This is a genomic window from Shewanella sp. 125m-7, from assembly GCF_052977045.1.
This window is the reverse complement of sequence record NZ_JBRILQ010000006.1, coordinates 1-57,671: the sequence shown is the minus strand read 5'-3', so window position 1 is coordinate 57,671 and position 57,671 is coordinate 1. Positions and strand designations below refer to the sequence as shown.

Below are 57,671 nucleotides of genomic sequence, written 5' to 3'. Positions count from 1 at the left end.
GCTACCACAGCCACTTATTAAAGCACTAGAAACAAACAAGGAAACGAGACTTTTCTTCAACACGATTATTATTCCTATAATTCATGGTTATTAAAAATCACAGATTAGAAAACTGATTAAAAGAAAGAGGCTTCCATTAGCTCATCCATTATCATCACAAACCTACGACCCATTGAGGCCATATAGTACAGACATACAAAGTCATTTTGTATAGAAAAGTATGCACAAATGTAAAAACAGAGTTAAAACTCAAATAACTTAGCTTCTAAATGATTTACAAAGGAAAGTGATTAAATCATCAGTGATAAATATGGTTATTCCTGACCAATATCAATGATACAAACGCTTACATAGTCATTTATGTACTTAGCGATTTAATACAAAATTGAGAGCAACCTAAGCTCGTGTACACACTTTGGTACGATAAAACCAAAGTAGCCAAACCTGCAACGAGCTAACCTTACTCGTTACACCCAGCCAAGCTCTCTAAATTTAGCTAAGGTTTACAGAAATATTGCATCTGCGACACAGTACCAATCGATAAACGGTTCCAGCCCTCACCATGGTTAAATGGTCTGCCAACCAAACTCCCCGCCTTAGCCATACGCTGCATATACAACTCGCTGCCACCATTAACGTTATAGAAGATAAAGTTAGTTTCACTTGCCATGTAGTCTAAACCAATCACTATTTATTGATTCTGAATCACAAGACCCCCTTAGAGTTCAACTTAGGTTCAGCTAGCGACCGCTAATATTCATTTTAATTTAATGCTTTTTTTAGCCTAGTGAGTGATTAACCTAAGAGAGTTTAATGAAGATCCATGACACTAATTTAGTCTACGAGAACCTCCCCAACGTAATGGTTTTACTCAATTCAGTCGCCTTTATGTGGGTTGTCACTTTAATTACTTTGGGCATATTTAGCTGGCTAGCGATGAAATTATGGCACTTACATTCCTTACCTAAGTATTTGGCCAAAGAGCGCGGTATGCGACAAGCCAAATTGGTTTTTTGGCTATGTATGTTGGGCCTAATTTGGAAACCGCTTTGGGTACTGGCGGTTATTGCCATCGTTACCGACTGGGACCGTGTACAGGAATGGATTAGAGGAACCCGCGCATGAAAGAGATAATGCTGCCGTATATTTTTATCGTCTGGTTACTGTTTAAGTTCAAAGTGATTAAGTCCAGACCCCGCAACTACTTTATCAGCGTATTTGTGGGTTGCTTAATTGCGGTGACGCTATTTTTAGCTCATCGCTTTTACTCGCCAGCAGATTTAACTAACTCCACCACGGTCAGAGCGCCCCATGCGATCCTATCACCCGCTTTCGGCCAACAAATAGCAACCGTTGCCATCGATCATAATCAGCAGGTAAAAAAGGGGGAGCTCCTATATACATTGGTCGATGACAAAGTCAGTAGCGCGATTGATGAACTCCAGGCGCGCATTAACGAGGTTGAACGCAGCATTGAGGCCACCGAAGTTAAACAAGCACAAGCAAAACGAACTTACCAACGCAAAACAGAGCTTGGTCAGCACGTTAGCGAGCGTGACTTAGAAAATGCTGAAGATAATGTTGAGATCATCAAGGCTGAGATCAAGGTGCAACATGCCCAGTTAGAGGTGCAATATGCTCAGCTACGTAAGCAAGAGTTCGAACTTAAAAGACTCGAAGTTCGTGCGCCATTTGACGGCATGGTGACCCACGTTTATATCGCCGATGGCTCACGTGTCGGAGCCATGCACCTCTGGGATACGGGTCGTAAATTTGTCGAGATGCGTATTCCCGACCAATCCTTTGCCTATATTCAACCGGGCCAGTTTGCCGAGTTTTATATTGACGCTTACCCAGGCCAAATATTCCGAGCAAGAGTTCACAGCAAGGTGGAGGCAACAGGTGAAGCTCAAGGCGATATCTTGCCCCGCGAGCAGATGGTATCTCGCCATATCAATTTAGGCTCAATGCCTGTGGGTAGAACCGTGGTACTTGAAGTGGATGATGCCACCATGGCCATGCTGCCGATTGGCGCAACAGGCTCTGCGTGGATTAGCGCTAATAAGCCATTATCTATATTAGGATTTCTCGATATTATTGGCGGTGCTACAGTGCGGCTTACTGCAGTAAAAGCCTACTTAAACCCACTATAATTCAATCATAGAAACCAAGAAGCACAGCCTAAGCTGTGCTTCTTGGTTTAATCTCATTGGCTAGCAAATTACGATCGCAGCGATGCAATAAGATGCAGAATACGAATAAATAAATTAATGATGTGCATATACAGCATGCCACCAAAATCTATCGCTTCATCTAAGCTTTCGCCACACTCACAAGCAGCCGCCCAAGTATAACCAATGTAACCGCACATGCTCAGCGCAACAATCAAATGGATCATGTCGTGACTATGGCCAAAGAGCAGTAGCCAAGTAAACTCAACAGCCACGATCCATCCGCCAATCACGCATAACACCTTGCCAAAGCTAAAAAAGAGCTGCGGCACAAGCGTTGCGGTAATGATCATTAGTAAGGTAATCCCAGCTGTATACTCGACAGCGAGCGCCACCTCTGCAGCAGTAAACCCTTGTAGGAATAGGCTCAAAGTAATACTGATGCTCAAGGTCATCAGGTTGTAGCCTAAAAAACTAATCAAGGGCACTGGATACTTGAACATAATCAAGCAGCCACCCATTAATGAGCCAAACACAACGACCAGTAAAACCCAAGGATTTATCCATTGCAGTATTTCAAGCGGAAAATACGCAACAGCAAGATAGTTAATGCTAAATCCCCAGATTAACACTAAGCCAATCACTAAATTGAATACCCGTTTGCTTACAGGCCTGTCTTCTAAAAAGACGCCTGATAAATACCGATTCATACTGACTTCTGACCTTTGCATGCCAACTACCTTTTGACTAACACCAAGCGAATGCTATAAATTTCGCGTAGCTTAACCAAGGCTGCAGCATAGCTATATAGCGACGAGTAACTTTTGCAGAATGTATCAACAAACAGCGCCTTAACTGCATAAAACACCAACAGAAATGCGCGTTTTATTCCTTAAACATCTCAAGGGAGTCAGCCAAAGCCTGTTATATTTAAACAGGGCCTTTTATCGAGATAGTAATGATCACCTGGAAACACCAAATAGACTCACTAAAACACCTGATTGATTGGGTGTGGTATCTCGATGTTTCTGCTGACGACAACATTGATGCCATGCCGCAACTGGTGCCCAATGTTAATGCCCATTATATAATTTCGCCCAGCCAGCAGCCCTATCAATACACCAGTGCTAAAGCTCAGTTTTCAGGCAGTGGCAGCTACTTGCTTACAGCCAATACTCAGACTTTGATCCTTGATGATAAACCGCCACTGACCCGTTTAGGTTTTCGCTTTACTCCCACGGCGCTGTATCAACTTAAGCAACAGCAAGCAGGAGTTATCGACCAATGTGTAAAAATAAATTGGCTGGATGGTTTACTGCCGCCTGAACGCTATCAAGCCTTAATCGTGCAAGCTGATAAAGAAACACTGCTACAGCAGGTTGAGCGAGATCTCAGCCCGCTGCTCACCATCGCAAAGCCCAATCCCACGGTAAACTTAGTTGAAAAGTCCTTACTCTTTATCGAACAAAGCAATGGCATGCTCAGCAGCGAGCATTTAGCCGAGCAGTGCTTTTGTACTAAACGCACCTTAGAGCGCGCCTACAGTAAAGTGGTTGGCTTGAGCATTAAGCAATATCAAACCATAGTGAAATTTGAGGCATTGTTTACCCATCTATACCAGCATCCGTTAAATCCGGACTGGGCCGCTTTAGCCGATCAATATGGCTTTAGCGATCAGCCACATTTGATCCGCCAGATGAAAAAGATCTTAGGCGTAACCCCTGCGGGTTACATCAGTGCCCGTGATTTGGTTATCGATGTTTATGGAGACTTTGAATAAGAAGAATAAGACGGCTGAGTAAGGCTGTGCCGCTAAAGCTGTTTGCAGAAATGGGTTTGAGCAAGCGTTAACTGAAACTTGTCGCAAATGTTCAATCGCTAGCAGATTGGCCACGCTATGATGAGCGCATATTCATTATTAAGGTCACTGCATTGTCAATTACACAGTTTAAATCGGGTCAAGCCATTCCTTTAACAGACTCATTAACCATTGAGTTAATTAAAGACAAAGATCTTAGCGATATCGTTACTATGCTCGACGATCCCAAAGTCGCTGAGTTTTTATTTTTCGCCCCCTCTCCGGTTGAAGTTTATCAGGGCTTTTTTAACCCCATCATTGACAATACCGCTGAAGCCATTAGCAAAAGTGAGTGGCCAGAGAGTATCACAGTGATTATTCGTGATCTTGATGGTCAATATATGGGAATGGCTGGCTTACCCGCGGTTATGTTTATGCAGGGTAACTTTGAAGTTGGTTATCAATTACCAGCGCATGCTTGGGGACAAGGCATTGCCACAGCGGCTTGTGGATTTTTAACTCAGCTTGCATTTACTGAGCTTGATGCACATAAAGTCACCGCAGATTGCTATCTAAGTAACGTGGGATCTTATAAAACCATGCAAAAATGTGGTTTTGTGCATGAAGGTACCCAAAAAGATTATTTCAAAATGGCGCAGGGGTTTGACGACCGCGTGCACTATGGCATCACCAAAGCACAGTTTATCGCAAAGCAGTCATAATACTCATTTTGCCTAAGACTATGGCAACGGGGCTGAGACTAGCTTGCTGTCAGTGTATTGAGCGCTATTACTGCCCTTTGGCTATCAATGGGTGCTAGAATCTATGCCTATTTTATTTTAGCCAATATAAAGGTAATGCAATGAACCCGATTCTTGCGATCTTGAAAGAACATAACGTCAGTGATGAGCAAGCTAAAGAGCTGTTTCAAACATTGACTGAAAACCCAATGATGGCGATGGCGGTTATTGGCCAGCTAGGTATTCCACCTGAAAAGCTACAACAGCTAATGGGTCTTGTGATGCAAAACCCTGCATTGATTAAAGAAGCTGTTGAAGAGCTAGGTTTAGACTTTTCTAAAGTTGAAGCGGCTAAAGCCCAGTTGCAAAAGTAAAAGCGCCTGCTCTTGCAGTAAACTGCTTGAATACTGCGACAGAAGTCATCCTAAACGCCTTGTGCAGTCTTTGCTACAAGGCGTTTTTGTTTCTACGGCTATTAGCAGTAAACATTTCTCGTATGCACTATTCATTAGTGCCATTCATAAGCATTCTAGGCAAGCGCTTGCGTCTACATCCTTATTAAACCTCAAGCTTTAATCACGCGCCATTATCTTAGGCTCGGCAAACTTTGGGATAATCAAATCATTAGGTATTAGCGGTAGCACTGCACCAATCACATCGTGGCCATCGCTAGCATCAACAAACTTCCACGTTTTACCAATATCGGTAGAGTATCCCAATAAAGCAGAGTTCCTGAATATCTTGCCTTCTGCAGTTTGTGTACTAATTGTCATCGGCAAATAAGCACAATACTCATCACCATCAATAAACATTTGAGTGGGCTCTGTAAATGTCGCTGAATCTTGACTAAAAGCGCCTGACTTCATCTTTTCGGTGAACTGCCAAATAATACGTTGATAAGCGACTCTTGCGCCTTCAAACATTATCTCTTCATCAAGAATAAAGCGCATAAAAGTATCAATATCATTATCAGTAATGCTTTGCTGAAACACCTTGGCCGCTGCGATCGCCTTTGCAACTACTAGCTCACCTTGCGGGTCATAGTACTTCTGCTCACCACTAGGCTGACCATTAATAACCGCCGTGTCCCATTTCAGCTGTCCGTTAGGCCAAAACTCTTGTAATGTGCCATTGCCTTTAGCATCAAAATTAGCTCGCTGCTCTAGTGTTCCATCCTCTGAATAAGATTCAGCGAAGCCGACTATCTGGCCATCTTTAAAGTTACGCTTAGCTCTAAGGCTGCCGTTGTCGTGGTAATCTGTAAATTCGCCCTGCTCTAGCCCTTCATCAAAAAATCCCTCTTGTGCGAGCAGACCATTTTCATGAAAACGCTTTCTTATTCCCGCAGGGTAGTGCTCGTCATAATGTAGTGTGCCATCCTCATAAAAAGTCTGCCAATGACCCACCCTATCAATTCCTAGCTCATAGCCGCGGAGCTTCAACTGGCCATTATCAAAGAAATATTCAACTAACTCAGGTTCTAGTTCGACTTTTGGCTCAACGGGGAAATCGGCTGTTTTCATAATAAAGTCTGTATTGAATGACTCGCCTTTCTCTTGTTCCTCTTCAGAAAGTGTCGCCAAAACAGGCAATAATGCTTCGATTGAACCTTGTAACTCCTGCTTAGCAAGTGCATCAAATGTCGCTGAACCGCTCGACTTTTTAACCTTAGTTTGTACTTCAGTACTTTTACCAACGTCATAATCTACTGCAACCACTACTTTGAGCTGGCTAAACTCAGTGTGGCTTTGCAGCGCTTCTTCCCCGGCTATCAAGCTCAATACATAGCAGCGCTCAAAGGTATTGCACTCAATGGGTTTACGCTTTGCTTGATCGCTGCAACCCACAAATAATAAGCTGATGAACATAAAGCCAAGAGTAATAATAGATTTAATAAAATTCATAGGGTTACAACTAACAGCGATAGATGCTGTGCATCCTAAAGTAAAAATCAACCAGGCGAAAGTACAGTATGTAAACTGAGAGGGATAGCTCGCTATAAGTGGCTAGTACGGGACTTATTGTCATATGTGTAAAACAAGGCCAACAACTTTGCAGGCCTTGCGGTGCAATAAGCTTGGGATGATTTATCATCTTTAATTCGCAAGACGTAAACCTGAGAATAAATCTAAGGCATTAAATCTAATTGGTTACCCCCTCTCCAGCGCCTTCAAACCCTGCTAACCAGGTTTTCAACAGTAGGTTTAGCGCGGGTTGTTCAGCATCTGACAACTGTTCAACTAATTTGTGTTGGATCCGCACATGGTCTTCAATGGCTTTATCTATGGTGTTAAAGCCTTTTTCAGTTAAGCCCACCGATACACTGCGGCGATCTTGTTTACTGTGCACTCGCTCTATTAAGCCTTTGGTTTCAAGCTTATCTAAACGGTTGGTCATGGCTCCCGAGGTGAGCATCATCGATAACAACAAGGCTGATGGTGTGAGATTAAACGGTTCTCCTGAGCGCCTTAATGTCGCTAAGACATCGAACTCGCCCATGGTAAGGCCGTATTGTTTATGACAAGCTGCAATCTCAGCCTCGATGTGTTTTTGCAAACGCATAATACGTCCGAAAATAGCCATAGGCAGCGTATCTAAATGCGGCTTCTCTTTGGCCCACTGTGCTATAACCTTATCGATATCTTCCATTTTTCACCTTTAATTTGCGTCAAGCAGGCACACCACTAATAAACTTAACACTCAGATACTTTACGCGAAGATACTTTATAAGAAGAGACTTTACAAAAATAAACTATCGGTCCACAATGAAATATATCTTTACATAAAGATACCTAATGCAAAGGTAGTTTATGAATGTGTTTATTGCCATGATCCCGGCATTTTTTTGGGGCACAACCTACGCCATGACGCAGCTTACTCTGCCCGACTGGCCGCCACTGCTACTAGGAGCGATTCGTGCCTTGCCTGCTGGATTAATTTTACTGGCAATTAAACCTAGCCTACCGAATAGAGCTGACTGGCCAATTTTAGTTAAACTCGGTGCCATCAATATTGCCATCTTCTTCAGCCTCATTTTTGTAATGGCTTTGACACTGCCCTCAGCATTATCAGGTGTAGGTATGGTTTCGGTGCCCGTATTTGCCATGCTATTTCATTGGCTGATTAATAAAAAACGCCCTAATCTACTACAAGCTATATCCGGTCTCGTTATTGTGATCTTGGCTTGGCAGCTGTTTGACCCAAGCTCCATCAGTTTAAACCCTGTCGGGCTGTTCGCTATGTTGGCCGCAATAAGCTGCATTATTGTTGGCAGCACCATGACTAAAGAACTCGGCACACGTATTCATTGGTGGACGGTACTGACGTGGCAGCTCATTATTGGCGGCACCTTGCTACTTTTGGTCTCAGGCATTGAGGCTTTATTCTCAGCAGATAAGTATCTAGCTATAGCCTCTGGATTTAGTCTAATGAATAGCTTTGGGATTGGCTGGATTGTGCTGCTAAACACAGTGCTCGGTTACGGCTTATACGTATGGTTATTACAGCGTATGAGTGTGGTTGACTTTACCTTTGGCAGTATTGCGAATCCAATAGCAGGGATTATCAGTGGCATTTTGTTAGTCAATGAATCTTATAACTCACATCAATATCTACTGATGGCAGGGATGATACTAGCTTCAGTTTCCCCCGCGTTAATCCAAATGCTTAGGCGACGCTTTACGCTGGCATCGACAACTAATAAGTAAGGCTGCCAAGTAATAAGGTCAGCCTTTGCCGCTGACCTTGTTACTGTTGTTTTTGTTATCGCTCTTATTGTTATAGCTGTTTTTGCAAAAAAGCATGATCTATTGCACATTTCCCCCCGTCTTGCTTGCGCCCCACCAGCAGCTGCGTACAATCCGCGCCAACAATTTATTGTGCTGTATATCGCTGGAAATTTGGTCCAGAAGTCTCTACCACAAGACCTAATCTTGTGACTACAGCCCAATCACCGTCCGTTGCCAAACACTTGGCAGCCCAGTGGTATCTGCCAATAAATTTATTGAATTTCTAATGTAAGAAGAATACGTGAGCGCTGCATAGAGCCTCATGTATGAAGAACGCATTAATAACGCATCAATAAAATAAGGCATCACTGTGGCGATCTCTAGCTTACTTCTACGTACGGGGCAGTCCCGTTTTATGGAATCGACGTTCCAACTTTCAAAGCGCAATGCCAATGTTGGCACCGAGCTCTACGCCGGTTTTATCACCTTTTTAGCCATGAGTTATATTTTGGCGGTGAATCCGGCGATCTTGGGCAGCATAGAGGGAATGGATAAAGGCGCGATCTTTACCGCCACCGCCTTAGCTGCCGCGTTAGCCACCTTGATAATGGGTTTTTTCGGTAACTACCCAGTCATGTTAGCGCCTGGCATGAGCATGAATAGCTTCTTTAAGGGCATGTTAGCGTCGAGCTCAGTTGGGCTAATTTGGCACGAAGCCCTGTTCGGTATTTTTCTGTCCGGCATCGTCTATCTGATCTTTTCCATGACTAAGATCCGCAAACAGATGATCGAGTCGATCCCAGAAGATCTTAAGCTCGCAATCACGGTTTCATTGGGATTATTTATCGCTTTTCTCGGCTTAAAAAATGCAGGCATTATTGTCGCCCACCCAGCCGTGCTCGTCAGTATGGGAGACATTACTCAGCCTCAAGTTGCAATAGCCTTTATCAGCCTTTTTGTCGCGGTAGGTTGTATGGTGAGAAACATCAAGCTGGCCACTTTTATCGCCTTTATCGCCTCGATTGCGCTCACTCTCATCAGTGATGCCGTGCTCGGTACTCAGTACGCGCCGATCCCCGAAACCTGGTTTAGCGCACCACCAAGCATAGAGCCCAGCTTTGGTAAGGTGTTTAATTTTGAGTTTCTAACCGCTGACAAGTTATTTGATCTGCTGTTTATCGTGATCATCTTTTTTATCGTTGATTTCTTCGATGGTTTATCGACCATTGTCGGTGTGGGTAAAGATGCAGGTATTATCGATAAAGACGGTAAAGTACCTAACGCTCGCGCCGCATTAGTGGCTGATGCTGGCGGCACCGTCATTGGCAGTGTATTAGGCACCACTTCCATTACCGCTTTTTCAGAGTCAGGCATCGCCTCGGCTCAAGGGGCGAAGACGGGGCTAGCTGCGGTTGCTACTGCGTGTTTATTCCTATTGGCACTCTTCTGTTATCCGGTATTTTCAATGTTCTCAACCGCAATTGTTGCCCCTGCGATGATTGTTGTCGGTATTTACATGGTGGGACGTTTAGGCAAAATTAATTGGGATCATAAGCCATCATGCATTGCAGCCTTCTTTACCATCATGTTCACGATTTTAAGCTTCTCACCAGCCAACGGCATGGCGATGGGCTTTATCAGCTATGCGTTCTCCATGGTAGTTGCAGGTAAAGGCCGTGAAGTGCATCCGATTATCTATGTTTTATCGATTATTTTTATCGCTTATCTGGTGATGCTCTAAGCTAACACCTGCAAGAATAGAAAGGCCTGTGCAATTAAGCTATGGCCTTTTATCCTTGCTGCAACACACTTAAATAAAAAGCACATAAATAAAAAGCACTCTAAAAAGAGTGCTTGTTATTTAGCTATAAACGCAAAAATGAAGCGTCAACCTTAGGACTTATCGCAAGTAGAGCTGTAGTGATTAAGCTCAATAAGGCCACGTAATATAATGCCGTGATAGCGGGCTTTAACCAATTGATAATCCATAGAAGGTGCAAAGTAATAAGTCACCTCTTCGCTGCCCGTTTGCTTAACCGGAATGACGCTTAACTCACCCCAAGGGGCAATATTTGTTGTCAGCGGTTCTTGTACATAATATTGATACGGCTCTATTGCATCGGATGCCTGCCTGATTAAGCGAAATTGTTGTCGCCCTTGTAGCAAAAACTCACGCATCTGAATGGCCAAGGTATCGACATCGCGGAGCGGAATATCAGTAGAGTCGTAACGCTCGATATCACCATCAATATCCACCTGAGAGCTCAGGCCATTAGCGCTAAAGCTGGCCCGCATATCTCGGGCGCGAAACCCGGTCACTTTTTGATGAAACTGGCTGGTAAGCCACTGACGGGTTAGGTTCGACCAAGCAAGCGTTGCAGTTTGATGGTATTGAGTACCAATACCTAGAATACTGGCCTCACTTTTAGTAATCACCTGCGCGGTTTGGCCTTGCCAATTCTCCGTACGATCCATCGTGCCTGTATGGATGCCACTGACGTAAATATCGTATTTAGCGTTACGGCTACACTGCTTAGGCTCTGCGGCCATTACTGCGTCTTTTGCTGCTGCATCACTAGCAAAAACATTAGTGCTAGCGACACCAAAGAGTCCGTACAGGCTTATCATGATGGCAAGATTACGACTCATGATTAAAAGACTTCGTTCACATTAAGGTAGAAGTTAGTTTCGTTCTCGCCCACACCAATATCTAGGCGTAAATTAATATTGCCTTTGATTTTAAAGCGGAAACCAGTGCCGTATGAAGTCATTAACTCTTCATTAAGATCGCTCACCTTTGATGCTACGCTACCGACTCCACCCCAAAACACCATGCCATAACGCTGAAAAATAGGTAAACGGTATTCAACTTGGCCCATCATCATCTGCTCGTCGCGGTAACGGCCTTTGATATAGCCACGCATCGCTCCTGAGCCACCGAGGTCTGGCAACATGTTCCAAGGCACATCGCCATTGGTAAAATGCCCCTGTACCTGCCAAGCGATAAGACCTGGCGCCGAACTCAGCAAAGAGGTTGAGCTCAAGTCGATATAATTTGCTAACTCAAGATTGTAAGTCGAGAACGTCGAATATTCGCTGTTTTGATACAGACCGGCATCGATTTGGAATAACCAACCTTTAGTGGCATTTAAGCGGTAATCACGCGAATCATAGATACTGGTTACCACCACTCCCGAGCTAAAATTATTTGGCAGAAGTGTATCTGAATCTACTGGCATCTCTGTTTCGACCAGCTCTAATTTTTCAGCACTGGCGTAAGTGAAATCTGCGCCCACACCTAGAAAGTAGTTATCGGTAATTTCCGTCATCCAGCGTGGTTTAAAACTATAAACTTGCTCTTCAAACTCATGGTGATTAGCGTCGATATTACCTTGTTCGATACCCTGTCCATAATAAACAGCCGCTTCGTTATGTAGCTCTAGCCCCAGCTGTAAACGCTGCTTACCACCGTTGAAAAAGGTCATATTTTCAACTTCAACACCATAAGAGTTGTTCATCGACACAAATGAGTTTAGTACTAAGGATGATGGCTGCTCATCACTCGATGCGCCGTCTGTTTTATATAAGCCCACCATCAGCAAACCCACACCAAACTTCTTCTCAGGCGTGTAATAGGCCGTAGGCAAGTAGCTCATATCGATAGGCTTACTCTGATCAAAATCACCGTCAGCACCAAACACAGACAAGATATCGTCGACCCAAGTCGGCTCCATATCTTTAGGCGTTTCAAATAAAGGTTCTACAGCGACAGCTTGATGAGATAAGGCCAGCAGGGTTAACAGCAAAATCCGTTTCATAAATACTCGAATTAATAGTGAAGAAAATAGACGTTTATAGGCGATATGCTGTGAAAGAAACGTGATGACTCTGGTCGCGATTCGCCGAGCGCGCATTCTACCACTACAGCCACATTCAACAATGACTTTTTTTGCTTAAGGATTGGTCAGCACTGAATTGGAGGTCACTTTTCTATTTCGTGATAAAAACAGCCAAACTCTCACAAAAGTAGAGCCTGGCTGCCGAGGCCGTAATAGCGGGTTTAGGCGCTTTTAGTGATCGGCTCTGGCTGTAGATACTTGGCCATATCGACCTCATTTATCTGTGCTGGTGAGAGGAATTTATTTGCGTACTCTAGGTAGATCCCACTTGAGAGGAACAGTTTAAAGATATCCATATCAAGATGCTCATCGAGTGCCATCTTATGCAAAATATCAATAGCAACGCTAAGAGGTTTAGCTTTTTTATAGGGTCTATCGGCAGCGGTTAGCGCTTCGAATATATCGGCCACCACTAAGATCCGCTCAGGAATCGATAAGTCGGCAGCGCTGAGTTTACGTGGGTAGCCCGTGCCTTTTAAGGTTTCGTGGTGAGTCGAGGCGTAGCGCGGCACTCGTGCAAGCTCGGGTGGGAACGGCAGGTTCTCTAACATCTTAATAGTACTGGTAACATGCTCATTAATCTTAAACCTGTCTTCTGCAGTCAAGGTACCGCGTGAGATTGAAAGATTATACAGCTCGCCTAAATTATATTGATATTCAGGGATCGCCATCTTAATACCAAACTTAGGGTCAAACTCTACCTTGTTGATCCGCTTGATAATATGTTCAGGTTTATCCCTTAATAACGGCTCTGTGACGGGATAAACGTCCTCGCCCTCTCGCTCACTAAGATTAAGTTCCTCAACAGGAGAGAGCCCTAGCCTATCGTCAAAGTGACGCTGCCAGCTGATTTTAGCAAGTTGTGCGAGGCGATCTTTCGCCTCTTGCTCCATAAATTCACCGCCTACATTGGCATTGGCGATAAACTCAAAATCTTCTAACAATTGCTTGCGCTTCTGTTCAAACTCACTCGTTAATTCATTAGTTGTCAGCGCCGACTGCTCACTAGGCTGTTTATCTAAGTCTTTACCTAAGTCTTTACCTAAAAGGGTCTGCTTTAAATAGTCAATTTCGGCATCACGCCACAGTACCTCAAAACGCATCCTAACCTCATGAATACGGTTATAAACCGCCTCAAGCTTAGTGCCCTTGTCGACGATATATTCAGGGGTGGTGATCTTGCCGCAATCGTGTAGCCATGCGGCAATTCTAAACTCACGCAGTTCATCATCTGAGTTAAATTTAAAGTCTTTAAAAGGCGGCAATTCAGAGTTTTCTGCAGCCTTAGCCAACATAAAGCCAAGCTCAGGTACGCGGTTACAGTGCCCTGCAGTGTAAGGCGATTTATCATCGATTGCTTGCGCGATAAGTCTGATAAAGGACTCCATCAACTCCTTTTGATTATCTTCGTGCGTCTTAATCGCTGACGACATATCCATCATAGAGTGCGCTAATTCATCTAGCTCTGTGATGTTGGACTCGACCCTTTTCACCTCATCATATCGACGATTTTTAATCTTGTCATTTTCGATAGCCAGTAATTTTATCGGGCGAATAATGGGTGATGAGAATAGCCAAGATACCGGCAAGATAATCAATAAACATACACTCGTTAGCAAAATAGAATGCATTACTTTTTCAACACTTATCGCAAGCAACTGCTCCCTAGGCACCACAATTGCGAAATACTCTTGATTTCCCGCTGAAGACTCCTTATTCGCAGCTGAAGGCTCCTTATTCCCAGCTGAAGGCTCTTCACTGCCAGATGAGCTATCACCAAAAGGCGTCACATAGACAAATTCCGTCACCCCATTTAACTCGCGACGAATTAAGTTTTTTTGGTTTTTAGGGTCATGGGCCAATTCAATAAGCGCTTCAAAAGGCACTGTACCTTGGGTCAATAAAGTCTGTTTTACTCCTTCACCAAACCACTTAGCCCGCAATGCTTTGTTTTGAGCCGGGGTGATATTAGCCAGTGCGAGGTTAATGACTTCAATAATGTTAGCTCTGTCAGTCGGCATCACAATATGCAAACCGGTATTGAGTTTTATCGGTGAGAAGTCTAGCTGCTGATGATATTGGATTTGCTCAACAAAAAACTGCTTCGCCGTGTAATGCAATATAATGCTGTTATCGAGTGCTGCAAACACCTCACCCTGCTCAACCGCATGTAATATGGCATAGGTTGAAGCCATCTCAACTATCTCTATCTGCGGATAATTTTTCCTAATCACCTCAATAATCGACCAACCAGTCGGTATCGCAACCTGCTTACCATTAAGTTGCTCGATGTGGGTGATCTCAGGTGTATCTGGCAGGGTCACTAGCGCATAAGGAAGCTCAAGAAACGGCTCACTAAACTTACCCAATAAACGCGTTTCATCGGTTTTAATCACAGAGTGCAGCATGTCTAGCTCGTGGGCTTTATAACTTTCAGTCAGCTCACTCCAGCTAAAACCATTGATATAACGCAGCTCTAAGCCGGTCATCTCGGCAACTAGATTTAACAGATCGACACTATAGCCTTGAGGCATACCAGATATGGCAAAGTCGATAGGTGCCCAGTCGGTTTCATTTGAGACCAATAATGGTTCGGTATTTTCTACCAACGCCCGCTGTTTTGCGGTCAACAGCAACTCGTTAGACTTAGGTATTTCGACACCCGTTTTTGGCACCTGGTTCGATGCAATCAACTCTCCACTTTGCTTATAGAGGTAGATTTTTTTGTCATTAACCCCTTTTTCATCTTCCCCCTGCATAACCAGATAATCTGAAAGCGAAGAAAGTGCGATATCTAAAGCCAGCACGATTCCTGAGTCCGCAAGTTTTATCGAGTAGGTTTGCCCCGGTGATTGCAGGTGCTGAAACAGATAAGGCTCAGTTTTAGAAACGCCGCCGCTGTGGGCATCAACAAACCAAGGCCTGACTCTGGCGTCATATTCACTGGGCTCTGTATGGGTGACACGCACAGTAAACTGTTCATCTAGATAGGATTGTTCTTTTTGCCGTAATTCACCTTCACCGCTGATACTAATAATCACCCAACGATCTAAATGGGATGCATTAAGCTGCTGTCTAATTATCGGATGGGCATCTAAATTGATCAGCTCATAGAAATCGCCGTTGGCCATGCCCACATAAATGCCATAAAACAGTGAGTTCATTTGCATCACATCAGCAAATGCCTGCCTAACTTCAGGATCAAAAGCGCCATCGATTACTGGCTGGTCAAAATTTGAAAGTAAGTGAGTCGTATTTATCGCGCGGTTATCGATTTGGGTAAGGTAGCTGCTGGTATTTTTAGCGGTATGATTATAGAGCTTAACGGCAGCATCTGTGGCCATGCTTTTACTAAAATAATATTGCAAGCTAATCGCAATAACAGCGGTTAAAACAGTCGCTAAGATAAAGATCCCGACCACAGTAACACGAATGGTAAATCGTTTATTACTAATCTTATCCAAGCCGCCCATAGCACCCTAACTCTGTTATTCAATCCTTGAATAAATCATTCTACAACAGGATAGCAACAAATCAACAACCTGAAATAAAAACAAGATTTTCGCTACGCCTGATAAAATGACACCTCAAACTTCAACCCGTAAACACTTAAGGCTATCGCCCTCCCAAATATAACAGAGGAAAACTCACTCCGAGTTAACGGGCCTGTATGCTAAACAAAAACCTCCTCAGCAATGACGATAAGCTGTAGTCACAAGCTAACAAACACTCAGCCTATTCCCTTAACGACTCATAGCCTAAACCTTGATCAAACACCGATAGCATGGGGCTATTAAGCCATATTATGCTAAAATAGCCGATCAGCTTTATGAATGTGCAGCAACTCTCATTTGTGTAACTGAAAGTAGTGAGCCTACCGTGATTAACTTATGGGGAAACAAGATATGAAAAAGCTAAATGCTGAAGAACGTAAAGCCCGAGACAACGCACGTTTTGCCCAACGAGTGGATGAGCGTCGGGTCAATGGCGAAGATGTTGTTGCTTATGCACTTGCCAATAAAAAGGCCTTCAAGTTTCTGACTAAAGCAGAAAGATATAGCCTTAAAGAAAGACAGGCTGAAGTGCTAGAAGAAGCCAAGACTAAAGCTAAGCAGCAGCTTGAGCTAAAAGAGCAACAAGAAATGGATAAGATTGAAGCGGAATTTAGTGAAGACTAAAGCGCAATAAACAGCCATAACGGATTATGGCTGTTCTATCCCTCATGTGAATCATCCCCCCCCCTTCGCCTAGTTAGACTGGTCATAACCTGAAGCGTGATAGCCGTAAATAAACCGACGCTATCAATCTAATGACTACCCAATTTATGCATTTATATTTCATCGAAAAACACAGCCACATTTTATATTTGGTGATAATATCCGGCGGTTATTGCATAGGCTTAAAACTCAGTTGATTTAGCCATGCTCAATACTCTTATCACAAGGAATAATAATGCTAGCTGTAAATGAATATTTTGAAGGTCAGGTTAAGTCTATTTCTTTTGATGGGGCAGACAAACCTGCATCTGTTGGTGTTATGGAAGTTGGCGACTATGAGTTTGGTACTGCGGCGCCAGAAGTTATGCACGTTATTTCAGGCGCGTTAACGGTAATGCTTCCAGGCCAAACTCAGTGGCAAACCTTTAACCCTGGTGAACAGTTTGCTGTTATCGGTGATGCAAAGTTTCAAGTCAAGGTAGCGACGCAAACCGCTTACCTTTGTGTCTACGGCTAACTAGCACTTAAGAGCCTCAGCCGTAAAACAAACAAACCATCCACTGTCGATGCCATTTAGCGTAAACCGTGGATGGTTTTATATTTTTATAATTGTACCCACTGCACCAATTCACCAGCAGTTTTTAGTCCGTATTGCCTTTTAATTAGCTTACCTGATGCATCAAATAATAACAGTTCCGCAGAATCAGCGCGGTGCTTAGCAATCAGCACGTCGCCCTCAGGCGTGCCTGTTGTCGCAATAAGAAAGTACGCTTTATCACCAAGATAATCACGCGCTTCATTCATTTGCTCAGTCTGGCTATTGCTCATTGCAAGACCATTATCATAGACAAACACAATCGCAGGTTTACCTGTGCCAATCTCTTCATGAGTGGCTTTAAAACCTTTAGGCATCACCATAACTAGCAGAGCAAACAATACCACTATGGAAGCGATTACCCCCAAAGCAATCCAAGGCTTACGACGAGTCGAGTTTGTTTTGTGTGTATCCAAGGTACAAATCCTTCTTTTAACGATTGAAATACAAAATAAAGTCACCCATTGTAATCAACTAACCTGAGGCGGATCTTAAAATTTGCAGATAGCTTTGCAGGGAAAAATCTGGGTTTCATGCGCTGCTTGGTAAGCCGGCTATTTTACTACAATGACTGATTAACCTTACAGTTTTGAAACTGACTCGCAATACAGCGTTGACTGTTAATCTGTGCTTGCTGTAATTGCTGCTCATTGAGTTTAGCCATCATCTGTTTAAGCCGCTGCTTAGCAAGATCGTTACCTTGAAAGCTCGCCGCATCTAACCAGACATAAACCTGTACTAAATCAGACTCGCCATTAATACCGTTATACTCCAGAGTCGCCAAATCGACTTGCGCCTCTGGTGAGCCATGGGTCGCCGCTTGCCATAACCATTGTTTCGCTTTTAACGTATCGACTGCTCCCAACCTGCCCTCGATATAAACCATACCGAGCTGATGCATAGCAAGAATATAACCACGTTCAGCACTGAGTCGATACCAATCGACAGCTTGCTGTGGATTAGCGTATTCATCCAGATAGAGATTACCAAGCACAAATGGCGCTTCGCTGTGGCCATTGCCGCTACTTAGCTTGAGCCAACGCTCTGCAATAGTGAGATTTTTATCGCCACCATTGCCCTCTATATTCATCAGACCCAGCATAAACTGCGCCTCGGCTTGATATCTAGGCTGTTGCTGACTCTGTTGCTGATATTGTAAAGAGTGGCTTTGATTCGCCACTTGTTCGTACCAATAGCGTGCCAATTGCGGCTTTGCGCGACTTGATGCCCCGCCTCGATACAACTCAGCCAAAGAATACTGCGCCCCCAGTGAGCCTTGCTCCGCCGCCACCCGATAAAGAGCCATTGCGCGGTTAATGTCGGCCTTTACTAGCATTCCCTTGGCGTACAAATATCCTAGGTTAGTCGCAGCATCTACGTCCCCCTTAGCAGCATTTTCGATGCATTCGGGTGACACAACATCAGCCTGCCCCGCCACGGCATATTCACACCAAGGGTCAAATATCTTTGCTGCTGACTGAGTTTGTTGCTGGCTACCGTAACCTGCCAGAGCAAGGTTTGCGACTAAAATAGTCAATAATATACGCATAGGAAAGACCTGAAATCTGAGTTTATGATTGTAAATAGTGCTGTAACTAAAGCGCATTATTTTGGCCTGTGATGATACAACAAGCCGCAGCGAACCGTTTGCTTTCGCATAAAATAGCCATGCCTTACAAGCCTTAACCCATGTAATGGCTCAACCTAGAGGGGTTTGTTTCGCCTAAAAGCCCCCACAGGAACGATAGCTGTCGTTTATATCGCCAATAATGGCTATAGTGGTGTTAAATTGACCTAGCGCAATAGCCAGTTACTGTCGATACCAAAAACAATGGAGCTGTACCATGAGATGGATTTTCACTGTAGCAATATTATACTTTCTATCTGCTTGCTCAAGTGTTCCGCCACAGCATTCGCAAAAACTGCCTGACTTGCCACAAACCAATCATCAGCTTTTTACCGTATCGGGCCATAGCGTCCCAACATATGAAGATCTGGTGTCACTGACAAAAATACAAGTTGATGACATTCATCAATTCGTGAGTCAAAAAGATATCGCCATGCTTCCCAGACATAAGCAGGTATCAGAATATCTATCTAAAAAGTTAGTTAATTTTAATTACCAAGGTGCTAACTATTCAGCCAGAAATGCCATGGATAAGGTGGGTGGAAATTGCATGTCATTAGCTTTACTGAGTTACGCCGTAGCAAAAGAGCTTGGTGTAGAGACTGTATTTCAAGTTATGCATACCGAGCCACTACTGTTAGATATTACCGCTGATTTCGCCGTAACATCGAATCATGTACGCACTTTTCTTTATGAAAAGAGTGACAGCGAAAAAGAAAATAAGGGCTTTTATTTTTCGACTAGAAACTACCTAATACTGGACTATTTCCCCGGTCGTTATGATCGCGTCGGTAAAATTGCCAATAACAGTTAATTTATAGCGATGCTTTATCGGAACCTCGCGGCAGACGCCTTACTCGATAGTGATCTTGATTTAGCCTATAGCTTATTAAGCGAGGGAATTAAATATGATGATAAATATGCTCCCTTGATCAATATGATGGCGATTGTACATCGCCGTAAGGGAGATGTAGTAACATCTGATGCACTTTATCGTTATGGGCTCGCGGTGTCTGACTCAAAAATAAGCTTACTCAGCAATTATCATTATCTGCTTTCAAAACAGGGGTATACTGAACAAGCAAGGAATGTAAAACAACAGCTGTTGAGCCTACAAGACTCTTCGCCTTATGACTGGTACCTGATAGGGCAAGATGCACTTGCCAATGACGACTTTAAAAGTGCGGAAATTTATCTCCGTAAGTTTTTAAAGAACACTCCGTATTACCACAAAGCCTATTTTGACTTAGCAAAAGCACAATATGCGTTAGGCCAAAACGTGTCGGCCAAAAACTCTATCAAGCTCGCTTTAGAGTATGCCGAGTTGCCGCAAAACCAGCAGCAATATCTAGCGAAGTTAAACTGGCTCAAGCAGAAGTAGTTTTATCTAAGCAAACTAGGTTTAGGCAAGAGGTAGAAGCTCTACGCGCTGACGTTAAAAAATGAGTTTACTGAGGTTCGATTATTAAGCGCTTTTTTATCAAACTCGACCTGGTCTGTGATATTTGCGCTATGGAGAATATTGCCAGAATAGATCACTAAGCGATTAGGTTTAGCCTCAACAGAAAACACCTTTTCAAACAGTTCGTCAGACTCATTAATATAGCCCGAACGCGCAGCAGCTGATTGCTCCACCTTCTCCACCATGTCCAAAATCATCTCTTTATCATCAAATGAGAGATTTAATTTTTCGCTATGCTTATAGCGATAAAAGTTTGTGCCACCCAACTGGTTATCATTGAGGTAATGGACCGCCGCCATAGAGTGATCAGCCAGAGAGTCAAAGTGCGGCATCTTTTGCTTTGAGGTTAATTGCTGCGGAGTCAAAGTGACTTTAGATAGCCAGCATTTAGCAATCTGGTGTTGCTTAAAACACTCACCTTGAGGTTGCAGCGCCAACAATTCTAGTAGAGCTGATAAAGATTGATAATAGCTAGCGGGCATTTCATCACGTACACCTGGAAACAGTGTTCCGTCGGTACCCTGCGGGTTGAAATATGCTTTGGTATTGCTGTAATCGACCAAAGACTCAAAATCTGCAATAAAGTCATCAATAACCCAAATCAAATGCTCAGAGTCTGCTAACTGCAGCACCTGAATGTGCGCGTCCGGGTTGATTACCATCTTGTTGATTTCTGAGATTACAGCCATAGTGATATCGTTCCTTTTACATCAACACGTTAACTAATTTTAAGTAGTGAATGGGTTATTAGCATTCATTGCTAATCAACAAGATACCTAGTTATAGGAAATAAATAAACTTAGTGGTGGCTAAGTATTCGATTTAAGCCTTAAAGCGTGATTGCCTTTAATATTGAAATTTTGAAACCCATTCCTAAGCTTTGCAGCTCACAACCTCAAATTGACAGCACAATACTAGGAACTATTATTGCTATTAAATACTTAAGCGAGCACTTAACTTAAGTGTTTAAGATAGCTGCTTAAGTCAGTAACTAAGTTAGGCACTCAATCTAACTGTACATCACGACTTTCTTTGCAGAGTGCCGACTGTTAACAAATTAATAAGGCAAGATAGTATGAATATAATAAACAAACTTTTGATAGGTTCAACCATCAGCGTCGCAGCATTGAGTGGCGTGGCGCAAGCTGGAGACCTCATCTGTAAAGTACAAGGTGGCGATGATGTCACCATGAACAATATCTTGATCATGCGCTCAAACCAATTCTTAGTGGAGATTGACGGCAGCTGTAAATCGCCCATATTAGATAATATTTATCGAATAGACGGTGTGAACGGTCAAGATATCAGTGAAACGCCAACCTATATTTATTATACCCAATACCCATTAGCCAACCACGAACTGCTTGCGATAGTGCAAGTCAACGACAAGAAGGCATTCACAGGCATGTGCACTGTCACTGAAGAGATGTAAGCTGCAGCGCAGCATCTGCGGTAATTTGCACCTAAGCTAGGTTATATACCCAAGCCACCTGAAGATGCAGGGTTCAGTGGGAATTTAATGCGCTTTAAGCAAGGCGTTGATTGCAGTTAATGGTTGTTGCCTTAGCAAGATCAATAACGCAGCAGAAAGTGCATTAAACCCCATCGAAGAAGGCTTTGCGCAAGCCCACTTCGTTGTTGCACTAGCTTAAAAGGGAGTTACCATTCCTACGCTAATACGCCTAGAATTGAACTCGCGCAAGGCCTCTGAAATGAGCATGTTCAAGTCGTTTGGGTATAAACATTACAAATAAAAAGCCCCGACACAGTTAAGTACCGGGGCTTTAAAGTACAAGATGTACACTCAGCATTTTATCCGCAGCGCCTGCTATGCGCAGGCTCACTTAAAGCAATAATGTGTACCTATCCAGATTGCTTTACTTGTTGTTGATTGAGCGAGCCTTTACCGAACTGCTGTTCCGCCATCGCTTTGGCTATTTTAGGTGCTTGCCACAGAGAAGGTAATAACACAAATGACACCGGAACGGCGGTGATAACAATAAATGATTGTAAGGCCGAAATACCACCAGAGCCCATCGCAATCAAAGCGATAGCGACAACACCCATTAAGATCCCCCAAAACGCGCGCATGGCGCCGCTAGGCTCCGTGGAGCCGGTCACGACAACACTAATGGTATAAGTCATCGAATCACCCGTGGTAACGATGAATGTGGTGGTTAAGATCAAAAACAGTATCGCAATCAGTGTAGGCATGGGTAGTTGAGAGGTAATAGCCAGCAACACGCCCGGCAAATTAAACCCTTCAAATGCTGCAGAGATCACACCAGGGTTTGCCAATTCAAACGCCAAGCCAGAACCGCCAACAACACTAAACCAGAAACAGGTGATCAGTGGTGCAATAATCGATATTGAAAGGATCAATTGGCGAATGGTACGGCCACGAGAAATACGCGCTATAAAGATAGCCATCATCGGCCCATAGCCAATAAACCAGCCCCAGAAAAACACCGTCCACCAACTTAGCCAATCAGCATCGCCCCTAAAGAGCGCCATCGGCACGAAGTTATTGACCATTCTGGCCACGCCTTGCATATAGCCATCAACAATAAAGCTGGTAGGGCCAAATAAGAGGATGAAGATGATTAGTGCAGCAGAAAGCAAAATGTTGTAGCGGCTAATCAGCTGAATACCGCGACTTAAACCACTTAATGCCGACAAGGTATACATGGCGATGGCAAACACTACCACTAAGCTTTGGGTCATTAAGGTATCTTGCACACCAAACAATGCATTGAGCGCGTAGCTGATTTGCAGACCAAGGAAGCCGATTGGACCAATAGTGCCTGCGGCCACAGCAATAATACAGAAGGTATCGGTTAAGGTACCAATCCAGCCATTAAGCGCTCTGTCGCCAAAAATGGGATACAACAAAGTGCGAGGCTGCAATGGCAGGCCTTTGTCGTAGTGCAAGTGCATCAACACGATCGCCGCTAAGGTGCCGAGTATCGCCCATGCAAGAAAGCCCCAATGCAAGAAAGATTGTGATAAGGCATTGATCGCCAAGGTGCGACCTTGTGCTTCACCGTAAAATGGCGGCGAGGAGACGAAGTGAGCGATAGGCTCTGCAGCCGCCCAAAATACCCCCCCACCTGCTAATAAGGTACACAGAATAATGGCCAACCATTTGAAGGTATCCATTTCTGGTTTTTTGAGATTGCCGAGCGTGACATCGCCTGTTCTAGCAAACGCTAAGTAAAGACCAATAACAAAGTTAGCCAGCAGCAGAACTTGCCAAAATGGGCCAAACCATTGAGTCACTTTTGAAAAGCCAACTTGAATAACGTTGGATAGGGCTGGGGTATCGAAAACCGCAAGCAGTACGAAGAGAACGAGAAATCCGCCACTTAACCAGAGTACAGGGCTGGCAAAGGCGTTTACCGTGGTTGATGCATCGCCTCGTTCAGGTGGATGAGCAGCAAGGTAATTTTCATCTGTTGATTTACGGTCAACAGATTGTGTCAAATTCGACATTGAGTATTCGCTTTTGTCGTCGTCAGCCATTAAATATAAGCACCAGCACTGTATTTAGTACGGCAAATTTTAAGCTGAACGGTGAATTTTCCTCGGCTATTGCAAAGACTTATAACGACTTTGTAAAGGTTGAGGCCGTAAAAGGGGCGATATTTTAACACATACGAAAGTAGGAATAAAATCGAGATAAGTAATAGAAAAGTAGCAGCGAATATTAGTAAGTAGTGGATTAATTCAATTTAAAAGCAATATCAAGTATTTAATATACCGCCGCATCCACATGAAAGCCCGTCGAACGACACAGTTATAAGGGTAATATTAACAATCCTCCTATTAAATAATGCGCTCCAAGCAAATATGCTTGGTGAATTCACTCAAGGTTATGCCAGTCGATGGCTGCGAGGAATGGAGCTGCCACAACTGTTTTTAGTCAATGAGATCGTCAATTAATGCTTTCGCCCGCTCCTTGTACTCTTCTTCGGTAATCATTGCGTCATCAAGCAACTTTTTGAGCTTCTTAAGTTTGTCATCGGCTTCTTTTCTTTCACTTTCAGACTTATGCTTCCAAGCTTCCCAAGCTTTAGATATCGCTTCATACGAGAAGGTGCCTCCAGTAACCGCATACACAATAATCCACCCCGTAGCACCAACCGTACCAATAGGGGCAAAGGCTGGCACCGATAGTAAAATACCAATTGCCGTCGCACCGGCAAGAAGAGATTTAATGAAAATATTTTCTTGAATGGATTTAGGGATGAATTTCATAACAACATCATGTATTTGTGATGATAATAACTTAGCCATTACTGAGTCCTAAATTAAGATTAAAGCCTAACCTAAAGAGTATGACGCACTATAAGGATATTTCCCAATTACTCGCAGCGCCAAGCTGCAAGCTCCCGAGCCAAGGACCTTATATAAAGATCTTATATTTAGAGCCCCCCAGCCCAACACTGCTAACCATTAGCCCCACTTTGTACTATTCAAAAGGGTTCACTATTTGTTAAAGGCACGAGAATTATCAGGTTGAGAGGCTACTGAGATTCAAAATGAATCATTTATGTGGCAAAAGGCTAAATTACAGACAAAGAAAGTATGCTGCTAGATATACGCTACGAACACGCCGATGAAACAAGCCTGCCCACTTTCTCGATAATAGAGCCAAAGCAAGAGTACCCGAGTGAAGAAAAACAAAAAGATATCCCCCTAACCTACCAAGAGTGTGGTGGTGGCCGGCGGGTGATTTTGAGGGATAGAGAAAGTTTACTCTGACCACTTATTTACGGCTAAAGCTCAGTAAAATAAGCGCCTTTAAACCAAGTTAGCTTAAAAATTGTGATTAAACTAAACCCCCTACTTAGCGATAAGTAGGGGGTTTTTATATGCTGATATTTAGGTTGATGAGCTGATTAAATATGGCTCAGCCAATTTAAAGAGTATTCACTTCCGTTAACGCTTTAAATTGTTCAAGTAATGAACGCTGCTGTTCCGTTAGATCCTGCGGGATTTCAACTTTAATTTGCACAAACAAATCACCGATAGCTCCCTTACGATCGGTAACACCTTTACCCTTTATCTTGAACTTACGCCCCGGTTGAGTCCCTGCAGGTACTTTAAGCTTAAAACGCTTATCCAATACGTTAACGTCAAGCTCTCCACCCAATGCCGCCATCACCATATCGACGCCAGCGGTATAAATTAGATCGTTGTTTTCGCGTGCAAGAAACGCATGTTCGCGGGTTGCTATGGTCAGCAATAGATCGCCAGCGGCCCCACCATGCAGACCAGCACTACCTTTGCCAGTAAAACGTATTTTTTCACCGTCTTTAATACCAGCAGGGATCTTAACCTTTATCTTTTTAGTTTCGCCATTAACCGGTAATTCAACGACTTTCTCAACACCTTGCACGGCATCAACAAAGTCTACAGTGAACACAAACTCTTTATCTTGGCCTTTTTGAGCTCGACTTTGTCCGCCTCTTGATTGAGAAAACATACCTTCAAAATCAAAGCCACCAAACATGTCGTTAAATCCGTCTTGACTGTAACTACGCCCACCTTGGCCATTGTTTTCAAGTCCGGCATGACCAAATTGATCATATTTGCGACGCTTATCTGTGTCGGTCAGTACTTCATACGCTTCTTTCGCATTTTTAAATTTTACTTCTGCTGTAGCATCATCAGGGTTTTTATCAGGATGGTACTTCATCGCCAACTTTTTATAGGCTTTTTTTATCTCTTGATTTGAGGAGGCCTTTGCAACACCTAGCACGCTGTAATAATCTTGTTTAGACACGCTAAACCCTCACTAATGTATATCTCAAAAAAAAGGGCCATGAGTTTAACTATGCCCTAAAAATTAACAAGCTTATGTATCGATACCCAAACTAGCTAAGAATATGAGCATAAGTGACTATTTAGTCCAACCTTGTCTTGCGCCGCTATTGTAATCCCAAAAGCCATTGCCACACATTAATAATCTTTCAACAAGACTCACGCAAAATGGCATTAACAATGGGGCATGTGTTTATTAAAACATACCTATTTATCTCCGTTTATAATTAGTCATTTGATTATTATTAAGGCAGACAAGCTAAAGCTCAGGTAATATCCCTGTAAGCAACTGAACTTGATGTGAATTTAAAGGAAGTAACACAAAATGCTCATGGAAAGAGGCAAGCTTGTACGTTGGAACCAAGACAAAGGGTTCGGCTTTATCCAGCCTGATGCCGCCAATACCCACGACGTATTTATTCATATATCGGCATTAAAACATATGGCTCGTAAACCCATGGTTGGTGATCAAATCATGTTTGTTACCGAGCGCCAACCCGATGGCAAGCTCAAGGCCAGCAAAGCCAATATTGAAGGCGTGGCAGTTGTTGCGAATAGCGCTACCAACAAGCATCGTCGAAACAGCTCTACTCACAGCAACCAAGGTCCAATTAAATCCAGCTTTTTGGCTAAGCTCGCTATCCCACTCATTATTGCGCTCGCAGCTGTGGGTTACAGCAAGTATCAGCAGATGAATGAAACCATAGTGCTAACCAACGATGATGTTGAGAACATGCGGTGGAACTTACCCGCAAAGCCAACACGCTCCCTTAGCAGCCAGCCACAATTTATCTGCGAATCAGGCAAAATCCACTGCAGTCAGATGCGCTCTTGCGATGAGGCCAAGTTTTATAATAAAAACTGCCCCGGCACCAAAATGGACGGCGACGGTGATGGTGTTCCTTGCGAAAGACAACATTGCAGCTGGTGATGTTTAGATCGCCGAATAAAACATTACCACCCAATTAATAATTATCAACTGCAGCTCGCTAAGCAGTAGAACGGACGCTATCGATAAATGATCCTTAAAACTAAATCCCCACAAAATGCGCAATCAGCCCAAGCGATTGCAGGCCAGCAACAAGAACAAAATGTGGCGTTCTTTCTGCGCCGCGCCTATAAAGATCACCCGCAGGTATTAGTGATCAACGACTTCAAGTTCCGCTTTAATGACGAAGTCGCCCAGATAGACCACCTCATTGTATATAGCTACGGTTTTATCTTGGTTGAGTCGAAGAGCATCAGAGGACAGGTAAAGGTCAATCAGCAACAGGAATGGACGCGCAGCCTAAGTACTAATCAAGGTAAGACTGATAAGTGGCAAGGCATGCCCTCGCCAATCAAACAAGTTGAACTACAGCAAGCCTTGTTGCTCGAATTATTAATGCATCATCGTAGTGACATACTAGGCAAGTTACTCGGCTTTAAGCAGCAAGGCTTCAAAGGCCGATGCTGGGCACATCTATGCGCGGTATCGAGTAATGCCATTATCGATAGAGAATCTATGCCCAAAGCGGTATCAGACAAGCTTATAAAAACTGAGTTTCTGGTAGAGAAACTCGACAAGGTGATGAACCTAAAAAGCAGCTTCAAGCGAGCAATAAACTTCAGCGATACCCGCCCAGACTTCAACCAACAAGAACTTGAATCTGTCGCCTCGTTTCTTATCAAGCAACATATCGCACCTAAAGCGACTGCCACAAAAGCAAGCACAGAAACAAGTAAAGTTGCCACAAGCGAAAATACAGTGCCACCAGCGACAACTCCACTTACAAGCGCACCAACGGAGTCAGCCGCTATCACAAAGCCAGCGCAACAAGCTATTGCAGAGCCAGCTCAACCCGCACCTACCGAAAACAGCCAAGCAATACAGCTAGTTTTGCGCTGCAAACATTGCGGAGAATCAACGAATTACACGCCAATGTATGGCAAGTTTGGCTATTACATCAGTTGTAATCAGTGCACTAAAAACACGCCGATGAAACAAGCCTGCCCACAGTGCAGCAGCAAGAATACAAGAGTTCAAAAACGACAAGAAACCTACACCTTGAACTGCAATGAGTGCGGTTGTGGACAGCGGGTGGTTTAGGGAAGCAGAGAAAGTTTACTCTGCTCCCACTTTTCTTTAACCATAATTTAATTACGGTGTTTATAAGGATTTTAATTGTGAGAATTAAGAACATACAAGGCATCATCCCATTTACGGAAAAACAGATTAATATTGATTTAAATGGAAAGAATCTAATAATCACAGGAAAAAATGGTTGTGGAAAAACACAACTTCTTGAATCAATATTTGAAGTATTACTAAAATCACCTCAGTTTTCAGTTAAAAAAAACAATTTAATTACTAGTTATGAAAAACTAAAGACAAACCAAATCAACAATATTAAGTCACTCCGCAACAATATTACGTCGAGAAAAGTTGAAATAGAAAGACTAAGAAAACAACTTCACAAAGAAAACGTAATTAAAATAATCAATGAAAACTCACAAGCACAACAAAATATCAATCAATTTGAAAAAGAAATAGCTCTATGGGAGCAAACAATTGAAAGTTGGAATAATGAAACAAGGCTAAAAGAACAGAATTACCATGCTCAATTACTAGCGTTAAGGAGCCACAAAGATATTGTAAAAGATTCAACAACAAAAGAGACTGTTGTTTCATATAATGAAAGTGAAAATGAAATTTCACTACTCATGTTTTTTGATGCTTCAAGGCAATCTGGGTTTCAACCAGTTCAGAATATCACATCACTTGAACAAGAAACAAACAACATTAAAAACCAGGTAAGTAAACTATTTAGAAACCGTGGCAAAAGTAATGCGGGGGCTTTGATTGAGCGTTTTTTAGCAAACTGGGAAGTAAAAAGTGCACTAAGAGAAAGAAGAAAAGATTTTTCTGTAACTAAAGAGTTAGAAGCATGGAAAGAAATATTTGTAAACCAATTAAAAGTATTGTTAGACGATCAGTCTACCAATATATTTTTTGACGATGAAACATTAAATTACAGTATTTACCAAGATAATAAAATGGCGTTTTCTTTTAGAGACTTATCTGCAGGGTACTCATCTATATTAAAGGTATTCACTGAACTATTGATGACAGTCGAGGTATCAGAATATAGTCCTGAAAATATCAATGGTTTTGTAGTTATTGATGAGATAGATGCCCATTTACACCCTTCATTACAAAGAAAAGTATTACCTTTTTTTAGTGAGCTTTTCCCAAGAATTCAATTTATAGTATCAACTCACTCTCCATTTGTAATTTCCTCTGAAAATGAATCCGTAGTTTATGACTTGTCAACTAGAACTCTAGTTGATGATGACTTAAGAACATATAGTACAGACGTGATATTAGATGCCATTTTAGACGTCCCAAATTATTCCATCTATTTAGAAAATATTTTAAACAATCTGGATGACGATAATTTCATAAAAGAAAACATAACCAACATTAACGAGTTATTAAAAAACAAAGAACTCTTAGATGACGAAGCCCAAGTCCAATTAGTAGCAGCTTATAATAAAGCTAAGCAACTTTGAGGGTTCGCAGATATGTTTAATGTAATCAGAACCAATCCTGCACCTCAGTCAATATTAGATGGAAGAAGGAGCTATAATCGTCCAGATATTTTAGAAGCATTGAACTTAATGTTTCACTCAAAATGTTATATCTGTGAAGTAAAAGAGCCTCAAGCCTGTGCTATAGAACATTTTGATGCAAACATTAATAACCGAACAGACTGGGAAAACCTTTACTTCTCTTGTCATAGATGTAATTCAAATTTTAAGAATGCCGATTACAATCATTTAGTTGATCCTGCAGATTCGAATAGTGATGTTTTTAGAATGATTCGTCATAAATTCCCAACTACACCAGACAGCTATGTTGAGATATCAAGAAATGAAGAATTTGAAGAAAGCCAGAGTATTATACAAACAGTAGAATTAATTAACAGAGTATTCAATGATGACTCAACAGGAAATAGAAAAATAACGCGTAAAATGTTGCGTAAAAAACTATTCTCTGTCCTAGTAAAAGTCATGAGAGAAATAATTATTTTTACTGAAGATGATAGTCTACCTCCCGAAAAAGAGAATGCTAAACAAAAGATCATACATTATTTACGTGTTGAGCAAGAGTTTTCAGCTTTTATAAGGTGGATGATAATTGATGACACTACATTGAGAGTACAATTTGAACAATACATAGTTGACTAGTAATCAAGATTTAACAAATTTGTAGTGGTTAAACCAAGTAAAAACAAAAAGCCCCGATACCGTTAGGTATCGGGGCTTTTTCTAATCTTCTACAAGAAGTGGCTTTAAGCTTTTAGGCTAAGACCAACAGAGCTGTTTTACGTAGGATAAATCGTTTTAGAGCAAGGCTTTTTGCTGCGACGTGTAGTGTTTTTCTACACGAGCAGCAAAGTAACGCCGCTATAAACTATTTAGACCAGTAAAAATCTAACGCAGGAAAAATCGTTCTAGAGCAAGACTTCTTGCCACGACGTTTAGCTTTCAGCTCTTAACAATTAAGAGTGGCAAAGTAACGCAAACACTCGCTCGCCTAAAAACAAAAAGCTCCGATATCGTTAGATACCGGAGCTTTTTTGGCTTTAAGCTTTTGAGCTATAGACCAGCAGAGTATTTTTGCTAATTTTGCGCTGGATAAATCGTGTTAGTACAAGGCGCTGTGAGCGACGCGTAGTTTTCTTACGCGAGCGAGCAGCAACGCCGTAATCACCGATTTAGACCAGCAAAAAAGCAAAAATTACATCATGCCACCCATACCGCCCATACCACCCATACCGCCCATGCCGCCCATATCAGCTGCATCGTCTTTAACTTCAGCTACCATACACTCAGTTGTGATCATTAGACCAGCAACAGATGCTGCGAACTGTAGTGCGCTACGCGTTACTTTAGTTGGGTCAAGAATACCCATCTCTAGCATGTCACCATAAGTGTCGTTACCTGCGTTGTAACCGTAGTTACCAGTGCCGTTCTTAACGTTGTTAGCAACAACTGAACCTTCTTCACCCGCGTTAGCTGCGATTTGACGTAGTGGCGCTTCCATAGCACGTAGTGCGATGATCACACCGTGCTTTTGGTCTTCGTTGATAACTTCAACTTCGCCGATTTTGCTTGCTACGCGTACTAGTGCAACACCACCACCAGCAACCACACCTTCTTCAACCGCTGCGCGAGTTGCGTGTAGTGCGTCTTCTACGCGTAACTTTTTCTCTTTCATTTCGATTTCAGTCGCTGCGCCAACCTTGATTACGGCTACGCCGCCAGCAAGTTTAGCCATACGCTCTTGAAGTTTTTCTTTGTCGTAGTCTGAAGTTGATTCTTCAGCTTGGATCTTGATCTGGGCAACACGTGCTTTGATCTGAGTTTCTTCGCCGTTACCGTCGATGATAGTAGTGTCATCTTTAGTGATGATTACACGCTTAGCTGTACCTAGATCTTCTAGAGTCGCTTTTTCAAGCTCTAGACCAATCTCTTCAGCAATAACATTACCGCCAGTTAGGATAGCGATGTCTTGTAGCATTGCCTTACGACGATCACCAAAGCCTGGCGCCTTAACCGCTGCCACTTTAACGATGCCGCGCATGTTGTTTACCACTAGTGTTGCTAGTGCTTCACCTTCAACGTCTTCAGCAACGATAAGCAGTGGCTTACCTGTTTTAGCTAGACCTTCAAGGATAGGTAGCAATTCACGAATGTTAGACACTTTTTTGTCTACAAGCAGAATGAATGGGCTTTCTAGCTCAACACTGCCAGTTTCAGGCTTGTTGATGAAGTATGGAGATAGGTAACCGCGGTCGAACTGCATACCTTCTACTACGTCTAGCTCGTTTTCTAGTGCTTGACCTTCTTCAACTGTGATAACGCCTTCTTTACCCACGCGCTCCATCGCAGTAGCGATGATTTCACCGATAGACTCGTCAGAGTTAGCAGAGATTGTACCTACTTGAGCAATAGCTTTAGTATCAGAACACTCTTGAGATAGATTTTTAAGCTCGGCAACAGCAGCAACAACGGCTTTGTCGATACCGCGCTTAAGATCCATTGGGTTCATGCCCGCTGCAACGGCTTTTAGGCCTTCGATAACAATTGCTTGCGCAAGTACTGTTGCAGTAGTAGTACCATCACCGGCTGCGTCATTGGCTTTAGAAGCAACTTCTTTCACCATTTGTGCGCCCATGTTTTCGAACTTATCTTCTAGCTCGATCTCTTTCGCTACTGACACGCCATCTTTAGTGATAAGCGGAGCACCAAAGCTCTTGTCTAGTACTACGTTACGACCTTTTGGGCCTAGAGTTACTTTAACTGCGTTGGCTAGAATGTTAACGCCTGCAAGCATTTTTACGCGAGCGTCATTACCAAATAATACTTCTTTAGCTGCCATGTTTAATGTCCTTTAAATTCTTTTGAAATGACTGATGCGTTATTGGCGATTAGCGCGGTCACACACCAGTATTGGAAAATGTCTAAACGGAGTGAGTTAACCCACTACAGCCATTAGATCTGATTCAGAAAGGATCAGTACTTCTTCACCATCAATCTTTTCTTTCTTCACGCCGTAACCTTCGTTGAAGATAACGATGTCGCCAACTTTAACGTCAAGTGGCTGAACAGAACCATTCTCAAGAATACGTCCGTTGCCTACAGCAAGAACTTCACCACGGCTTGACTGCTCAGCAGCGCTACCAGTTAGCACGATGCCACCCGCTGACTTTGATTCAACTTCTGAACGCTTAACTATGACACGATCATGTAATGGACGAATGTTCATCGATGGATGCTCCAATTGTATTTGTGCCTAACTTATCTGCAGGCTTTTAAAATAAGTAACGATGCTAACTGATTTTACCTAGGTAAAACATAAACACCGCTTGATGTTCGATACATGGGGGTCAATGTGCTCGGTTCCAAGCCCATTTACAAAATAAATCCGTTTTTTTTAACTCACGCGGATAAACTTTATGGCAATCCTGATAGAATCGCCCTCCGAGTAAAGACGAGGCAAGACTTCCCTATGCGAGACAGACACGGGCTGCTAACTCAGCCAATTGGTCGTGTACTGCTAAATATGAGCCTTCCAAACCTGATTGGTATCCTAACCATTCTCGGGTTCAGCCTCGTTGACACTTTTTTTATCAGTCAGTTAGGCACTGAGTCCTTAGCGGCAATCAGTTTTACCTTTCCAGTCACCTTGATTATTTCGAGCATTGCTATCGGTATTGGTGCTGGGGTATCGACCAATCTTGGCCGCTTAATTGGCAGCGGACATGCAGATAAAGCTAAGGTGTTTTTACACGATGCATTAATGCTGACCTTCTTGTTGATTGCCTTTATCGCCCTACTCGGTAGCCTGTGTATCGACCCGTTATTTAGTCTACTTGGCGCTAACGATTCTAGCTTGCCGCTTATTCACGACTATATGTTTATCTGGTATCTAGGTGCGCCACTACTGGTACTGCTAATGGTGGGTAATCAAGGTTTGCGCGCCACCGGCGATACCAAATCGCCAGCAAAAATCATGATGCTGGCGGCATTAATCAACCTTATTCTCGACCCATTACTGATTTTTGGTATTGGGCCATTCCCGCGCTTAGAGATTGAGGGTGCGGCGATTGCGACGGTGATCTCTTGGGTGGTGGCGCTGTCACTGTCGACTCATCTACTGATTTTTAAGCGCCACTTAGTTGGCTTTGTTGAACTCAACATTACTCGCCTGAAATGCAACTGGAAACAGCTAGCGCATATCGCTCAACCCGCGGCGATGATGAACTTACTGAACCCGTTAGCCAATGCCATTATTATGGCCATGCTGGCGCGTATCGACCACAGCGCGGTGGCGGCCTTTGGTGCCGGAACTCGCTTAGAGTCGGTAATGCTGATTGCAGTAATGGCGTTGTCATCGAGCCTAGTACCGTTTGTGGCGCAAAACTTGGGCGCAGGGCAAACCATGCGTGCCCGCGGCGCACTGATGTTGTCGCTTAAATTCGTATTGGTATTTCAAACCTTGCTGTATCTGCCGCTGCTGTTTTTAGCCAAGCCGCTAGCTGAGATATTTAGTAGCGACCCGCAGGTCATTGAGTGGCTCACCTTTTATATCTTGGTGATGCCTGCGGCCTATGGCCCATTGGGCATTGTGATTTTAGTAGCGACCTCGCTTAACGCTTACCACAGGCCAATGAGTTCACTTATCTTAAACGTGTGCCGTCTGTTTTTAATCATGCTGCCGTTAGCGGCGCTGGGCTCATATTTGGGCGGCGTTAAAGGCCTACTCTTGGCACTGCCTATCACTAACGCCATCATGGGCATCGCCTGTTATGTGTTGGCGACACGGATATCTGAGCCAGAGAAAACCGATATCACTGTTAGCCAAGCTTAACGCTATTGCTAAATGCCAATTGCAAAGGCTATCGCTAACCTCAAGACTAACGCTATCGCTAAGGAACAGCTCATGCACGCCGTAGACCAAATCTTTAACGATGAAGACTTTACTGACCAAGACCTGCAAGATGCCCATTTTGAGCGCTGCAGTTTTTATCATTGCCGCTTTAATCATGCCGACTTAACTGACGCCCAGTTTATCCACTGTAAGTTTATTGTGCCCGGTGATGATAATGGCTGCGACTTTAGCTACGCCACTCTGACCAGTGCCAGCTTTAAGCACTGTAATCTGAGCATGGCACTGTTTAAAGGCGCCCGCTGTTATGGCCTTGAGATGCGCGAGTGTAACCTGCAAGGTAGTGACTTTAGCCGCGCCAGCTTTGCCAATTATATTAGCTCTAAAAGCTATTTCTGCTCGGCCTATATCACTGCTTGTAACTTAGCCTATGCCGATTTAAGCGGCATGTTGCTTGAAGAATGTGAGCTGTTTGATAATCGCTGGCGCGGCGCTAACCTAACTGGAGCATCGATGAAAGGCAGCGATTTAAGTGGCGGCGAGTTCTCTCCCGAGCAATGGGGCAGCTTTGAGCTTAGAGGCGCTAATATCACCCGTATTGAACTTGATGGACTCGACCCACGTGTAGTGAGCCTAGAGGGGGTGATGATTAACCAGTGGCAACAGGAGCAACTGCTTGCACCACTTGGGCTGATTGTGACACCAGACTGAAAAACATTAACTCACAACTGAGGTAATGAGCTTCAAGCGGGAACGAGAAGCGTATCTTATTCTACATCAAGCTTTAGTGATAATTAGTGAGAATTTGACAAAAACTCCCCCTCATTGAACATCAATAAACGACCTATCACTAAGCAGCAACTACACTTAAGTAAACGACAAACTTAAGCTGTGCAGATTATATCTGTACTAAGGAGGTCATTATGACCGCCCTAAAAATCGCCTTACTGACGGCATTAATATTTTTGGTGTTCTTTTTAGGCCTGACCCCTAATGTCAGCTTTAAACATCAAGTGCTACCGATATTTCAAGCCTCCTGTATCGAGTGCCATTCAGATTCTGGAGAGGGGACGGCGCGCAGTGGGCTCGTCTTAGACAGCTATACGAGCCTGATGCAGGGGACAAAAAACGGCCCTGTAATTGTGGCTAAAAACCCCACATCGAGCACCCTCTATCTGGCCATCGATCATCAACTCGATCCCTCTATTCAGATGCCGCCCCATCATGCTGAACACTCAAGCCAAGGTGAAAGTGTGCCGTTAACGAGCGAGCAGATTAGCGTGATTAAAGATTGGATTGAGCAAGGCGCTATCGATAACTAATAGCTGATAGCTGATAGCGTAAGTCATCAATTGCGGCAAAACCTTAGAAGTGCGCAAAACAAGCCAATGTCACTCAGCAACATGTGCATTGGCTTAAACTCTATGTCATCGATTTAATGGCGCAGCAGCAAGCCAAAGATATCGGCTTAGTCAACCTTAAACCAATACATGCGTGTGCTTGAACGCAATCTAAGCCTTAAATTTCATGAAGCGCAGTACCGCTTTAAATATATGGAAAACGGCCCGAGCCCCGCCGCTAAGATTGAAGCGCGCTTTTTTGGTGAAGATCCACAGGTGTTACGTCAGCTAGCAGCGCAGGCTGAAACCATCTTAAAAGCTGAGCCCACGGCTGTTGGCGTAAGACACAATTGGCGTAACCAAGTCACCTTAGTGCGCCCCCTACTTGCACAGGCACAGGCGAGAGAGACGGGGATCAGCAAACAAGATCTCGACAGTGCTCTGCTAACCAACTTTAGCGGTCAGCAGATCGGTACTTACCGTGAGAATAGTCATCTATTGCCGATCATTGCCCGAGCACCAGCCGAGGAGCGGCTCGACGCCATGAGCATCTGGAAACTACAGGTATGGAGCAGCGACAACAATACCTTTGTCCCCGTGACGCAAGTGGTGTCTGACTTTGCTACCGAGTGGGAAGATCCTTTGATCATGCGCCGCGATCGTAAACGAGTGATCTCAGTGCTCGCCGATCCGATTAACGGCATGGGTGAAACCGCCGACTCGGTATTTAAAAAGGTGAAGGCCGACATCGAAGCAATTCCACTCCCAGCAGGTTACGAGCTTGAATGGGGTGGTGAATACGAGACTACTCTTGAGGCTGAGGCGTCGGTATTTAGCTCTATTCCGCTAGGTTACTTGGCGATGTTCTTAATCACGGTGCTACTATTTAATTCAGTCAGACAACCTTTAGTGATCTGGTTTACCGTTCCGTTAGCGCTGATCGGTGTGGTATCAGGCTTACTGATATTCGATGCGCCCTTTAGCTTTATGGCATTGCTAGGCTTACTCAGCTTAACCGGCATGATCATTAAAAACGGCATCGTACTCGTGGATCAAATTAACCTTGAATTATCCCAAGGTAAGCAAGCTTATCAAGCGGTGGTCGACTCGGCGGTGAGCCGCGTCAGGCCAGTATTGATGGCTGCGATCACCACAATGTTGGGGATGATCCCACTGCTATCAGACGCTTTCTTTGGTTCAATGGCTATCACGATTATTTTTGGCTTGGGTTTTGCCTCGGTATTGACCTTAATCGTTTTGCCGGTGACCTACACCTTAGCGTTCAGAATTCCTTATCCACGCCAGCAAGGCTGAATAAGTCTGGATAAGAACTTAGAATAAGGAGGTCAATACTCGAATCATCAACCCCGAAAATTTGCTTCCCGGCGCCCCTGATTAAGCCAACTGGCTTAATCAGGTTTTTCATTTTGATATCATCAATATTAAATAAACAAAAATTTATGACCATTCCCCCAATAGACTGTTACTGTATAACGAGTTTAAAGAGGGCATAAAATGAATCACTCCTGTCGTAATCAAATTGCCAGCAGCCTATTTGTATTCTCCACGCTGTTTGCTATTCCAGCCATGGCAACTGAGCCGACACAATCCGACGAATACGCCATTGGTGTGATGGTCAAATCACTCGATAGCGCCATAAAGTCCCCCTCGCCAGAATCACTTGCACTGATAAACCAATACGGCACCGATAGCCGTTATTATGTGATGATCCGCGGCTGGTTGGTGCAAGAGTTACAAGGCGTGAATAGCCAGTTAAGCGCTTATCGTAAAGATGATGCGCTCAAAGCTAAATTACAGCAAAAAGCCGACTTTCTAACCCAAGCGATCCGCCGTATCGATCTGGAATGATCAACTCACTTATTTTATATATGCGAAGCCCGAATGAAAACATCGATTAAAGCAGCACTACTATCAGCTTTTGTCTGCCCTGGTAGTGGCCATTTTTATCTTAAAAAACAAGCAATGGGTAAAGTGCTATTGGTCACAACCATGGCAAGCTTGTGTTTCTTACTCTGGCACGCCTATCAACGTGCGCAGATCATCTCCCAGCAAATACTCCATGGTGAGATCCCACTAGAACTTAATGCGATATACAGCGCAGTGACTCAAGCTCCTGTCGGGAGTGAAGCGCTATATATCAATATCGCTACAGCGGGTTTTATTCTGGCATGGGGTGTTGGCATCATTGACTCTTATCGGATAGGTAAAAAACTAGATGATGCAGAGGTTCATAGATAAGTCTCCAAAGTGTCTACTTATCTTATCTCAGCACAGGACAATACACAGACATAAAAAAGGGCTACTCGTCAGCAGCCCTCTTCACTCACATCTAACCGTTACATACTTGCATCGAGCAGTGCCTCTGTTTTAGAGAAATCGTGCTGGCTAGAGGGATGTGTGTGTTTCACTGGCTCAACATGTGGATTCTTAGCAAAGTCATAACCACTGGTTGCGGCTAACGTCTTTGAAAAATCGTGTCGAGTTGAGGTGCGTTCAACTTTGTTAAACTGCAGGGATGCTGCGGATACATTTTTAGAAAAATCATAATCAGCACGTGCAGCTGATGTCTTCGAAAAGTCGGGGCGCTCTGCCATTGCAGAACTAGAAATACAGCCAATCGCTAGTGTTAAGGCTACGCTGGTTAACTTTTTCATATACAACTCCAATCTTATTTGCCCACATTTGATTAACAATAAGCCTACATGATCAGGCTATTTTTGAGAACAAAAAAGAGGCAAGTTTTGCATTTTGATACAATTCATATATAAATGACTAAATACATCTTGATACCTATGCGTTTGAAGGATGCATAACTATATGAAATTCAGTGGCTTTTACACTCCAACTAGCTTGGTCTATTTTTTTAAACCATGTTCTGCTGTAACGAAAATATTACAAATGAATCTAATCCATTAGCGCAATTACCATGCATAGTACAATGACCAGAGGCCAACATTTGACAACTTGCTTCACACAGCGCGATTTCGGTTTTAAGTATCGAACTGTCGTTTACTGCCACTTTGTCGCCATTTGATTGGCAGTCAAAAGAAAATAAACAAGCTTGCATCGCTTGTTGCAAACAAGCTCTAATGCTTGCAGCTGCGACTAACATTATGCATTTGATCTAGTCATACCATTGACGGCGTAAGCCAAAATTGCCCCTGCAAAGAAATCAGTAATACCAAATGAGCTAACCGTTTCATCGTTAATCAAAAAAGTGGATTGGTAACTATAGACTCACATCTCTAGGTTTAGTTGTACCTTGGGTTAAGTCATATTTGATGCATAAAAAAGGCGCGATAACTCGCGCCTTTTAAAAAAACTTAGCCGCGGGTTAAATTGGCGATCCCGGAGGGATCGCCAATGGCTTAACAATTAGCTTAAGTTTGCTATCGGTTAGGCCTTTTTCAACACCTTGCTGCAACCAAGCAAAGTGCGCAGCTTCATAAGCACTCACACGCTTCACTTTACGTTTTAACTGTTTAACTAAATAGTGTAAACGCTCCGCTAGCTGAGCTTTGACTTCTGGACGGGTTTTGTCGTCATGGTAAGCATTTAACAAGCTATCTAGCGTGACGGCATTGACTCTCATCCACACGCCTAGCTCATGTCCTGTTGGGATATCGCTAAATACCGTCGCAGCTAACACCTTATCAGTAAGCTTAGTGACAGATAACTGTTCTTTATCGCTTAAATAAGCTTGATTGACACGGTTAATGCGCTCTGGCGCAAAGATCTGCGACAAGGTTAAGCGACTTAAGACTTCAGCCATACCGAGTGGGTCGGTAATCACCCCTAAAGCTGAATCAAAGCTCTCACGCGTTTTGTAATAGTTACCCGCTTTTGGCACTAATATCTCTTGTAGTTTTTCAGGCACCGCAAGCGTTGCTGGTGACAGAGTCGCTAACAAGACTTCCAGCGCTTGTTGCCCAATTGCTGGGGCAACATAGTGCCAGGCTGTACCATCGACGCTGTCGCCATAACTATAGGTCGTGCCACCAATCATCTTGGCCGCTGCGGCAATCTGAAATCGAGTCAATAAATAGATAGGCACAAAGGCATCTTGAAGCTCACCTTGTGGTTGCTCTGCCAGTAAAGCCTCTGCTGAAAAGTCTGCAATCGCTTTAGCTCGCACTTCCCCCAGTCGAGTCAACTCGGTAACCGGGTCATTACCGTTGTCCCAAAGGCTGGCGTACGCATTGCTGGCACCCGCTGAGCGAGAATCAGCTTCCCCTATGTAACGCAACCCTTGCTTAGCCACCTCTTCACGCATCTTGGCTAAACCTTCAACCTCAGCTTCAGGCGCTGAATATTCACCGTAGCCATAGGCCACAGTATACTTATCCCATACGCCAATACCTTCATCATAAGGCTTGCTGATATCAATCATGTCGCCATTGATTGTCACCATAGGATGCGGATAGTCCATCACCGAAGCATTGTTATTACTCGATGCGGCAAAGTTATGATCTAAACCTAAGGTGTGGCCAACTTCATGGGCCGATAACTGACGGATACGCGCCAGTGCTAATGCCATTGACGCATCATCGGCTGCGGCTCTATCTTCCCAGCCCGCCGTTAAACCGCGAGCAATAAGATGGTCTTGACGCACGCGCTGACTGCCTAAGGTCACATGACCTTTAATAATTTCGCCGGTACGCGGATCGGTCACTGCCGAACCATAAGACCAACCGCGTGTCGCGCGGTGTACCCATTGGATCACGTTATAACGCACATCTTGTGGATCGGCATCTTCTGGTAACAACTCGACCTTAAAGCCATTGATAAAGCCAGCGTGGGTAAATGCATCCTCCCACCAGCTTGCGCCTTCAAGTAGCGCGGTTCTGATGGGCTCTGGTACACCGGGATCGAGATAATAAGTGATCGGCTTAACGACTTGACTCGGCGCTGAACCTGGAGTGACTTTTTCTAAGCGGTGACGTAATAAAACGCGCTGACGAATATCTTCATCAACACGTGTACCGTAATCTAAATACTCATCAGATAGGTAACCACTTAAAGGATGGTAGGTGCGAGCCTGATAGCCCGCTTCTGGTAGCGCGATAAATGAGTAACGTAGACGTACAGATAAGTGTTTAGCATCTGGCGTCACTTGAGCAACATACTTGCCCTCTTTGGCGGCATCGAAAGTGAGCAGCACATCAATGTCGCTATTGCGTTCAAAGGATTTAACGCCTTCGGGCAAAATAAGTGACTTGCTCTTGTCTAAGCTATAACTGCCCTGCTTAGTTTGCTCGAGTACATCACTGATCCCGTGTAGATCGTTAACCACTAAGTCATTGATCGCCACAAGGTTGCGCTTGCCCGTCACCAACTTTCCACGCCACAACACTGACTCAGCAAAGGCTTCTTTGACTGCGCGCTGCTCGGCAGCATTATCGGTACCCGCGCGGTAAGCGGTATTAAGCTGTCTCAAAATAAGATAAGGGCCGTGGCGCTCAAATTGCACCATACGTGTTCGCCCAAGCTGGCCGCGATCGAGTCCGATATCGTTTGAGCCAACACCGTGAGGCAAACTAGTTAGCATCAAAAAAGGCTGGTTGAGCTTATTGGCTTCAAGATAAAGATCGCCAGAGTCTTGTTCATAAAACAGATTAATGAAACCTGTTGCTGCCTGACTTTTTTTAATCAGCGTAGCGGTGTTTGTGGTGGCAGCCACAGCACTGGTCATAGGCACAATAGCGAGTGCAATTGCCAGCGCTAACTTGTAGGGTCTCATTCGATCTCCTTGATCACTATCGTATTAGGTTAAATACAATAGTTATTATTATTATTAATATTGTTGAGTAGCTTAATAAATAGGCTTGCACTTTAGCAAGCCTATCTTGGTCTATTTGAGTAACTATCATTTAACCTAAGGTAAAACGACTCGTTAAGATTTCCTACCGCACTTAGTGATCCAATGACTTAAGGTATCAAACAACTCAGTCAAGACTATCGGTTTAGTAATATGGGCATTCATGCCTGCTGCTAAGCTCTTCTCTCTGTCACCCGACATGGCGTGAGCCGTCATTGCAATCACAGGTAGCTGCTCAGTCGAATAACGCTTACGGAGCTCTTTGGTTGCCGTTAGGCCATCCATTACCGGCATTTGAATATCCATCAATACCGCATCGTAATTAGCTTTATCTATCATATCCAAGGCTATTTGGCCGTTTTCAGCCACATCGACCGTGTAACCGGCACTCTTAAGCAATTCGGTTGCCACTTGCTGGTTTATGAAGTTATCTTCAACCAACAATATATAGCCAGAGTCTTCGTCCGCCGCTTCTTCTACACTTTCAGGCAGTGGATTCAAACTAGGCTCATCGGCAAAGGCTGAGATAATCTCATCAAACAAGGATGAGGCTTTAAATGGCTTTTGCAGCAAGGCATAGACATTTGCCTGCTCAATATCTTTCTGCAACGGCTCAGCCGTGTAAGCTGTCATCATGATAATAATCGGACGTTTTTCCAATCGACCATCGGCCACCATGGCATCGATCTCTTTGATCACTTCGATGCCGTCCATCTCTGGCATCATCCAATCGAGCAACAGCAGATCGACAGGGGTCTTAGCTAACTTATATAAGCCTTCTGGACCACTGGCAGCCGTATCAACATTAAAGTGGAAATCGCGCATCACGCTGGAGTATATCTGTAATGCTGTAGGGTTATCATCGATAACCAAGGTCTTTAAGTGACCTAAGGTCTCTGGCACGATAAGCGGCAATACCTCTGCCTCTTCGGCAATCTCAAAGCTAATAGTAAAGCTAAAAGTACTGCCTACGCCCATTTCACTTTCGACCTGCATGGTGCCGCCCATCATCGACACCAGATGCTTACTGATCGACAGGCCAAGACCTGTGCCACCATATTTACGGGTAGTGGAGCCATCGGCCTGAGAAAAGGCATCAAATAGGGTCGCTTGCTGCTCTTTACTGATACCAATACCGGTATCGCGCACCCAGAACTTAAGGGTAATACGATGATCGCGCTCACCCACATCTTCACAGCCAAGCTCAATCTCACCGGACTGGGTAAACTTAACCGCATTAGATAACATGTTGATCAAGATCTGACCTAAACGCAGCGGATCGCCCTCAAGAATTAATCCTGCGGTGACCGGAGCATACAAGAGTAGCTCGACGCCCTTCTCTTGAGCTTTAAGCGCGTTAAGATCGAGCGCGTGATCGAGCACCTTATCCAGTGGGAAGGCGACTCGCTCAAGCTCTAACTTACCGGCTTCAATCTTAGAGAAATCCAAGATATCGTTAATAATCCGTAATAAGGAATGGGCCGAGAAGCCTGCTTTTTCAAGGTAATCTTTTTGCTGTGCCGTCAGCGAAGTACGCTGTGCTAACTGCAACATACCGATAATCGCGTTCATTGGCGTTCGAATTTCATGACTCATATTGGCCAAGAATTCACTCTTATACAGGTTGGCCATTTCAGCGTCCTGCTTAGCTTCTAGCATCACCACTTCGTTACGCTTATGGCGGGTAATATCCTTGTGAGTCCCCACCATACGCTTTGGTTGATTGGTAGGAGTAAACTCCACCACACGGCCTCGAGACAATAACCAGTGATACTCGCCGCCCTTGCCTAGCATTCTAAATTCGATATCGAAGGCACCAACTGGATTGGCAAGATATTGCTCTCGATACTCTTGCACACGAATACGGTCATCCGGATGGATCAGCTCATCAATGGTTGATGCTAAGGCCGGGAACTCATTGACCTTGTAACCGAGCATTGAATAGTAGGCTGGGTTACAAATAATCTGCTCTGAGTCTAAATACCAATCCCAGAGTCCATCTTCTACCGCATCCATGGCTAAATGATAACGCTCTTCCGATAAACGCAGCTGCTCTGCCGATTCATATTCACGGGTTACATCACGCCATACCGCAATCAAACCTAACAGCTCACCACGGCGATTATAAAACGGCAGTTTTAAGGTATCGAGTAACACCGTCTTGCCCGCTAACTCAACCTTTTCTTGATAACGCAGCGGCGTTCTCTCTGTCAGTACTCGCTCATCTTCTGCACGAATACGTACAGCTTGTTCATCAGGGGTTAGCGCATCAGAGAACTGGCCGATCATTTCACTTTCGCTAAAGCCCAGCATACGTTCGGCCGATTTGTTACAACCTAAATAACGTCCTTCTTTATCTTTAAACACAATCGCTTCAGGGATCGAATCTAGCAGCGAACGGAGTAATGCGTACTCTTGCTCACGGCGCTCCGTGGTGTCTTTGAGTCGCTCGGTACGCTGGGCGACCAGTTTATCGAGTCGCCGATTTTGCTCAGCTAAATGCCGGGTATACTGTTTGTTCTCTTCAAAAATCCGGCTCACCAGCTGAAACCAGGGCGCCCAGCCTACGGTGATCTTATCTGGTGGCTTAATGGGTTCGGCCGAACACTCCTCTAAGTGGGTCAATAATCGAGACGCGGGGTTAACAAACGCTCGACGCGTTTGCCAGTGCACTATGGTGACCAAAATAGACAATGCCAAGACAACTAGCACGAATGTCATCTCTAGCTTTTCCCATGAATCTTTAAACAGGTCATCGACATCTTGTAGGTACAATAAACGCCATGGCGCGTTATGTAGCGCCACCGAGTGAATATAATAACCGTTACGAATAATGCCTTCATGGGCATCAAATAACTCTGATTCGGGAATAGAGTGCAGCTCAGATGGGATCTTCTGACTAATATGATAAACACGATTAATATCTGAGGTGTCGATATCGCTGTGAGTCAAAATATTATTATTTTGATCCAGTAAAATTACCGTGCCGGGCATTTTAAAATACAAGCGGATCTGATTTCTGAGCGAGGCCAGCGTCATGTCTAAGTTAATCGAGCCAATAAACTCATCTTCAAGATAGATAGGCACGCCTAAGGTCGTCAGCAAGCCTTTACCTGTGGCTTCAACGTAAGCGGGGCTCCAAGCCACACTGCGCTGTGGGTTGTTTGACGGCGTAACAAGCTGGAACTGCTTCTTGTTAAGCAGTTCATCGCGAAAGCGTTGCTCATCTGACGGCCACGGGAAATAAGACATGATACGGCGTTTAGAGATGTAATAGATAGATGAGGCTTTGGGCGCCGCATCGATGGCGACGGGGAAGGATAAAGACAGCTCAAACAACATTTCTAGTTCTTGATAAAACTTGTCACTGCGACCATTTAACGAGCCCGAACCGGTAATGCGCCCCATGTTAGTAAACGGCTCACCGCTTTTGGCATAGCTAGGTTCCAAGGTAAAAAATTGCCCGCTTTCATTAAATTTTTCATATTGCGGTAAACGGTCTTTACGCACTAGCTCACCAAGGCGTAAATGATCGACGGCGACATTTCGCAAACTCGTAACCGCTTTCATGCTCGACTCAAGCAGCAAGTCGACCTGTAATACATGACGCTCAACCAGCTCTTCTGTTTGCTCGATAAGCCGGGCTTTTTCTCGGTCAAATGACATCCAAGCCGTCGCCAAGGCCATGATGATTACGCCAATATAGGTGTAAAAAACGGCTCTATTATAGTTTTTCTGAATTGTTGATTTTAATTGGAGAGTCGGCTCAATCCGTTTCATTTACAACCCTTGGTATTCTCTCACGAGATTATTCAAAATGCGCACCATCCCAAACACAGGACTTTGGAGTTAATAATATCAGCAAGATAGCTTTCAATAATAGCTTAAAAGTGTAACTTAGAAGTTAAAAAAGGCCTCAGCAAATGTGAGGCCTAATTGTTTAGCTAACTAAAACAGGATTGGCTAGAGGTTTTCTTCAGCAAATTCGGCTAAACGTGAGCGTACAACCCCATTTAGATAGATGTTTGCACTACCGTCAAAGTCTTTAAAACGCTCCACAATATAGGTCAAGCCTGACGTCACAGCGGTTAAATAATTGGAATCAATTTGCGCAAGGTTACCACTACAAATGAGTTTAGTTCCTTCGCCCATTCGCGTGATCATGGTTTTTATCTGGGAAGCCGTTAAGTTTTGGCACTCATCGAGCAGTACCACTGAATTTTGAATCGAGCGTCCACGCATAAAGTTAATCGACTTAAACTGAATATTGGCTTTTTCCATGATGTAGTTCATGCTGCCACTAGGGTTAACATCGTTTTTATGCAATACCTCAAGCGTATCGGTAATTGCCGCCAGCCATGGTGTCATTTTCTCCTCTTCGGTGCCCGGTAAAAAACCAATCGACTCGGCAATTTCGGGTGTGTTACGGGTCACGATAATCTTCTCGTATTTACCACGTTCAACCACAAGTTCAAGTGCGGCCGCCATTGCCAGCAAGGTTTTACCACAACCCGCAGGACCCGTTAAAATCACCAGATCAATGTCAGGATCGAGCAATGCATGCATCGCCATACCTTGGTAAACATTTTTAGGCCTAATCCCCCAAGCCTCTAGGTTCATCAGTCTTTCCTGACCTATGTCTAAAAATTTAAGCTCGGTTGAGGTCTTTTCAACAATACGGCCACAGAAATCATCGCCCTCGTCTAACAGGTACTGGTTAGCATAAAAAATATCATCACCGAGTTTTTCTATCGGCACGCTATGGACTGTGTGGCGGCCGTTACTTTCAGTGGTTACCGCATCTGTGTGCTGCCAAAAGTCACCGTCAAAGCGGTGGAAGCCTTTAGTTAAAAAACGAATATCGTCGATAAGCTGATCGGTACGGTAATCTTCTACTTGTTGAATACCGGCACCTTTGGCCTTAAGACGCATATTAATATCTTTCGTCACCAGCACTACTTTGCGAGGTTGATGCAATTCTTGTAGATGCAGCGCGGTATTAATGATGCGATTATCGTTGTTATCACCTGGCATGCTGCCAATGGTGAACTCGATTTGATGGTCAGGAAAAATGGATAAGGTGCCACTGACATCGGCGTGATCTTCTCGTCTTGGCAGGGGAACCCCTTTAACGATTTGCTCGGGCGTTGTTTTGCCACCCAGTATGTCTTCTAATGCTCTAATCGCAACTCGTGCGTCACGACTGACGTCGCGCTTTCTATCCTTAATTAAGTCCAGTTCTTCCAGAACCGTCATTGGTACGACTACGTCATGTTCCTTAAATGAATATATCGCTAAAGGTTCATGCAGTAATACGTTGGTATCCAGTACAAACAACTTTCTGTCGTCTTGTTCCATGGCGCCTCCAATTGTGCATTAGTGTCGATGACAAGATCAGTGCAGTTCCTTCCTTATTGGTTACAAAATTGTTAACAACAATTTCCATACTGCCACCAATAACTATCCGCTTCAATGCTGGATATAAATTTTTAGCTCTGTAGATGAGTTTTTAAAGTACTAAATACAGCACTATTGATATCGAGCGGATATGACAGAGCGATGACACAAAAAAATACTTCTGAACAACTGATTATTTAGTACACTATTACTTCAGATTAGGGCGAATATTAGCGGGTTCAATTTTCAATATGCTCGCGATTGGTATAACATACGCGCCCCTTGTGATTCACCCAGTATATGAGAATTTTAAATGCCGTTTTCCTTAGGTCAACGTTGGATCAGTGACACCGAATCAGAATTAGGTTTAGGTACCGTTGTTGGAGTTGAGGGTCGTATGGTGACCGTTCTTTTCCCAGCCACAGGCGAAAATAGACTGTTTTCCCGTACCGAAGCACCACTAACACGTGTTATCTACAACCCTGGCGACAGTGTAGAGAGTCACGAAGAGTGGAGCCTTACCGTCACTGAAGTCGAAGAAAAAGATTCACTGATTATTTACCACGGCACTCATAACGAAACGGGTGAACAAGTTAGCCTGCGTGAAACGCTGCTGAACCACAATGTCCGCTTTAATAAACCACAAGATCGTCTCTTCGCCGGCCAAATCGACCGTCTAGACCGGTTTAATGTGCGTTACCAATGTCAGCTGCTTAGAAATAAGCTGGCATCATCTGATCTACTGGGACTACAAGGGCCACGTGTTGGATTGATCCCACATCAACAATGGATTGCACATGAAGTCGGCCAGCGTTTTGCGCCGCGTGTATTGCTTGCCGATGAAGTAGGTTTAGGCAAAACCATTGAAGCGGGTTTGATTATCCACCAGCAATTGTTGACTGGCCGTGCTGAGCGAATTTTGGTTATCGTACCTGATACCCTACGTCACCAGTGGTTAGTAGAGATGCTGCGCCGCTTTAACTTGCGCTTCTCTGTATTTGATGAAGATCGTTGTGTTGAGGCTTACGCCGATAACGACAACCCGTTCTACACTGAGCAATTGGTGATCTGTTCACTTGATCTGCTGCGTAAAAAGCGCCGTTTAGATCAAGCCTTAGATGCTGACTGGGATCTTATGGTTGTCGATGAAGCGCATCACTTAGAGTGGTCAGAAGACAAACCAAGCCGTGCATACCAAATCGTTGAAGCATTAAGTGAAGTCGTCCCTGGCGTACTATTGCTTACTGCGACACCCGATCAGTTAGGTCATCAGAGCCACTTTGCTCGCTTACGCCTGCTAGATCCAGATCGTTTCTACGACTACGAAGCATTCTTAAAAGAAGAAGATAGCTACAAAGATGTCGCCACCGCAGCAGATGCGCTTGCAAGTGGTGAATCATTGTCTGATGAAGCGATTGCGAGCTTGAATCAGCTGCTTTGTGAAAAAGATATTAGTGACAATATTGCGCTTATCCAAGATGAAGCCGCCGATGTTGATAGCCGCTTTAAAGCGCGTGACGGCTTGTTGCAAGATTTACTCGACCGTCATGGTACCGGCCGCGTGCTTTACCGTAACAGCCGCGCGTCAGTAAAAGGCTTCCCACAACGTATTTTGCACTCTCATCCACAAAAGATGCCGGAGCAATACGTTACTGCTTACCGCGTTAGCTCGATGATGAACAAGCATTTAGACACCAATGCTAAAGTGCGCCAAGTATTGAGCCCTGAAAAAATCTACCAAGACTTTGACAGTGGCAGCGCTAGCTGGTGGAAGTTCGATCCTCGTGTGGATTGGCTAATTGATTTCTTAAAGAACAATCGCAGCAAAAAAGTGCTGATTATTGCTAGCCAAGCAGAAACGGCTTTGAGCTTAGAAGAAGCCTTGCGTACCCGCGAAGGTATTCAAGCAACCGTATTCCATGAAGGCATGTCAATTATCGAACGCGATAAAGCCGGTGCTTACTTTGCGCAAGAAACGGGTGGTGCACAAGCGCTTATCTGTAGTGAAATTGGCTCTGAAGGTCGTAACTTCCAGTTCGCGAGTAACTTGGTATTGTTCGATCTACCATTAAACCCCGATCTACTAGAGCAGCGTATTGGTCGTCTCGACCGTATCGGTCAGAAGAACGATGTTGAGATCCACCTGCCTTACTTGGCTAACACTGCGCAAGAAAGATTAACCGAGTGGTATCACCAAGGTTTGAATGCTTTTGAATGCACTTGCCCAAGTGGTCACATTCTATTTAACGAGTTCTCAGGCGAACTGCTAGACACCTTGCTCAATAATGATGAGGCGAGTCTTGAGATCTTGCTTGATAACACTAAGGCACGCTACCAAGAGCTTAAACTTGCTATGGAGCAAGGCCGTGACAAACTGCTAGAGATTAACTCTCACGGCGGTGAGCGGGCTAACAAGTTGGTACAGACCTTGGCAGAAAAAGATGGTGATACCCAGCTTATTGGCTCGGTAATTCGTCTATGGGACATTATCGGTGTGGAGCAAGAAGACAGCGGCGAGAACGCCATTGTATTGCACCCAAGCGAGCACATGATGTTCCCGACTTACCCTGGCTTGCCAGAAGATGGTATTACCGTGACTTTCGACCGTGAAATGGCGCTATCGCGTGATGATATTGCCCTTATCACTCAAGAACATCCATTGGTACAAACCGGTCTAGATTTAATTACATCATCTGAGACAGGCACCACCAGCGTTGCAGTGCTAAAGAACAAAGCATTACCAGCAGGTACCGTGTTCTTAGAGCTTATCTATTTAGCCGATGCATCTGCACCTAAGTCCACTCAGTTGTACCGCTACTTACCACCAACCCCGATCCGTGTGTTGTTGGATAAAAACGGTAATAACTTGTCTGACAACGTCACTTACGAAAGCTTTAACAAGCAGCTAAGTGCGGTGAACCGTCATATTGCCAGTAAGCTAGTTAATGCCTCACAAGCAATTTTGCATCCGTTATTTGCTAAGGCTGAAGTCTTTGCTAATGCCCAGCTACAAACGCTAAGCGATTGCGCGCGTGAGAAAATGACCAGTCAGTTATCGGGCGAGCTTGAACGCTTAAAAGCGCTTAAAGCGGTTAACCCGAACATTCGTGATGAAGAGCTAAGCCACCTTAGCGAGCAGATGAGTGAGCTAAACCGTTACTTAGACAGCAGCAAGTTGCAACTTGATGCAGTTAGACTGGTATTAGTTAGCCACGCTTAATCTGAAATTTACTGAGCTAAATTATAGCGTTCAAAAATTGCCCCGATGATTCGGGGCTTTTTTTTAGCAAAATGCTACCCGTTTATAATCCTGCCTATTTATGTATATACTGCCGCAGTGATTTTATTGCCTTCGATGTTATAGAGCGAAAAGGGTGTTTGCCAAGATGACGTTTATTCTCTGTTTTCCTAAGCCCATTGTCCTAGTGAGGCGAGTGTGTATTGCCTCGCTTCTAATTGGCTCATTCATTGCCCACGCATCGCCCACACATGAACAGGCTGACTACAGCTACCTTCCTGATAGTGAACTCAAACAACTGCAGGTGGAAGGCAAAGATGTACCTGCACTTTTGCGCCCTTGGTTAGGTAAAAAACAACTCGGCTTGAGTATTATTGTGCCCGCTTTTTCTGAACGAGCTGATGCTGCAGGGCTAGTCAGTAATCTCAGGCACGAACTAAACCACTCAGGTTGGGCAACCTTAGCCCTGACTCCCCCGAGCCTCAGTAAGGCTCCCTATTTCGTCACTCATGCTGAAGAGATCAATAAAGCGGGTGATCAGCAAAACTCACTACCCGCTAACCAAGAAACACCTGATTTTAGTGCCGAACAACTGGCTCAGACTCAACAGGAACAACAAGCCTTCATGTTGAACGCGATGGCGCAGCTAGACAATTTAGGTAAAGAATTTGCCGGAAAACGCATGCTTATTGCTATCGGTGACAGTGCCAATTTGGTTATTGAGTTATTAGAAGCTAAGCGTCTACCCATGCCTGATATTCTGGTAGTCATAAACCCTTACAGCGATATCACCTCAGTTAACAACGCCCTGCCACAAAAACTGGCGGCGCTGGCTATTCCGGTACTGGATATTCAATCAAAAGATGGCAGTTCGGCATCACTTTCAACCCAGATACAACGCAGAGTATTAGCGCCAAACAATGCGCCAACACGCTACAGTCAGCAGTTACTCGCCCTTAATTTATCGCTGCAGGTCTCGTGGAATAATACGCTTAAGTTAATTGAGGGCTTTGCCAGCAGGATCAATAAAGCCTATCCAAATGGATAGGCTTTAACATAATCACGGCTGAAGTTAGACGGGATCTAGGCTAGTCTTTGCTGAGCTTGAGCGCTGCGGCAATTAATACCACGGTAATGCCCATATAAAGCAGATCTAACATAGATGTAGGCTTCATATCGGTAAAGAAAGAGAACACCTTAATGATCAGCATCATTAAGATCACCTTGCCTAGCTTACTCTTGAGTGAGTCGATACTGCTAATAATCAGGATCTTACCGCCCGCCTCACTCTTACTCGCATGCTTAAGATTGCTAATAAACAGTTCATATAGGCCAAAAGCAAAAATAAGCAGTACGGCGCCTAATAGAAAGGTGTCTAAAATCTCAACCACCACCATCACCAGATCATTACGTACCGTGTGGCTGCCGCTAAACATATAACTGAGCATAAGCTCAATCATGTATACAACATCTCTGATCCCCATAGCAAAGACAACGAAAGCTGCAATGATGCAAGATAGCACACCAAACATCACCGATAGGCGGCTGCTCCATAGAAAACGTTCAAAAAGTTCGCGCATGAGTAAAAGAGTTCCAATTGATTGAAAGGAAGATAATTTTGCTAAGCTTCGACCAAACACTAAGTGAATGAGTAAAAGCAATAAATAGGCGAGGAGTGTAAAAGAAGCGCTTGCCTACTACATAAATTTCATAGCAATTCGTGAAACTGATCACATTCCATGTTTTTACTGAAAACTACCAACCTGACTGCCGGTTTTTATAGGATTTTTCTGGACGCTTACCCTGCCTCAATGCCGCAACAAGCCGATTTTCACCCAATAATAATCGCACCTGATACCAAGACTCACGCCTAAGTAATTGGCGGATCGAGGTAGACCAATTCTTATTAATACTGCGTTTAATCGCAGCATTTGCATCGGGAGACGTCTGCGATAACTGAGTCGCAAGCGCCACTGCAGCTGCCATAGGATCATCTTCTACTGCTGTCACTAAGTTAATCGCTAAGGCCTGCTCTGCGGTTAAAACATCCGCCGTCATCGTCAGCATAAGCGCCTGATCTTTTGGCATTAACTCACGTAACCCCGCTAAACCCGCCATATCAGGAACTAGGCCCCACTTGGCTTCCATAATCGACATTTTACAATCGGCAGATGCGATTCTAAAGTCGGCACCTAAAACAATCTGCATTCCGCCGCCATAACATACGCCCTCAAGCACTGCGATAACGGGGACGGGTAAGCGACGCCAGCCAATTGAGACTCGTTGAGCCAGATTTGCATTACCAGGTAACCACTTAAATAATAGTTTAACGGCATCTAATGGCGAGCTCATCACACTTTTTACATCTAAACCTGAGCTAAAATTCCCTCCTTCACCGAACAGGATAACCGCGGTCAACGATTTATCTTTTGCTAGTTTTTTTATGCAAAGATCTATTTCAGTGAAAAGCTTATAATTCAATGCATTATACTTATCAGGGCGATTAAGGCTCACGTAAGCAATGCCATTTTCTTGAGTTACACGAATTAAATCTTGAGTCATATTTATGCCTAGCCTTGGCAAGTGGTCTGTCCAGACAAATAAGTTAACACATTTGGATTATTCCGTTAATACCTATAACATGTAAGGAAATTCTGACACTCATCATTTTATTGTCACAAAATATGTCTTTCTATTAATTAGTTGATAATTAATAATCAGGCCCTAGCGCCCTCCTTCGCATAAGGACGGTGTAACGGAAGCGACGCTAATCGATTTCACTTCGAAGGCATAAGCCAAGAACGCGCTACTGCAATATATTTATGTATTGCAGCGAGCATCTTCCGGCTAAAAAAACTGCCAACGACTTATACTCGTCAGATAAATAGACTTACGCGTTATATGGCCACATAACCAAGCTGTTGATGGATAAATAGGAAAGAAAGAAAATAATGCCGCTGCCGATATTAATTTGCGATGACTCTGCACTTGCCAGAAAACAGATGGCGCGCACACTCCCAAAAGACTGGGATGTCGAAATCACCTACGCCACCAATGGCCTGGAGGGTATAGAAGCGATTCGTGAAGGAAAAGGCGAAGTCGTTTTTCTCGATTTAAATATGCCTATAATGGACGGCTACCAAGTTCTAGAAGCCATTCAGAAAGAAGATCTGCCAGCATTAGTCATCGTGGTATCAGGCGATATTCAAATTAAGGCTCATGAGCGAGTCAAAAATTTAGGCGCTCTCGATTTTATTCAAAAGCCTGTTAGTGCCGATGCCATCAGCCATATTTTACAAGAGTATGGCATTTTAGAATTAGCGATCGGTGCAACAGAAAATGAAGCGCCGATGATCCAAGTCGATCTGCGCGACGCCTGTCAAGAAGTCGCCAACGTTGCCATGGGCCGGGCGGCCGATCTACTCGCAAAACTGCTCAACGTATTCGTAAAATTACCGATCCCCAATGTCAACGTGCTTGAAGTCAGCGAACTGACCATGACACTCAAGGCGACCGAAGAATACGGTACCGTATCTGCCTTATGCCAAGGCTTTATTGGCGCTGGAGTTGCTGGAGAAGCCTTATTACTTTTCCATGACTCTTCATTTCAAGATATGGCTAAGCTGATGAAGCTTGAAAATCCAGAAGATGAAGAAACCGAACTTGAGGTGATGATAGACACTGCCAACGTGTTAATTGGTGCCTTCCTTAACGGGATATCTGAACAGCTACACATGAAGTTTAGCCAAAGCCACCCTGTGGTACTTGGCAGGCATTGCAGCGTTAACCATTTGATCAGTGAAAACTCCGATAAATGGAGCCGCACACTTGCGATGGAAATTAACTACAGTATTGAAGATCATGATATTCAATGCGATCTATTATTGCTGTTTACCGAAGACTCTTTGCCGACACTTAACTACAAACTCGGCTACTTGCTAGATTAAAATGGATATTAGGATGGCAACAGATCAAAAAGCTGTAGACAAGAGTGCAATGAACGAACTCCACTGGTTAATCGATATGGTGCAAACCATAGAGGTGGGCTTAGTTGTGCTCGATCGCGATTACAACATCCAGCTTTGGAATGGTTTTATGGAAAACCACAGCGGCGTGAGTCCAAATTCGATCAAAGGTAAAAACCTATTTGAACAGTTTGAGTACCTGCCTGCCAAGTGGTTAAAGCAAAAAATGGAATCGGTTTACCTGTTACAAAACCGTGCCTTTATCAGCTGGGAACAAAGACCGTTTATTTTTCAGTTTAAAAACTATCGCCCTATCACAGGTAGAGCTGACTTCATGTACCAGAATGTCACGCTTCTGCCGTTGTCATCGTTAACCGGTGAAATCACTCATATCAGTATGATTGTTTACGATGTGACTGATGTTGCTATTAATAAGCTGCAGTTAAAATCAGTCAATGAACGCTTAGAATACCTAAGCCAAATTGATGGTTTAAGTCAGCTATTTAATCGCCGTCATTGGGAACAGTGCTTGCAAAAAGAGTTCGATCGCTATACGCGTTATGCTAGTGAATCTAGCCTAGTCATGCTCGATATCGACCACTTTAAAGCGATTAATGATACCTACGGCCATCAAGCCGGTGATCGAGTCATTCAAAATGTGTCTCACATAATTAACAAGTCACTGCGTGAAACCGATTGTGCCGGCCGCTATGGCGGCGAAGAGTTTGGCGTCATTCTGCCAAATACGCCAGCGGCTAACGCGCTATTTTTTGCTGAGCGTTTACGCAAGAAAATCGAGCAATCTGAGATCTATTACGAAGAGCAACTGATAAAAATCACCATAAGTTTAGGCATTTGCGATATCAAGCCACAGATCAGCGATAGTGACTCTTGGTTATCCCTAGCGGATCAAGCGCTTTATCAAGCCAAAGAAGCGGGACGTAATTGCTGCGTAACCCATCAGTAACGCAAATATCGACAGCAACCAGAAACAAAAATGCCCATCATTCGATGGGCATTTTTAACGCTAAGCGCAAAAATTAGTGCAGTGGCTCTTCGTCTTCGTCGTCATATTCATCATCATCTCTGACTTCTTCGCCATTTTCATCGATGAAATACGTGCCCCAACCGTCATAGTCGATTTTCTGTTTAGCCGCGATGTTAATCATCTTCTCGCAGGCTTCATCTAACAGCTCGGTCTTTAGCTCATGGCTGGCTACAGCATCGAAACAGTAGATCACAGAGCCATCGTCTAGCTCCATCTCTTCAGCATCGTTAACTTCATAACCTAGCTTAAATGCATCAACAGCCGCTTTTTCTAAACGATCGAAGTTAGTTGATGAGAAGTGATGCTCAATGGTGTACTCGGCATCAGCCAATGAACCATCTGCAAGGATCGCTTCAACGATCTCACTGTTTTCTTGTTTCTGTTCTTTTAACTGGCGTTCAATAGACATCGATAACTCCTCAAAAATTTCGCGACCGATTATACCGCTTTCGTCATTAATGCAGAAGCTTCTTGGTTCAACTGAGATAACTTTTCAGACATCATAGTATGAATGCGCTTAGACAGCTCTTTAACCTGTGTCTTATCAAAACCAGTCGTTTCAATTGGATCCATCATTTCGATAATCACCACACCATTGTTCCAACGGTTCAACTTGATATGACACTGGTTTGAAGCCAATACAGGCACCATAGGCACACCCGCTGCAATCGCCGTGTAAAAAGCGCCAGCTTTAAATGGCAGTAAACCTTTACCACGAGAGCGAGTACCTTCCGGGAAGATCCACACAGACAAACACTTGTCTTTTATCTTGCGAGCCGTTGCCGCCATGGTATCGAATGCTTTACTGCGGTTCTTACGGTCAATCAGGATATTACCTGATAGCCAATAGATTTGACCAAACAAAGGCATCCAAGCAAGACTCTTCTTACCTAAACTCACAGTGCCTTTTGGAACAACAGCCGTATGAGTGAACATATCGAAGTTATTCTGGTGGTTTGCAAGGAAAATGCACGGCTTATCACCTTGCAGCAGCGAGTTACGCACAATGACTTTGATACCAAGCACTGGTGCAGCCCAAGAAAACACTTTGGCGAACATATGTACGTTATCTCGATGACGAGGACGTACAACACACGCTATGCCGCCGATAACAAAGGCTAATAAAAGCATAACAGACAAGATCAAACATCTAAGGATTAACAGCACTATAATCTCCCGCGATTTAATTGGCGCCAGTATAGCCACCAACTAAGTGCGACTCAATATAAATACAACTTATGTCAATGAACATTAGTTTACACGTGTAGCCTGAATATGCGTTATACGAAATTCAAGGAATGCTACTTTAGCGTAAACAGCTTAAGCGAACTTTAACCATGTTCAAATTTTTAGAAGATTTTAGCTTAGTTACTCGAGCCTTAAGGTCTGACCTGCTTGTTATTTTGTTTCCATACTGTCTTGATTAACTGCAACTGACCGCTTCTGTAGATTCAGCAGTAATCTGAAGACAATGGCGCTTACCGCTAACGTGGCAACAATCGCTGCGCCACTGGGCAAGTCTAAACTCGCTGATAACACTAGGCCTGCAATATAACCGACCAAGCCTACGACATATGCCCAAAAAAGTTTATAGCGGCCATAAAAATGATTCACTGCCAGCGCAGGTAGAATCAAACTGCTGAACACGAGATACACGCCAACAAGCTCTACCGACAGGGTAATAACAATGGCAAAGATAAGGTAAAAAGCGCGGCCACTGAGCAATTCAGGCTTATAGCTAAGTGCTACTAGAATCGCGATATAAATACAGCCAGGTAGAACTAACTGATTCCAGCTTACCCAAAGGATTTGCCCAGACATGAGCTCTTTTAGCATCTCAGCGCCGTGGGGGTCATTAGACAGTAATAGCATCGCCGCCACCGCAGCCAATACATAAAAGCAACCAATAATTGCTTCTAGTTCATCGGCCATGCGCTTAGATAGCCAAGCGATAAAGCCCGCTCCAGCAATCGCAAATAAGGCTGGCATCCACACATGTGAAAAAGGCAGAGCTTCGATATCGTGATTTAAGTGCCCAACAATCGCACCTAAGGCTGCAACTTGAGCGATCGCGAGATCGATAAAGATAATGCCACGCTTTAAGACTTGTTGCCCCAATACCACATGAGTTGATAACACTATGACTCCCGCCACAAAAGCGGGCAATAAAATAGACAGCAGATCGAGATCAAACATAACTAGACTCTTATCATAATAAATAAGTCTAGGACGGATCGTGACTCACAGATCCGCCCTATTGGATACCAATACCCAAACGACTTGAACATGCTCATTTCAGAGGCCTTGCGCGAGTTCAATTCTAGGCGTATTAGCGTAGGAATGG

51 protein-coding genes, 1 pseudogene and 1 riboswitch (1 of these 53 running past the window's edge) are annotated in these 57,671 nt (G+C 44.0%); of the genes and pseudogenes, 27 read left to right on the top strand and 25 right to left on the bottom strand.

What is annotated here, in order from left to right:
• Both ACVBIL_RS04355 and ACVBIL_RS04350 read right to left on the bottom strand, forming a co-directional pair.
• Positions 1-63, bottom strand: partial view of a PKD domain-containing protein gene (locus ACVBIL_RS04355; RefSeq protein WP_447165767.1) — the 5' end (the start) only. Its footprint begins 2,346 nt before the window's first position; only the first 63 of its 2,409 coding nucleotides appear in the window; its start codon is at positions 61-63; its stop codon lies beyond the left edge, outside the window.
• 433 nt (positions 64-496) lie between these two features.
• On the bottom strand, positions 497-670 hold the full coding sequence (locus ACVBIL_RS04350) for a hypothetical protein (protein ID WP_447165766.1): 174 nt from the start codon (positions 668-670) through the stop codon (positions 497-499).
• A gap of 143 nt (positions 671-813) precedes the next feature.
• Between ACVBIL_RS04350 and ACVBIL_RS04345 the strand changes: the two genes are divergently transcribed.
• Both ACVBIL_RS04345 and ACVBIL_RS04340 read left to right on the top strand, forming a co-directional pair.
• Complete coding sequence (locus ACVBIL_RS04345) at positions 814-1,125, top strand: Mg2+ and Co2+ transporter (RefSeq protein WP_447165765.1); 312 nt, start codon at positions 814-816, stop codon at positions 1,123-1,125.
• Complete coding sequence (locus ACVBIL_RS04340) at positions 1,122-2,153, top strand: HlyD family secretion protein (protein WP_447165764.1); 1,032 nt, start codon at positions 1,122-1,124, stop codon at positions 2,151-2,153. Before ACVBIL_RS04345 ends, ACVBIL_RS04340 begins: the two co-directional genes overlap by 4 nt.
• Before the next feature lie 68 nt (positions 2,154-2,221).
• Here ACVBIL_RS04340 and ACVBIL_RS04335 read toward each other — a convergent pair whose 3' ends face one another.
• Positions 2,222-2,902, bottom strand: coding sequence for a Bax inhibitor-1 family protein (locus ACVBIL_RS04335; RefSeq protein WP_447165763.1), 681 nt, complete (start codon positions 2,900-2,902; stop codon positions 2,222-2,224).
• 227 nt (positions 2,903-3,129) lie between these two features.
• Between ACVBIL_RS04335 and ACVBIL_RS04330 the strand changes: the two genes are divergently transcribed.
• The 3 genes from ACVBIL_RS04330 to ACVBIL_RS04320 all read left to right on the top strand — a co-directional run bounded on the left by ACVBIL_RS04330 (position 3,130) and on the right by ACVBIL_RS04320 (position 5,083).
• Positions 3,130-3,951, top strand: coding sequence for a helix-turn-helix domain-containing protein (locus ACVBIL_RS04330; RefSeq protein ID WP_447165762.1), 822 nt, complete (start codon positions 3,130-3,132; stop codon positions 3,949-3,951).
• Positions 3,952-4,103: 152 nt separating this feature from the next.
• Positions 4,104-4,691 (top strand): GNAT family N-acetyltransferase, encoded by a 588-nt coding sequence (locus tag ACVBIL_RS04325; RefSeq protein WP_447165761.1) that lies wholly within the window; start codon positions 4,104-4,106, stop codon positions 4,689-4,691.
• 140 nt (positions 4,692-4,831) lie between these two features.
• A complete protein-coding gene (locus tag ACVBIL_RS04320) occupies positions 4,832-5,083 on the top strand; it encodes a DUF2999 family protein (protein WP_220765371.1) in 252 nt (83 codons plus the stop codon).
• A 198-nt stretch (positions 5,084-5,281) separates the two neighbouring features.
• Here the strand turns inward: ACVBIL_RS04320 and ACVBIL_RS04315 are convergent, their stop codons facing one another.
• Together ACVBIL_RS04315 and ACVBIL_RS04310 are read right to left on the bottom strand one after the other, a co-directional pair.
• Positions 5,282-6,613 carry a toxin-antitoxin system YwqK family antitoxin gene (locus ACVBIL_RS04315; RefSeq protein WP_447165760.1) on the bottom strand — a complete coding sequence of 444 codons (1,332 nt, stop codon included), beginning with the start codon at positions 6,611-6,613 and terminating at the stop codon, positions 5,282-5,284.
• A gap of 238 nt (positions 6,614-6,851) precedes the next feature.
• Positions 6,852-7,358 carry a MarR family winged helix-turn-helix transcriptional regulator gene (locus tag ACVBIL_RS04310; RefSeq protein WP_447165759.1) on the bottom strand — a complete coding sequence of 169 codons (507 nt, stop codon included), beginning with the start codon at positions 7,356-7,358 and terminating at the stop codon, positions 6,852-6,854.
• A gap of 161 nt (positions 7,359-7,519) precedes the next feature.
• On the opposite strand from ACVBIL_RS04310, the gene ACVBIL_RS04305 reads away from it, so the two are divergent.
• Together ACVBIL_RS04305 and ACVBIL_RS04300 are read left to right on the top strand one after the other, a co-directional pair.
• Positions 7,520-8,416 (top strand): DMT family transporter, encoded by an 897-nt coding sequence (locus tag ACVBIL_RS04305; protein WP_447165758.1) that lies wholly within the window; start codon positions 7,520-7,522, stop codon positions 8,414-8,416.
• Between the two features lie 154 nt (positions 8,417-8,570).
• Positions 8,571-8,670, top strand: a riboswitch (purine riboswitch).
• Between the two features lie 137 nt (positions 8,671-8,807).
• Entirely contained in the window at positions 8,808-10,178 is a 1,371-nt protein-coding gene (locus tag ACVBIL_RS04300) for an NCS2 family permease (RefSeq protein WP_447165757.1), read from the top strand.
• 152 nt (positions 10,179-10,330) lie between these two features.
• Here ACVBIL_RS04300 and ACVBIL_RS04295 read toward each other — a convergent pair whose 3' ends face one another.
• From ACVBIL_RS04295 to ACVBIL_RS04285, 3 genes are all read right to left on the bottom strand, one after another.
• Positions 10,331-11,086 (bottom strand): hypothetical protein, encoded by a 756-nt coding sequence (locus ACVBIL_RS04295; protein WP_447163253.1) that lies wholly within the window; start codon positions 11,084-11,086, stop codon positions 10,331-10,333.
• Between the two features lie 2 nt (positions 11,087-11,088).
• Complete coding sequence (locus tag ACVBIL_RS04290) at positions 11,089-12,255, bottom strand: BamA/TamA family outer membrane protein (RefSeq protein ID WP_447165756.1); 1,167 nt, start codon at positions 12,253-12,255, stop codon at positions 11,089-11,091.
• A gap of 242 nt (positions 12,256-12,497) precedes the next feature.
• Positions 12,498-15,809: an HD domain-containing phosphohydrolase gene (locus ACVBIL_RS04285; RefSeq protein WP_447165755.1), complete on the bottom strand. Its 3,312-nt coding sequence runs from the start codon at positions 15,807-15,809 to the stop codon at positions 12,498-12,500.
• A 432-nt stretch (positions 15,810-16,241) separates the two neighbouring features.
• Between ACVBIL_RS04285 and ACVBIL_RS04280 the strand changes: the two genes are divergently transcribed.
• Both ACVBIL_RS04280 and ppnP read left to right on the top strand, forming a co-directional pair.
• Entirely contained in the window at positions 16,242-16,514 is a 273-nt protein-coding gene (locus ACVBIL_RS04280) for a DNA polymerase III subunit epsilon (protein ID WP_447165754.1), read from the top strand.
• Between the two features lie 274 nt (positions 16,515-16,788).
• Positions 16,789-17,070 (top strand): pyrimidine/purine nucleoside phosphorylase, encoded by a 282-nt coding sequence (ppnP, locus tag ACVBIL_RS04275; RefSeq protein ID WP_447165753.1) that lies wholly within the window; start codon positions 16,789-16,791, stop codon positions 17,068-17,070.
• Between the two features lie 86 nt (positions 17,071-17,156).
• On the opposite strand, the gene ACVBIL_RS04270 is transcribed toward ppnP, so the two are convergent.
• Together ACVBIL_RS04270 and ACVBIL_RS04265 are read right to left on the bottom strand one after the other, a co-directional pair.
• A complete protein-coding gene (locus tag ACVBIL_RS04270) occupies positions 17,157-17,564 on the bottom strand; it encodes a hypothetical protein (RefSeq protein WP_447165752.1) in 408 nt (135 codons plus the stop codon).
• 146 nt (positions 17,565-17,710) lie between these two features.
• On the bottom strand, positions 17,711-18,697 hold the full coding sequence (locus ACVBIL_RS04265; RefSeq protein WP_447165751.1) for a tetratricopeptide repeat protein: 987 nt from the start codon (positions 18,695-18,697) through the stop codon (positions 17,711-17,713).
• Positions 18,698-18,992: 295 nt separating this feature from the next.
• Here ACVBIL_RS04265 and ACVBIL_RS04260 point away from each other — a divergent pair, with 295 nt between their 5' ends.
• Both ACVBIL_RS04260 and ACVBIL_RS04255 read left to right on the top strand, forming a co-directional pair.
• Complete coding sequence (locus ACVBIL_RS04260; protein ID WP_447165750.1) at positions 18,993-19,589, top strand: hypothetical protein; 597 nt, start codon at positions 18,993-18,995, stop codon at positions 19,587-19,589.
• A 9-nt stretch (positions 19,590-19,598) separates the two neighbouring features.
• The gene (locus ACVBIL_RS04255; RefSeq protein WP_447165749.1) at positions 19,599-20,156 is read left to right on the top strand and encodes a hypothetical protein; all 558 of its coding nucleotides are present in this window, start codon (positions 19,599-19,601) and stop codon (positions 20,154-20,156) included.
• A gap of 41 nt (positions 20,157-20,197) precedes the next feature.
• Here the strand turns inward: ACVBIL_RS04255 and ACVBIL_RS04250 are convergent, their stop codons facing one another.
• Positions 20,198-20,926, bottom strand: a complete 729-nt coding sequence (locus tag ACVBIL_RS04250) for a DUF6445 family protein (RefSeq protein WP_447165748.1) — start codon at positions 20,924-20,926, stop codon at positions 20,198-20,200.
• 386 nt (positions 20,927-21,312) lie between these two features.
• Between ACVBIL_RS04250 and ACVBIL_RS04245 the strand changes: the two genes are divergently transcribed.
• Positions 21,313-21,669 carry a hypothetical protein gene (locus ACVBIL_RS04245; protein WP_447165747.1) on the top strand — a complete coding sequence of 119 codons (357 nt, stop codon included), beginning with the start codon at positions 21,313-21,315 and terminating at the stop codon, positions 21,667-21,669.
• Between the two features lie 431 nt (positions 21,670-22,100).
• Here ACVBIL_RS04245 and ACVBIL_RS04240 read toward each other — a convergent pair whose 3' ends face one another.
• Positions 22,101-23,729, bottom strand: a complete 1,629-nt coding sequence (locus tag ACVBIL_RS04240) for a BCCT family transporter (RefSeq protein WP_447165746.1) — start codon at positions 23,727-23,729, stop codon at positions 22,101-22,103.
• Between the two features lie 426 nt (positions 23,730-24,155).
• Positions 24,156-24,533 carry a hypothetical protein gene (locus ACVBIL_RS04235; RefSeq protein WP_447165745.1) on the bottom strand — a complete coding sequence of 126 codons (378 nt, stop codon included), beginning with the start codon at positions 24,531-24,533 and terminating at the stop codon, positions 24,156-24,158.
• Between the two features lie 291 nt (positions 24,534-24,824).
• Here ACVBIL_RS04235 and ACVBIL_RS04230 point away from each other — a divergent pair, with 291 nt between their 5' ends.
• On the top strand, positions 24,825-25,001 hold the full coding sequence (locus tag ACVBIL_RS04230; RefSeq protein WP_447165744.1) for a hypothetical protein: 177 nt from the start codon (positions 24,825-24,827) through the stop codon (positions 24,999-25,001).
• Between the two features lie 157 nt (positions 25,002-25,158).
• Here ACVBIL_RS04230 and ACVBIL_RS04225 read toward each other — a convergent pair whose 3' ends face one another.
• Positions 25,159-26,025 (bottom strand): DnaJ C-terminal domain-containing protein, encoded by an 867-nt coding sequence (locus ACVBIL_RS04225; protein ID WP_447165743.1) that lies wholly within the window; start codon positions 26,023-26,025, stop codon positions 25,159-25,161.
• A gap of 363 nt (positions 26,026-26,388) precedes the next feature.
• Here ACVBIL_RS04225 and ACVBIL_RS04220 point away from each other — a divergent pair, with 363 nt between their 5' ends.
• The 4 genes from ACVBIL_RS04220 to ACVBIL_RS04205 all read left to right on the top strand — a co-directional run bounded on the left by ACVBIL_RS04220 (position 26,389) and on the right by ACVBIL_RS04205 (position 30,293).
• Positions 26,389-26,994: an excalibur calcium-binding domain-containing protein gene (locus ACVBIL_RS04220; RefSeq protein ID WP_447165742.1), complete on the top strand. Its 606-nt coding sequence runs from the start codon at positions 26,389-26,391 to the stop codon at positions 26,992-26,994.
• Positions 26,995-27,081: 87 nt separating this feature from the next.
• A complete protein-coding gene (locus ACVBIL_RS04215) occupies positions 27,082-28,152 on the top strand; it encodes an NERD domain-containing protein (RefSeq protein ID WP_447165741.1) in 1,071 nt (356 codons plus the stop codon).
• Positions 28,153-28,229: 77 nt separating this feature from the next.
• Positions 28,230-29,615, top strand: a complete 1,386-nt coding sequence (locus ACVBIL_RS04210) for an AAA family ATPase (protein WP_447165740.1) — start codon at positions 28,230-28,232, stop codon at positions 29,613-29,615.
• A 12-nt stretch (positions 29,616-29,627) separates the two neighbouring features.
• Positions 29,628-30,293, top strand: a complete 666-nt coding sequence (locus tag ACVBIL_RS04205) for a hypothetical protein (protein WP_447165739.1) — start codon at positions 29,628-29,630, stop codon at positions 30,291-30,293.
• Positions 30,294-30,846: 553 nt separating this feature from the next.
• Here ACVBIL_RS04205 and groL read toward each other — a convergent pair.
• Positions 30,847-32,490, bottom strand: a complete 1,644-nt coding sequence (gene groL, locus ACVBIL_RS04200; RefSeq protein ID WP_447165738.1) for a chaperonin GroEL — start codon at positions 32,488-32,490, stop codon at positions 30,847-30,849.
• Positions 32,491-32,586: 96 nt separating this feature from the next.
• A complete protein-coding gene (locus tag ACVBIL_RS04195) occupies positions 32,587-32,877 on the bottom strand; it encodes a co-chaperone GroES (RefSeq protein WP_447165737.1) in 291 nt (96 codons plus the stop codon).
• A gap of 243 nt (positions 32,878-33,120) precedes the next feature.
• Between ACVBIL_RS04195 and ACVBIL_RS04190 the strand changes: the two genes are divergently transcribed.
• From ACVBIL_RS04190 to ACVBIL_RS04165, 6 genes and pseudogenes are all read left to right on the top strand, one after another.
• Complete coding sequence (locus ACVBIL_RS04190) at positions 33,121-34,482, top strand: MATE family efflux transporter (protein ID WP_447165736.1); 1,362 nt, start codon at positions 33,121-33,123, stop codon at positions 34,480-34,482.
• A gap of 72 nt (positions 34,483-34,554) precedes the next feature.
• Entirely contained in the window at positions 34,555-35,211 is a 657-nt protein-coding gene (locus ACVBIL_RS04185) for a Qnr family pentapeptide repeat protein (RefSeq protein WP_447165861.1), read from the top strand.
• A gap of 212 nt (positions 35,212-35,423) precedes the next feature.
• A complete protein-coding gene (locus tag ACVBIL_RS04180) occupies positions 35,424-35,822 on the top strand; it encodes a c-type cytochrome domain-containing protein (protein ID WP_447165735.1) in 399 nt (132 codons plus the stop codon).
• A gap of 153 nt (positions 35,823-35,975) precedes the next feature.
• Positions 35,976-37,154, top strand: a pseudogene (locus ACVBIL_RS04175) (efflux RND transporter permease subunit); the annotation flags it as partial.
• 201 nt (positions 37,155-37,355) lie between these two features.
• Positions 37,356-37,709 (top strand): hypothetical protein, encoded by a 354-nt coding sequence (locus ACVBIL_RS04170; protein ID WP_447165734.1) that lies wholly within the window; start codon positions 37,356-37,358, stop codon positions 37,707-37,709.
• Between the two features lie 33 nt (positions 37,710-37,742).
• Positions 37,743-38,099 (top strand): DUF6677 family protein, encoded by a 357-nt coding sequence (locus tag ACVBIL_RS04165; protein ID WP_447165733.1) that lies wholly within the window; start codon positions 37,743-37,745, stop codon positions 38,097-38,099.
• Between the two features lie 98 nt (positions 38,100-38,197).
• On the opposite strand, the gene ACVBIL_RS04160 is transcribed toward ACVBIL_RS04165, so the two are convergent.
• The 4 genes from ACVBIL_RS04160 to ACVBIL_RS04145 all read right to left on the bottom strand — a co-directional run bounded on the left by ACVBIL_RS04160 (position 38,198) and on the right by ACVBIL_RS04145 (position 47,037).
• Positions 38,198-38,515, bottom strand: a complete 318-nt coding sequence (locus ACVBIL_RS04160; protein ID WP_447165732.1) for a hypothetical protein — start codon at positions 38,513-38,515, stop codon at positions 38,198-38,200.
• Positions 38,516-39,195: 680 nt separating this feature from the next.
• Positions 39,196-41,601 carry a zinc-dependent metalloprotease gene (locus ACVBIL_RS04155; protein WP_447165731.1) on the bottom strand — a complete coding sequence of 802 codons (2,406 nt, stop codon included), beginning with the start codon at positions 41,599-41,601 and terminating at the stop codon, positions 39,196-39,198.
• A 153-nt stretch (positions 41,602-41,754) separates the two neighbouring features.
• A complete protein-coding gene (locus tag ACVBIL_RS04150; protein ID WP_447165730.1) occupies positions 41,755-45,459 on the bottom strand; it encodes a response regulator in 3,705 nt (1,234 codons plus the stop codon).
• A gap of 183 nt (positions 45,460-45,642) precedes the next feature.
• Positions 45,643-47,037 (bottom strand): PhoH family protein, encoded by a 1,395-nt coding sequence (locus ACVBIL_RS04145; RefSeq protein ID WP_447165729.1) that lies wholly within the window; start codon positions 47,035-47,037, stop codon positions 45,643-45,645.
• A gap of 352 nt (positions 47,038-47,389) precedes the next feature.
• Between ACVBIL_RS04145 and rapA the strand changes: the two genes are divergently transcribed.
• Positions 47,390-50,296, top strand: a complete 2,907-nt coding sequence (gene rapA, locus ACVBIL_RS04140; RefSeq protein WP_447165728.1) for an RNA polymerase-associated protein RapA — start codon at positions 47,390-47,392, stop codon at positions 50,294-50,296.
• A gap of 166 nt (positions 50,297-50,462) precedes the next feature.
• The gene (locus ACVBIL_RS04135) at positions 50,463-51,362 is read left to right on the top strand and encodes a DUF3530 family protein (protein ID WP_447165727.1); all 900 of its coding nucleotides are present in this window, start codon (positions 50,463-50,465) and stop codon (positions 51,360-51,362) included.
• Positions 51,363-51,402: 40 nt separating this feature from the next.
• Here the strand turns inward: ACVBIL_RS04135 and ACVBIL_RS04130 are convergent, their stop codons facing one another.
• Together ACVBIL_RS04130 and ACVBIL_RS04125 are read right to left on the bottom strand one after the other, a co-directional pair.
• Entirely contained in the window at positions 51,403-51,894 is a 492-nt protein-coding gene (locus tag ACVBIL_RS04130) for a YqhA family protein (protein WP_447165726.1), read from the bottom strand.
• A 175-nt stretch (positions 51,895-52,069) separates the two neighbouring features.
• Positions 52,070-52,876 (bottom strand): crotonase/enoyl-CoA hydratase family protein, encoded by an 807-nt coding sequence (locus ACVBIL_RS04125; RefSeq protein ID WP_447165725.1) that lies wholly within the window; start codon positions 52,874-52,876, stop codon positions 52,070-52,072.
• A 389-nt stretch (positions 52,877-53,265) separates the two neighbouring features.
• Between ACVBIL_RS04125 and ACVBIL_RS04120 the strand changes: the two genes are divergently transcribed.
• Both ACVBIL_RS04120 and ACVBIL_RS04115 read left to right on the top strand, forming a co-directional pair.
• Positions 53,266-54,261 (top strand): response regulator, encoded by a 996-nt coding sequence (locus tag ACVBIL_RS04120; protein ID WP_447165724.1) that lies wholly within the window; start codon positions 53,266-53,268, stop codon positions 54,259-54,261.
• Between the two features lie 13 nt (positions 54,262-54,274).
• Complete coding sequence (locus tag ACVBIL_RS04115; protein ID WP_447165723.1) at positions 54,275-55,246, top strand: diguanylate cyclase; 972 nt, start codon at positions 54,275-54,277, stop codon at positions 55,244-55,246.
• 73 nt (positions 55,247-55,319) lie between these two features.
• On the opposite strand, the gene rraB is transcribed toward ACVBIL_RS04115, so the two are convergent.
• From rraB to ACVBIL_RS04100, 3 genes are all read right to left on the bottom strand, one after another.
• Positions 55,320-55,736 (bottom strand): ribonuclease E inhibitor RraB, encoded by a 417-nt coding sequence (rraB, locus tag ACVBIL_RS04110; protein WP_447165722.1) that lies wholly within the window; start codon positions 55,734-55,736, stop codon positions 55,320-55,322.
• A 29-nt stretch (positions 55,737-55,765) separates the two neighbouring features.
• Positions 55,766-56,494: a 1-acylglycerol-3-phosphate O-acyltransferase gene (locus ACVBIL_RS04105; protein ID WP_447165721.1), complete on the bottom strand. Its 729-nt coding sequence runs from the start codon at positions 56,492-56,494 to the stop codon at positions 55,766-55,768.
• Between the two features lie 231 nt (positions 56,495-56,725).
• Positions 56,726-57,523, bottom strand: coding sequence for a metal ABC transporter permease (locus ACVBIL_RS04100; protein WP_447165720.1), 798 nt, complete (start codon positions 57,521-57,523; stop codon positions 56,726-56,728).
• Positions 57,524-57,671: the final 148 nt, after the last annotated feature.

Coding starts and splice junctions, on each gene's coding strand:
- ACVBIL_RS04350 (WP_447165766.1), bottom strand. CDS start 670: ATGGCAAGTGAAACTAACTTTATCTTCTATAACGTTAATGGTGGCAGC.
- ACVBIL_RS04345 (WP_447165765.1), top strand. CDS start 814: ATGAAGATCCATGACACTAATTTAGTCTACGAGAACCTCCCCAACGTA.
- ACVBIL_RS04340 (WP_447165764.1), top strand. CDS start 1,122: ATGAAAGAGATAATGCTGCCGTATATTTTTATCGTCTGGTTACTGTTT.
- ACVBIL_RS04335 (WP_447165763.1), bottom strand. CDS start 2,902: ATGCAAAGGTCAGAAGTCAGTATGAATCGGTATTTATCAGGCGTCTTT.
- ACVBIL_RS04330 (WP_447165762.1), top strand. CDS start 3,130: ATGATCACCTGGAAACACCAAATAGACTCACTAAAACACCTGATTGAT.
- ACVBIL_RS04320 (WP_220765371.1), top strand. CDS start 4,832: ATGAACCCGATTCTTGCGATCTTGAAAGAACATAACGTCAGTGATGAG.
- ACVBIL_RS04315 (WP_447165760.1), bottom strand. CDS start 6,613: ATGAATTTTATTAAATCTATTATTACTCTTGGCTTTATGTTCATCAGC.
- ACVBIL_RS04310 (WP_447165759.1), bottom strand. CDS start 7,358: ATGGAAGATATCGATAAGGTTATAGCACAGTGGGCCAAAGAGAAGCCG.
- ACVBIL_RS04305 (WP_447165758.1), top strand. CDS start 7,520: ATGAATGTGTTTATTGCCATGATCCCGGCATTTTTTTGGGGCACAACC.
- ACVBIL_RS04295 (WP_447163253.1), bottom strand. CDS start 11,086: ATGAGTCGTAATCTTGCCATCATGATAAGCCTGTACGGACTCTTTGGT.
- ACVBIL_RS04290 (WP_447165756.1), bottom strand. CDS start 12,255: ATGAAACGGATTTTGCTGTTAACCCTGCTGGCCTTATCTCATCAAGCT.
- ACVBIL_RS04285 (WP_447165755.1), bottom strand. CDS start 15,809: ATGGGCGGCTTGGATAAGATTAGTAATAAACGATTTACCATTCGTGTT.
- ACVBIL_RS04280 (WP_447165754.1), top strand. CDS start 16,242: ATGAAAAAGCTAAATGCTGAAGAACGTAAAGCCCGAGACAACGCACGT.
- ppnP (WP_447165753.1), top strand. CDS start 16,789: ATGCTAGCTGTAAATGAATATTTTGAAGGTCAGGTTAAGTCTATTTCT.
- ACVBIL_RS04265 (WP_447165751.1), bottom strand. CDS start 18,697: ATGCGTATATTATTGACTATTTTAGTCGCAAACCTTGCTCTGGCAGGT.
- ACVBIL_RS04260 (WP_447165750.1), top strand. CDS start 18,993: ATGAGATGGATTTTCACTGTAGCAATATTATACTTTCTATCTGCTTGC.
- ACVBIL_RS04255 (WP_447165749.1), top strand. CDS start 19,599: ATGCTTTATCGGAACCTCGCGGCAGACGCCTTACTCGATAGTGATCTT.
- ACVBIL_RS04250 (WP_447165748.1), bottom strand. CDS start 20,926: ATGGCTGTAATCTCAGAAATCAACAAGATGGTAATCAACCCGGACGCG.
- ACVBIL_RS04245 (WP_447165747.1), top strand. CDS start 21,313: ATGAATATAATAAACAAACTTTTGATAGGTTCAACCATCAGCGTCGCA.
- ACVBIL_RS04240 (WP_447165746.1), bottom strand. CDS start 23,729: ATGTCGAATTTGACACAATCTGTTGACCGTAAATCAACAGATGAAAAT.
- ACVBIL_RS04235 (WP_447165745.1), bottom strand. CDS start 24,533: ATGGCTAAGTTATTATCATCACAAATACATGATGTTGTTATGAAATTC.
- ACVBIL_RS04230 (WP_447165744.1), top strand. CDS start 24,825: ATGCTGCTAGATATACGCTACGAACACGCCGATGAAACAAGCCTGCCC.
- ACVBIL_RS04220 (WP_447165742.1), top strand. CDS start 26,389: ATGCTCATGGAAAGAGGCAAGCTTGTACGTTGGAACCAAGACAAAGGG.
- ACVBIL_RS04215 (WP_447165741.1), top strand. CDS start 27,082: ATGATCCTTAAAACTAAATCCCCACAAAATGCGCAATCAGCCCAAGCG.
- ACVBIL_RS04205 (WP_447165739.1), top strand. CDS start 29,628: ATGTTTAATGTAATCAGAACCAATCCTGCACCTCAGTCAATATTAGAT.
- groL (WP_447165738.1), bottom strand. CDS start 32,490: ATGGCAGCTAAAGAAGTATTATTTGGTAATGACGCTCGCGTAAAAATG.
- ACVBIL_RS04195 (WP_447165737.1), bottom strand. CDS start 32,877: ATGAACATTCGTCCATTACATGATCGTGTCATAGTTAAGCGTTCAGAA.
- ACVBIL_RS04190 (WP_447165736.1), top strand. CDS start 33,121: ATGCGAGACAGACACGGGCTGCTAACTCAGCCAATTGGTCGTGTACTG.
- ACVBIL_RS04185 (WP_447165861.1), top strand. CDS start 34,555: ATGCACGCCGTAGACCAAATCTTTAACGATGAAGACTTTACTGACCAA.
- ACVBIL_RS04180 (WP_447165735.1), top strand. CDS start 35,424: ATGACCGCCCTAAAAATCGCCTTACTGACGGCATTAATATTTTTGGTG.
- ACVBIL_RS04170 (WP_447165734.1), top strand. CDS start 37,356: ATGAATCACTCCTGTCGTAATCAAATTGCCAGCAGCCTATTTGTATTC.
- ACVBIL_RS04165 (WP_447165733.1), top strand. CDS start 37,743: ATGAAAACATCGATTAAAGCAGCACTACTATCAGCTTTTGTCTGCCCT.
- ACVBIL_RS04160 (WP_447165732.1), bottom strand. CDS start 38,515: ATGAAAAAGTTAACCAGCGTAGCCTTAACACTAGCGATTGGCTGTATT.
- ACVBIL_RS04155 (WP_447165731.1), bottom strand. CDS start 41,601: ATGAGACCCTACAAGTTAGCGCTGGCAATTGCACTCGCTATTGTGCCT.
- ACVBIL_RS04150 (WP_447165730.1), bottom strand. CDS start 45,459: ATGAAACGGATTGAGCCGACTCTCCAATTAAAATCAACAATTCAGAAA.
- ACVBIL_RS04145 (WP_447165729.1), bottom strand. CDS start 47,037: ATGGAACAAGACGACAGAAAGTTGTTTGTACTGGATACCAACGTATTA.
- rapA (WP_447165728.1), top strand. CDS start 47,390: ATGCCGTTTTCCTTAGGTCAACGTTGGATCAGTGACACCGAATCAGAA.
- ACVBIL_RS04135 (WP_447165727.1), top strand. CDS start 50,463: ATGACGTTTATTCTCTGTTTTCCTAAGCCCATTGTCCTAGTGAGGCGA.
- ACVBIL_RS04130 (WP_447165726.1), bottom strand. CDS start 51,894: ATGCGCGAACTTTTTGAACGTTTTCTATGGAGCAGCCGCCTATCGGTG.
- ACVBIL_RS04125 (WP_447165725.1), bottom strand. CDS start 52,876: ATGACTCAAGATTTAATTCGTGTAACTCAAGAAAATGGCATTGCTTAC.
- ACVBIL_RS04120 (WP_447165724.1), top strand. CDS start 53,266: ATGCCGCTGCCGATATTAATTTGCGATGACTCTGCACTTGCCAGAAAA.
- ACVBIL_RS04115 (WP_447165723.1), top strand. CDS start 54,275: ATGGCAACAGATCAAAAAGCTGTAGACAAGAGTGCAATGAACGAACTC.
- rraB (WP_447165722.1), bottom strand. CDS start 55,736: ATGTCTATTGAACGCCAGTTAAAAGAACAGAAACAAGAAAACAGTGAG.
- ACVBIL_RS04100 (WP_447165720.1), bottom strand. CDS start 57,523: ATGTTTGATCTCGATCTGCTGTCTATTTTATTGCCCGCTTTTGTGGCG.